This window comes from Providencia sp. PROV182 (assembly GCF_028480325.1).
GTDB classification, from domain to species: Bacteria; Pseudomonadota; Gammaproteobacteria; order Enterobacterales; family Enterobacteriaceae; genus Providencia; species Providencia hangzhouensis.
In genome coordinates this window covers 115,343-173,013 of the sequence record NZ_JAMPOL010000005.1, presented here as the reverse complement: position 1 = coordinate 173,013, position 57,671 = coordinate 115,343, and the positions used below count along the sequence as shown (strand labels likewise).

Genomic DNA, 57,671 nt, shown 5'->3' with positions numbered 1-57,671 from the left:
ACAGGTAATACACCAGATGGCCGTCGTGCAGGTGCACCATTCGGACCAGGTGCAAACCCAATGCACGGTCGTGACCAAAAAGGTGCGGTAGCTTCACTGACTTCTGTTGCTAAACTGCCATTTGCTTACGCGAAAGATGGTATTTCTTATACTTTCTCTATCGTACCAAATGCGTTAGGTAAAGATGATGATGTTCGTAAAACGAACTTAGCGGGTCTGATGGATGGTTACTTCCACCACGAAGCGTCTATCGAAGGCGGCCAGCATCTGAACGTTAACGTTATGAACCGTGAAATGCTGTTAGATGCAATGGAAAACCCAGAGAAGTACCCACAACTGACTATCCGTGTATCTGGTTATGCTGTACGTTTCAACTCACTGACTAAAGAACAACAGCAAGACGTTATTACTCGTACTTTCACCAGTACAATGTAATAATTAGCTCATTAAAATAAAGTAAATTAAAGACCCCGCTTTACGGGGTCTGAGGTTGTTGACAAAGCGGGATAAAAACGTGGTTTTTCCCGCTTTGTGTTATCAGCCGAAAATCAATAAATTGATTTTCCTAGTTTATTTTCAAAACCTATTAAACTTGCCGCCAAACATAATATGTTTGTCAGCAGTCTGAGCCCCCTCACGGGGGCTTTTTATCTATACCAGCAACGATATTTTTGCTCTAAAGTTTGCGGTATGAAGGATATTTTGGAGTGCCTGCTATGTCTATCGATGATACTAAAACCAAAACAATAGCGACGACTAATGTGACAGAAACCCCAACCACACTCGGCCGTATTCATTCGTTTGAATCATGCGGAACCGTTGATGGTCCTGGGATCCGTTTTATTGTATTTTTCCAAGGCTGCTTAATGCGCTGCCTGTATTGCCATAACCGCGATACTTGGGATACCCACGGTGGCAATATTGTTACCGTTGAAGAATTAATGAAAGAAGCCGTAACCTATCGCCACTTTATGAATGCGACTGGCGGAGGTGTTACCGCCTCAGGCGGAGAAGCTATCTTACAAGCTGAATTTGTACGTGACTGGTTCCGTGCCTGTAAAAAAGAAAATATTCATACTTGCCTTGATACCAATGGATTCGTGCGCCGCTACGACCCAGTGATTGATGAACTGATGGATGTCACTGACTTAGTGATGTTAGATTTAAAGCAAATCGATGATGAAATTCATCAAAAATTAGTGGGTGTTTCTAACCATCGTACTTTGGAATTTGCTCGTTACCTTGCCAAACGCAACCAGAAAACTTGGGTACGCTATGTTGTCGTGCCGGGTTGGAGTGATGATGACCATTCAGTACATTTACTGGGCGAATTTACCAAAGATATGAGCAATATCGAAAAAATCGAATTACTGCCCTACCACGAACTCGGTAAACACAAATGGGAAACCATGGGTGAAGAATACAAACTAGATGGCGTTAGACCACCATCAAAAGAAGTGATGGAACGAGTTAAAAGTATTCTAGAAAGTTATGGTCACAAAGTAATGTACTAACCAATTTGAGGCTCTTTATAGAGCCTCTGCTTTATCTGCCATTATTCTTATCTAAACAAAGGTAAGTGGCCAATAAGCTGCGTCACCGCCTTTTTATTTCCTACCAACCCAATACCAGCTAACTGAATATTTTTATATTCGTGTTCTAATAATTTTTGCTGATACTCATCATAAGTCCGGCACGATTGTGCCAATAAGCTAAAAGGAATAATGTATATTTCATTTACCTTTAATGCAGCCACTTCAATCTCTTTAATATACTGCTCCGGTGATTTTAAAATCGGTAATGGCGCATAAATCACACCGGGATAATTGATATTATCCGCACTGTTCAAATCTTCCCCTACTATATTGTTAACTTTATTTCCTAAACTCACGCCAATCACACTAGCGGCATTCATTGCCAACCCGTTAGATAAATCCTGATTAACGACGATAGCGCAACGATGCTCAGCTGGATTAAATATCATTCCTGTCCCCTATGATTTTATGTGTATTCAATTTCCCAATAATTATGGCATTTAAAGAAAGAAATAGGCTTTCTAACTCAGTCATTACACGCTAAGATTTAGGTAAATTTATCCCATTTAAAGCATTTTTAAGATAGAGATTTTCATTTATGGCAATAGATAAGACAGAAATAAAAATACTAAAGTTACTACAAGATGATGCTCGAATAACTAACCAAGTGCTTGCCGAAAAAGTAGGCATGTCAGCCTCTCCCTGTTGGCGAAGGGTTAAAAAATTAGAAGAAGAAAATATTATTCAAGGATATCGCGCCATTCTCAATCGTAAAAAGATTGGCTTAGGTGTGATGGTTTTTGTTCGCGTCATTATTGATAGTGATAGCGAGGCTGAAGCACAAAAATTTGAACAAGAAGTGACTGAGCTAGAAAATGTCGTCGCTTGCTACAGTATTGGTGGTGATACTGACTTTTTATTACAGGTTGTATCCCATGATTTAGACTCCTATGCCGACTTTGCTATGACGGTTATTCGCCGGTTACCGGGTATCAAAGAAATGCAAAGTATGTTTGTACTTAAAGAAATTAAGCCGTTGGATGCTTACCCAATATCACTTATTTAGCTTTTAAATTAAATAAAATCTTACTTAATTATTATGAATCGTGATTATTTAATTGACGATTTAACCTTGTTGATAGAACCAAAAAATAGCTTTTTTCACTAAATATACTAAATATTCGTATTTTATTCAGTACATTAAGGAATAGATAACCTTCTTATTTCGATAGAAAATATTTTATACAAGAAAATTTTAATCAAAAATACCTTACCAGAATAGTCTGCTTTATAATAAGCTAACTTATCTGCATACTACTGCCGATAAGTTACAAGAATGAGTATAAGCTCAAAAAACTTATTAATAATAATATATCGCTAATTCACTACGACTAACAGGTTCCTTTTTTATCATGAATAATGAAAACTTCAGTGCAGATAACAATCCTGCACCTACAATTAACGCACAAACTCAAGCCGATACATTCGTTTTTCACGCAGAACCTCGCGCAGTAGATGCAGGTGAAGGTGTTAACTGGATCAGCCAATCATGGTCTCTCGTTAAAGAAAAACTGGGAATGTGGATCCTAATTAACATCGTTCTGTTTGCGGTGATCTTTATCATTTCAATGATCCCATTCTTGAACTTACTGATTACTTTTATTACACCTATTTTTATCGGTGGTATTATTGCTATCAGTGAAAATCAACGTAAAACAGGCCAAGCAGAAATCGGCTTATTATTTGCAGGCTTCCAAAATAAATTTGGTACCCTATTTGCCGTTGGAGCCATCAACTTTGCTGCTAACTTAGTAGGAATGATCATCGCATTTATTATCGGTGGTTCTGCAATGTTCGGTTTACTGATGGAAAGCAACCAATACGGTTCGCCATCTGACGCGGCTATCCTTGCGTCTTCAGGTACATTCTTCTTTGCAATCATCATAATGGCCATTGCAGCATTAGTGGGTACAGCCTTAACTTGGTTTGCTCCTGCATTAGTGATGAACCATGATTTCACTGTTGGCGCTGCAATCTCAGCAAGCTTACAAGCTGTTAAGAAAAACCTCCTACCAGGTATCCTGTTCTTTATCGTTTTATCAATCTTAATGATAATTTCAGTTATCCCATTAGGTTTAGGTTTATTAGTTTCTATGCCAATTATGTATGTTTGCTATTACAGCAGTTATCGCAGCCTGTTTTTCTCACAAGTAAAATAAACCAAAATCTAATGATTTGACGACTTTGTTAAATCATTAAATCTAAAAAAAGGAAAGCAATTGCTTTCCTTTTTGCTATCCCGAAAAAATTCACATATATTCCTTTAAATGATAATTTCCCTCTTCTTTTCATAATTTGGAGTTGTTTTCCATGTATTTCGATACCACTGATTTAAAACTGTGTGTTAATGTCGCCAATGCAGGAAGCATCACCCAAGGAGCGAAACTAACTTATCTTACACTGCAATCTGCAAGTGAACGAATACGTGGGTTAGAAAATGAATTAAACATCGATATATTTATTCGTTCAGTGAAAGGGGTTTCATTATCGAATGCAGGTCATGCATTTATTGAGCATGCGAAAACAATTTTGCAGCAAATTGAATTAATGCAAGATGAACTGCGAAAATATAGTCGACACCTGCGTGGGCATATTAATATTCTTTGTAATACTTCAGCTCAAATGGAATTTTTACCCGCCCGTGTTAGCGCTTATTTACGACAACAACCCACTATGTCTGTATCCGTGAAAGAAATGCCAAGTGCTAATATCGTCACTGCCATCAAAAATAAAATTGCAGATATTGGTATTATCGCAGATTCTACTGACCTCACTGGTCTGGATATTCGTCCATTCAGCTCAGATGAATTAGTCGTTTTTGCCCATAAAGATAGCCTTTGGGTAAGCCAAAAAAGCGTTCTATTTTCTGATATTATTGATGCTGAATTTATTGGTTTAATGGAAGATACCCCATTACAAAAACATATTGATAATAACGCTAAACAACAAGGCAAACGGCTCAACTACCGGATACGCATGCCAACACTAGATGCGGTAATGCAAGGGGTTAACGATGGAATTGGCATTGCTATTATTCCCAAACAAGCGGCACAGCGTAGTCAATTTTCTACTAGTAAAATACTGCAATTGACCGAAGATTGGGCATGCCGAAAATTAGTTATCTGCGCACGAGATTTCAGCCAATTACCTGATTATACCAACGAGTTTATTCATTTTTTAATTAACTGGTCATCTGAAAGCTAATTTTGCCGTCATGTAAATCCCTAATCCGATTAACCCAATAAAAAAGCAACGACGGAATAATTTCTCGCTAATAATCTTGCGTAAATATTGACCAAGATACATTCCACCAATAGCAGGTATTAAGGCAAAGGCAGATAAACTCCAATTAATATCATATTGTTGATGGTCAATGGATAACTTGATGGCTAATGCAACTGTTGATGCGGTAAATGCTAACCCTAGAGCCTGAATAAGCTCATCTTTATTTAATTTTAAGGTTTGCAAATAAGGAACTGCTGGAATAACAAATACTCCTGTAGCTGCTGTAATTACACCTGTAATATAACCCACTGTTGGCGAAAGCCATGTTTCATGTTTCTCGAAAGATGGCGTTTTTTTAGCAATTAAGCCCCAAATTCCATAGATAATAAGCACGATACCCAGTGTAGGTAGTGTCCAACGAGATGCCGAGGTTAAAGAAGGTAAAAAACTGAATAATGTGCCAAGCATGACCCCAATAATAAAACCACTGAGCCGTTTGATTAGTGCCATAAATTGTGGGCCAATCAATAATTGCCATATATTAGTAATTAACGATGGAATAATTAATAAGCTCGCAGCTGCAGCAGGCTCCATTGATGTGCTTAATAACCCCATCGCGATTGTTGGTAGGCCTAGCCCGATCACCCCTTTTACAATACCTGCTAATAAGAAAACACCAATAATTACACCCATCAATATCACTCCGATAAATTTACTTTACCGTAGATTAATGTCATGCATTGAATGCTGCTATTTGGAAAATATTGAGGGGGGATCAGGTTTAACCTGAGGATGCTTTTTCCAGAACACTTTAAATTTACACAAAAAAAACGCGACTGTCGTCAGTCGCGCTTTATGTTTGAAAGAGTAACGGAAATTAACCGATGAACTCTAGCCCTTTCATATATGGGCGCAATACTTCTGGAATTTCAATACGGCCATCAGCTAATTGGTAGTTTTCTAAAATCGCCACCAATGTACGACCAACAGCTAAACCAGAACCATTCAGGGTATGAACAAGTTGTGTTTTCTTATCACTCTTACCGCGGAAACGCGCTTGCATACGACGCGCTTGGAAGTCCCACATGTTTGAACAAGATGAAATTTCACGATAAGTATTTTGCGCTGGTAACCACACTTCTAAGTCATAGGTTTTACGTGAACCAAAACCAATATCACCGGTGCACAAAATCACTTTACGATAAGGCAAGTTCAGTAATTGTAATACTTTTTCTGCATGACCAGTCAGCTCTTCCAATGCATCCATAGATTTTTCTGGATGAACGATTTGTACTAACTCAACTTTGTCGAACTGATGCATACGGATCAAACCGCGTGTATCACGGCCATAAGACCCTGCTTCAGAACGGAAACAAGGCGTATGTGCCGTCATTTTCAGAGGAAGTGAGTCTTCATCTAAAATTTCATCACGAACCAAGTTAGTCACTGGAACTTCTGCGGTTGGGATCAACGCATAAGTACTGCTGTCTGCTTCTTCTTCCAGTGGTTTAGTATGGAACAAATCTTCACCAAACTTTGGTAATTGGCCAGTTCCGTACAGTGTGTCATGGTTGACTAAATATGGAACATACAACTCTTGGTAACCATGTTGTTCAGTATGTAAGTCAAGCATAAATTGAGCCAAGGCACGATGCATGCGAGCAATTTGCCCTTTCATGACAACAAAACGTGCTCCTGTCAGTTTTACCGCAGCAGGGAAGTCTAAGCCACCAGATAACTCACCAAGGCTAACATGGTCTTTAACTTCGAAGTCATACTGGCGAGGTTCACCCCAACGAGCAACTTCAACGTTGTCAGAATCATCTTTACCATCAGGTACTTGGTCATCAGGGATGTTCGGGATACTCAAGGCAATATCACGGATTTCTTGTTGCAGCTTATCTAGCTCTGCTTTTGCAGAATCCAATTTTTCGCCTAATTGGTTAACTTCCAGACGTAATGGTTCGATATCTTCACCACGTGCCTTCGCCGCACCAATAGTTTTCGATCGCGAGTTACGGTCTGCTTGCAGGGTTTCAGTTTCAACTTGTAAAACTTTGCGGCGTTCTTCTAATTCACGCAGCTTTTCCACATCAAGGGTAAAACCCCTGCGAGCCAGTTTTTCAGCAACCGCGTCTAGCTCCGTACGCAGTAAATTGGGATCGAGCATGCTTATCCTGTGATTATTGTTAGTAATTAATGATACTTTTTGAGGTGCATTCCAGCACAACAAATAAAGTAAAGTATTTCGCTATATAACCTTACCGCATTGCCTAGTTTAGCGATAGCGTTTTGTGGTGCTAATTTGATCCTGTTGGGCTAACCAGTCTAATTTTTCAGCAAACTTGCCTTCTTGGCCCCGTTTCGTAGGGTAGTAATAACGTGTTGTTTGCATAGGTTCAGGAAAATAATTTTCTCCCGCAGCATATGCGTTAGGTTCATCATGTGCATAACGATATTCTTTCCCTGCACCCATTTCTTTTAATAGTTTAGTTGGGGCATTTCGAAGATGTTCTGGCACATCGTAGTCTGGTTGCATTTGTGCATCTTTAATCGCTGCTTTATAGGCGGTATAAACCGCGTTACTTTTCGGCGCACAAGCTAAATAAACAATAGCTTGGGCAATTGCACGCTCGCCTTCGGCTGGCCCCACTCGCGTGAAGCAATCCCAAGCTGAAATGGCGACTTGCATCGCACGAGGATCCGCATTACCCACATCTTCTGATGCAATTGCAAGTAGCCGACGGACAACATACAGAGGGTCACCACCCGCAGTAATAATCCTTGCAAACCAATACAGTGCAGCATCTGGTGCTGAGCCTCTAATCGACTTATGCAGAGCAGAGATTAAGTCGTAATAACGGTCGCCTTTGTTATCAAACCGTGCAGTACGTTCACCGCTAACTTCTTTTAACAGATCAGCGGTTAAAATACGCTGCCCTTGGCTATCAGCCTCTGCCATATCTGCCATCATTTCCAGGAGATTTAATGAACGCCTAGCATCCCCATTAACCAACTGAGCGACCATTTTGCGCGTGTTATCAGGCAGAACAATATTTTGCCCACCAAGGCCACGAGATGAATCTGCCAGTGCTTGTAACAAGACCTGTTCAATATCATTTTCTTCAAGGGATTTAAGCAAATACACCCTAGCACGTGATAATAACGCGGAATTTAATTCAAATGATGGGTTTTCAGTTGTTGCACCAATAAATGTAATCGTGCCATCTTCTATATGCGGTAAAAATGCATCTTGCTGGCTTTTATTAAAACGATGAACCTCATCGACAAATAAAATGGTTCTCCGCCCCGCACTGCGATTTTGCCGGGCTTTTTCGATGGATTCTCGAATTTCCTTAATACCAGAAGTAACTGCTGAAATACGTTCAATATCGGCTTGCGCATAATTACCAATAATTTCGGCAAGGGTTGTTTTGCCTGTTCCAGGGGGCCCCCATAAAATCATGGAGTGCAGATGACCCGCTTTAATCGCACGTGGCAACGGTTTCCCCTCAGCCAATAAATGCTTTTGGCCAATATACTGTTCAAGGGTTTCAGGCCGCATTCTTGCTGCTAAAGGTTGAAATTCATTCTGCGAAAAATCAAGAGACAGGTTACCCACTATATCCTCTTTTTTACTTCTTAAAATATCTTATATATTAACCAGCAAGTATGAATACTGCTGGCTAATATTTTCTCTAATCAAGCTTATTTAGCATTTGAACGCTGGTCATCTAAAGTGACGCCTTTTGGTACTGTAAACTTGAATTTACTCGCATCAACGCGACCATTTTTTTGCTCTTTTAATTGATAAGCACTGGTTTGGCCATCTTGTTCAACCGCTGAAAACTGCTCAATCGTCCCTTCGGGAGAAACCGTAATGGAGAAACGTTTTAAAGTCCCATTAGTTTGTTTTGGTTTTAAATCAAACGTATTTCCCTGCTGAATGATTGAGTACTGTTTCCAATCTTTCGGGTCGTTACGTGTAATTAGTAGAAATGGCGTATCCTGCGTAGCATCTGCTAAATTAGTCACCGTCACTTGTTCTACGAACGGGTTATAAAACCACAAATCTTTACCATCTGACACCAATACGCTTTCATCAGGTGATGTCATGTTCCAATTAAATAAATTTGGGCGCTCAAGCCATAAATCCCCAACACCTTCTTGAACCAAATCCCCTTCAGGACTCGTCACCTTTTGCGAGAAGCTAGCTTGGAAGCTATTGACCTTATTCAAACGTTCTTGAAGGTCTTGGCTTGCGTCCGCCAATACTTGGCCAATATGTAAACTCAGGGCTAACGCACCCAATAACATCATTTTTTTCATCGATGAGAGACCTTAAAATTATTACCATAAGAGGTGTTACGTCTTTATACACCCCTTAAATTAAACCAGCAATTAGCACACTAAATTATTAATGCCCCATTGACGGAGGAGCAAGAACTTCACGGTTACCATTGTGCCCTTGCTCACTGACAATACCTTGGAGCTCCATTTGCTCAACAATCCTTGCAGCACGGTTATAACCTATCCTAAATTGGCGTTGAACCCCAGAAATGGAAACGCGTTGTTTCTCAACAACAAACTCAACTGCCTGGTCAAACAGTGGGTCAAGCTCTTCACCTCCGCTATCATAACCACCACCTTCGCTATCGTCACTACAGGTCGTGATGCTATCAATATATTGTGGTTTACCGCGAGCTTTCCAATCATTTACAACTGCATGAACCTCTTGGTCACGAACAAAAGCACCGTGTACACGCACAGGAATTGAAGAGTTTGGTGGTAAATACAGCATATCCCCCATGCCTAGTAAAGATTCAGCGCCGCCTTGGTCAAGGATCGTGCGCGAGTCAATTTTACTGGATACCGTAAATGCAATCCGCGTTGGAATATTTGCTTTGATTAGTCCAGTAATAATATCAACCGATGGCCGTTGAGTTGCCAATACCAAATGAATACCCGCGGCACGTGCTTTTTGTGCCAACCGTGCAATTAACTCTTCCACTTTTTTACCAGCTGTCATCATTAAGTCGGCAAATTCATCAACCATGACAACAATGTAAGGTTCTTTTTTCAGCATTGGGTGTTCTACATCCATGCTATCACCGGGTTTCCAATGTGGATCAGGAATTGGCCGCCCCATTTCTTCTGCTGCTTTAATGCGGTCGTTATAACCCGCTAGGTTACGTACCCCTAATGCAGACATGAGTTTATAACGGCGTTCCATTTCATTCACGCACCAGCGCAAGGCATTCGCCGCATCTTTCATGTCAGTAACCACTTCAGTCAATAGATGCGGAATACCTTCATAAATGGATAACTCCAGCATTTTCGGGTCAATCATGATAAAGCGAACATCTTCGGGTTTGGCTTTATACAAGATACTGAGGATCATTGCATTCACCCCAACCGACTTACCAGAGCCGGTTGTCCCCGCAACGAGTAAATGAGGCATTTTCGCTAAATCCGCAACAACAGGGTCACCTTCAATATCTTTACCCAATACAATAGTGAGAGGAGATGGGTTTTTGCGGAAATCATCGCAGTCTAAGACTTCACTTAGGTAAACGGTTTGCCGTTTCTCATTAGGGAGTTCGAGGCCTACATAAGGTTTACCCGGTATCACTTCTACAACACGTACGGCTACGGTTGATAACGAACGAGCAAGGTCACGTGACAATGTGGATATCCGTGCAGCTTTTACTCCCGGTGCGAGGTCAAGTTCAAACCGAGTAATGACAGGGCCTGGAGAAAAACCAACCACTTCAGCTTTAACGCGGTAATCATTAAGCCTTGCTTCAATCAACCTTGCTGTTTGTTCTAGTTTGAACATATCCACTGGCTCTTCTTGTGCTGGCGGACTTGCCAGCAAATCAAGAGACGGCATTGGCGTTGTTGGTTTTGGTAATGGTTGGTCATTACGCACTAAGAACGGGTGGAATAAGCTATCTTGCTGTGGCTGCTGTGGCTGCTGTGGCTGCTGTGGCTGCTGTGGCTGCTGTGGCTGCTGTGGCTGCTGTGGCTGCTGTGGCTGCCCAAAAGTTTGTGTTACTGATGGTGAGCTAGCAAGCCCTTCAGCGATATTATTTTGTGGGGTACCTGCTGTAACAGAAGTCGCGCTAAATGATGGCATAAATAATGGGTCAGCTGGCTCGTTGTCAACCAAATCATCAACAGGGGTAAAACTATCCAGCACAGAGAACTCTTTTCTTAAATCAATTTTGGGCTCAAAGTCTTCTTGCTCTTGTGTAAACTGAGGTTGATAGCCATTATCCACGACTGGCACGGCCTCATCAGGCTCTGGAATTGTATGCGTATTATTGGATTGTTGTGAAGCTGACGCCCAACGGTGTTCAATTTCTGGCTGCGTAAATGCGCTGACTCTATTTTCAGTCATTGGCTCATTTTGTAATTGCTCATCATGCGAGTGCAGGCTATTAAGCGGTACATCATAATCAGTTTCATCAACTTCACCATAACGTTCACGTTGCTGTTCTAAGAACTGCGCTCGTAATAATTCGTCTTGTTGTGCCTCATCATCAGTTTCAGGTTGGTCAGACTCACTCGTAGACCACTGCTGATATATTTGTTCACGTTTAGAAGCCTCTTCTTCGCGCCGCTGTAGTTCCGCATCACGTAACGATGGAATGCGAATACCATATAACTCACGACGAGTCGGTAAACGAACAGGATTTGGCCGTGGAAGCTCCGGCTCCATATTTTGTTTAACCTGAGCATGGCGCTCCAGTGCAGCGACTGAAATACCCGCAGCCGCTAATGCAGCTGGATTAGAGCCCCTTTCAGTAACTGATGATGGAATAAAACTTTCTGTTGTATTTGAAGAGTTAAGTGGGGGCGTGGATGTCGCTTGAGCTTCAAACGCAGCTTGATTAACAGGTGTTTCTTGTTTATCCGAATATTCTTGATAAGCGGTATTGTCTTGTTTTTGTTGTTCTATTTGTTGATTATGCTGAACACTAAATATCGGTTCTTCTGGTGCAACATACGGTGACGCTTGAACTAACGGCTCATTAACGGTATCTGATGTTGAATCAAAACTTGCACCGAGCTTAGGCTGGTAATCTTCTGGTACTTCAAAATGATATGTGCTCGGCTCATCCACTGCAGAGAAAGCAGGTACCGAATCTTGCTCTGATGTGTTTTGATTCACTGAAGGAATTGGGTTTTCTGTAGTAACAACCGCTTCACCCGTATTTTTTTCCGTTGTTGGAGCGACTTCAGTGACTAATTCAGCCACAGTGGGTGCGGAAAACAAAACATCATCCGCATCAATATTTTCTAGGCTGTCATTGGCTCTGTGCTCAGCTTCTTGCGCACGCTGTAAAGCTCCTTCAGTTTCTTCAACGTCGTAATCATAGTTATCTAAATCGTCTCCCCTCGCTCGATTTGTTAGCAAAGTAATAGGGAGAAGTACCGCTGCACCAATTTTTTCTGCGATTGTAAGCCATGACCATCCCGTAAACAGCGTAAAGCTTATCGCCCATAAAAACAGCAATGCTAACGTAGCACCTAATGAATTGAACCACGGCATAATTGCATTACTAAATACACTGCCAATCACACCACCAGAGGCGAAATTAGGTAAGTCGTCAAAATTGAGAGCCGCAAGTCCACAAGAAGATAAAATAAGTGCTAAACCACCTATTAATCTTAACGATAAAGAGAAAAAATCAATATATCGGCGCTGACTTTCATATTGGAAAATCGCCCAGCAACCTAGGAGTAATAGTGCAGGAATGGCAAATGCAAGAATACCAAAAGCAGAGAAGAGAATATCGGCACTCCATGAACCTACACTCCCCCCTAAATTCTTCACTGGGGCATTCCAAGTGGTCTGTGACCAGCTTGGATCTGAAGGGCTAAAGCTCAATAAAGCCACCATTAAGAAGAGTGCGCTCAAGCATATTGCGAGCAAAATAACCTCTAATAGCCGTCTTCCGCTACTTAGTTTTTTAAATTTGATATGTTTATCTTCTGTATATTCTTGGCTCATTATTATTTCTTTGCTAACTGATGTTCTTGACTAACCTAGGTTTATTCTACCATTAAACGCCTGACTCTGCCTGTTTTACAGCGACTAAGAGATATCAAGGCTTCACAAAAGCACTAAGGTGCAGTATTCCATCTAATGTATGATGATTCAATTTCTATTTCTCGTCAAAAATCCTAAATATTTATAGCTTTAGAATCAATAAATTGGAAATAAAACTTATCAGTTGCTAAGTAATTTACGTAAAACAAGGTAGAAAGGCATGGATAGCAGCCAGTTGAAGCTGTGAAACAGCAAAATATTACGTTTTTATAAAGCAACAAATGAGGCGAGAAAAACGGAACAACGCTGAGTAAACTCAGCGTTGAAACTGCAGTGCGGCAACAAAGCTGAAATGCTGTGCTGAAGCGAGGTTAAAAAGCACTAATTAGCGAGTTTTGATCACTAAGCGGTTGCTTTGTTTAACTTCTTCCATAACTACATAGGTGCGAGTGTCGTTTACGCCTGGTAAACGTAACAGAGTTTCACCTAACAGTTTACGATATGCGGACATATCTGGCACACGCGTTTTCAACAGGTAGTCAAAGTCACCAGAAACCAAGTGGCATTCCTGAATTTCTTCCAGTTTTTGAACTGCTGTATTGAATTGCTCAAATACATCCGCAGCACCACGGTTAAGTGTGATTTCAACAAACACGAGCAATGATGCATCTAAGTAGTGTGGATTTAATAACGCAGTATAGCCAGAGATAAATCCTTGTCTCTCAAGGCGACGTACACGCTCTAAACAAGGTGTTGGAGATAAACCAACTCGTTTAGATAACTCTACGTTAGAAATTCGCCCGTCTTTTTGTAGTTCGTTTAATATATTCCTGTCGATACGGTCAAGGTCTTTGCCAGGACGCTTTTTATTGTCAATCATCTCTTTATCTCTCTTTCTCTAATTGTTATTTTCTACATCTAAAAATAAGCACCTTAGCCACCACCTTTTTTATTTAGGAATTCGTGTTCAGGAGCAAATTTTATTCATAATGCTGAAGTTAGTGTGAATGTAATTATCACCCACAATGTTTACTTGTATTTTAAATTTGTAAGTAGTGTAAAGTTAATTTTCCAGCAAGAACAAAAATGCGCCATTTCCATTGATCAGCTAGATAATTAACTCTTACACTGATGTTTTCGCAAATGCGCAGCCGATTGTCAAAGCAAATGAATAAAAATCAGTACAAGATTTCGCTTTTTTTTCCAGTAAAACGTTTCGCAGCCTTAATTCAAGATAATTCCTAAAAATTGTGATGCGTGACACAAGCAACTTTTTGTCATATTTTTTTACATTTTGTCGGTATTACCTATTGATGAAATAAGCCAAATGAAACTAAGTCGCACTTAAACCACTTTTGTTAACCTCTTATTTCTCCTACAATCTGATAAATGCTTTTTAGATTAAAGAGGAATTCATGAGCACAACAACACATCGCAAGTTAATCATTCTTGGTTCTGGCCCTGCGGGCTATACTGCGGCTGTCTATGCTGCACGTGCAAACTTAAACCCAGCATTGATTACTGGGGTGGAAAAAGGCGGTCAATTGACCACCACAACTGAAGTTGAAAACTGGCCTGGTGACCCAGAAGGTTTAACCGGTCCAGGGCTTATGGAACGCATGCATGAGCACGCGTCAAAATTTGATACCGAAATCATATCTGACCATATCCAAAAAGTGGACTTAAAACAACGTCCTTTCCGTTTAATTGGCGATGAAAATGAATATACCTGTGATGCATTAATTATTGCAACAGGGGCTTCCGCTCGTTATATCGGCCTACCTTCAGAAGAAGCGTTCAAAGGCCGTGGCGTTTCAGCTTGTGCAACCTGTGACGGTTTCTTCTATCGTAACCAAAAAGTCGCTGTCGTTGGTGGCGGAAACACTGCGGTAGAAGAAGCATTGTACCTTTCTAATATTGCTTCAGAAGTTCATTTAATTCATCGTCGTGATAGTTTCCGTGCAGAAAAAATCCTGATTAATCGTTTAATGGATAAAGTTGAGAACGGTAATATTATTCTGCATACCGACCGCACATTGAATGAAGTATTAGGTGATGATATGGGCGTGACGGGTGTGCGCTTAGAATGTACTAAAACACATGCAACAGAAGATATCCCTGTTATGGGGGCATTTATTGCCATCGGCCACAGCCCAAATACAGCTATTTTTGAAGGCCAATTAGATTTAGACAACGGTTATATTAAAGTGCAATCTGGCACCCAAGGCAATGCAACTCAAACTTCTGTTGAAGGTGTGTTCGCGGCTGGTGATGTCATGGACCATATATACCGCCAAGCAATTACCTCTGCGGGCACAGGTTGTATGGCAGCCTTAGATGCAGAACGTTATCTTGATGGCTTAGCATCAAAATAATCAATAAGTGATTGTAATTTAGATAGGCTTCAATTTTTCCTCAATTGAAGCCTTTTTTATTACCTATACTCCCCATCCTAACTATTGGTTTTGCATATATTTTTAAGACCAAGTTTATATTGTACTTTTTTAATACTGCCTATACTGTTTTTACATAACATTAATTAATATAAGGTGTAGGTATGGGGCAACAATTAGAACGTGATGCCATTCGCGGTTATTCTTATTTTATTATTGTCATACTTGCCGTGATTCAAGGCATCGTCATCACAGCCACCACTGATTACTCTATCCGCCTAGAAAGCCAACTAAGCGCCACCACCCTATATCTGCCTATTTTGCTCGCCATTTTTGTTCCTTCAGCAATCAGTTACCTAATTACCAATGCAAAATCCGCTATTTTTTATCTCAACATTGCGGTCATTATTGGGTTAATTTTCTGGCTCAATTACTGGCATGCCCAAGACTTTCTAAATCCTTCAGATACAGACCCATTCTTCGCCTTTATCACCCTCACCGTCTTACTCTTTTTTATACTTCCTTGGATGCAATCGTGGCAAACCACAAGAACATGGAAAATTGATTACGGTTGCTTAATGGGGCTATATATTAAAAATACCTTTCTGGGTATTCTCGCTTCTATAATCGGTGGGTTGCTAACATTAATCGTAAAAATAGCCAGTTTTTTATTTGGCATTGTTAACCTGACTTTTTTGAGTGAAGCTCTTGATAACGACGTTATCTATTGGGTGAGCTTTGCCCTTGGGTTCAACGTGAGTTTAGCTTTTTTACGCACAGCACTGAATGTACAACTCAGTAATTTTGTTAGCTTTATTGCGCGTTTTTTTTTACCGCTCTTGAATATTGTTGCTGTTATTTTCTTAGGCGGTTTCGTTGTTTCCTACTTTTCAGGTTTGACCTCTGCAGGCTTAGGCTCCGCAGTGATGCTATGGTTTTTAATTTTAAACCTTATTTTTATCAATTTCGTGTATGGCGATGGCACAACTCAATATCAATTCCGTGCGGGCCTCAACGGTTTTGTCTTAATTAGCATTATTTTACTTAATGCATTTTCAGTGCTTTCTCTCTATGGCATTTTGGTACGAGTTAACCAGTATAGTTGGAGTGTTGAGCGCCTATACGCCTTTACTATTGCCCTATTCCTATTTGTATTGGTTTTTGCTTATAGCATCGCAATTATCTATAAAAAATCAGCTTGGATGTCCTATTTAGGCCCTATCAATAAAGCGGGAATTCTGGCTCTAATTGCCATTATATTGGTCATTAACAGCCCTATTGCTGATTTTAAACGCATCACACTGAACAGTATTCTTGCGGGGATTGAAAATGGCAAAATCAAAGTCAATAGCTCGCTTGCTTATGACTTAAAACAATTAGGTGAGAAAGGGCAACAAGCTTTTGAAAAACTCAATAATAACCCTGAATATCAAAAACTATTCCAAACCAGCCCTTATGAAGAAGAACAGCGCAGATCGCTAAAATCAGTATTAATTCAAGCTCAAAATAGCCCTGCAATACCGGAGAGTTGGTTCGACCTCGGGGAAAACCTTAGCAGTGCTTGGTATTGTACCTCACAATACGACCCATACCCGTGTGTGGGCTTTATGGCCGATGTTAACCAAAACAATCAAGATGATGTGGTTATGTGCTATTCCTATCCAAGTAGTTCTAGTATTGATTGCAATATATGGCAACAAACGGAACAAACCTGGGAGTTAATGGATACGCAAACTCGCTCATTTAATACCATGAAAGAAAAAGATCAGGCTTGGGATAATTTATTAAAAGGAAACTATGAATTAAAACCCAAAGAATGGTTAATGATAGACCCCACATTCTAATTGTAGTGAAAAATGCCGATGGCTTAACATTTCTTTGTTAAGCCACCTTTTTATTACGTAGAAATACAGTAATATCCCAATATCATTACATCTAAAAATTTACTGAAATATTAAATTTACCTTTATAAAACAATTTAATAACAAAGCACAACTCACTTTAAATAACCCACTTTTATTAGGTAACATATCGCGGTGAAGCTGTTATGATGTACTCTAATACTCGAATTTGTGGGTAAGATCAAAAACGCAGATTTTCTTATAATCACCAATTGCGTTACCAGATCAAAATTTATCGTTCTCATGCGGTTTAAAACAGGTCAACTGCAATATCACGCATGGTAAAAACAACGTTAGGGTGATGTTTCCTAACTATACTCAATGACATTAAAACTACACCTGCTAACTAAATCATTATGGATAAATCAAGACAGACTGAATTGGTACGTTGGTTAAAACAATACAGTGCCCCTGCCAAGCGCTGGTTGCGGATCTCTATGTTACTAGGCATTTTGAGTGGATTACTGATTATTGCTCAAGCTTGGTTCTTAGCTGTTATCTTACAAGCATTGATTATGGATAACGTTCCTCGAGAACAGTTATTAACCCCTTTTGTTCTTCTGCTTTGCGTTTTTATCTTACGCGCAATTGTCACTTATGTACGAGAACGCGTTGGCTTTCGTTGTGGCCAAGTGGTGCGCCAAGAAATACGTACCATGGTACTCGATAAACTTCAAGAACTCGGCCCTGTGTGGGTTAAAGGTAAGCCAGCGGGTAGCTGGGCTACAATTATTCTTGAACAAATTGAAGATATGCAAGACTACTATTCGCGCTATCTTCCTCAAATGTATTTAGCTGGGATCATCCCCATTATGATCCTGATTGCTATTTTCCCCTTTAACTGGGCTGCAGCACTTATTTTATTCGTCACTGCCCCGCTGATTCCTATCTTTATGGCATTAGTCGGATTAGGCGCTGCGGATGCTAACCGTCGTAACTTTATTGCCTTAGGTCGTTTAAGCGGGAGTTTTCTCGATAGATTACGGGGCCTTGATACCTTACGGTTATTTTTTCGTGAAAAAGCAGAGATTAAGCAAATTCGTGAATCAACAGAAGATTTTCGTTCCAGAACGATGGAAGTATTGAGGATGGCATTTCTGTCTTCTGGCGTTCTTGAATTTTTTGCGTCGATTTCTATTGCTGTTGTTGCTGTCTATTTTGGTTTTTCCTACTTGGGCGAAATGAACTTCGGTAGCTATGGTTTACCTGTCACGCTATTTGCAGGTTTTCTTGCCCTGATACTTTCGCCAGAGTTTTTCCAACCATTACGTGACCTTGGCACATACTACCACGCCAAAGCGCAAGCTGTTGGTGCCGCTGAAACACTCGAAACGCTATTAAACAGTGATGGCGAACAAAAAGCTCAACAAGGAACCCAAACACTGAGTGATGAGGCTATCTATATTCAGGCTAAACAATTAGAAATTTTATCCCATGATGGAGTGCGCCTTGCTGGGCCATTAGATTTCAATATTGAGCCACAACAACGTATTGCAATTGTTGGTCAAAGTGGTGCGGGAAAAAGCTCATTACTGAATTTATTGTTAGGCTTTTTGCCTTATCGCGGTTCCATCACCATAAATGGTGTTGAACTTCGTGAATTATGCCCTGATAAATGGCGTGAATTACTCGGTTGGGTTGGGCAAAACCCTCACCTTCCAGAGCAAACACTGGTTGAAAACATCTGTTTAGGCAAGCCAAATGCTACAGAAGCGGAAATTCAACAGGCGATTGATAATGCATATGTTTCCGAATTCTTAGCCCATTTGCCTGATGGCCTAAATACCAAGCTGGGTGACTATGCCGCTCGCCTTTCGGTCGGGCAAGCTCAGCGAGTTGCCGTTGCACGAACCCTGTTGAAACCCTCTCGTATGCTCCTTCTAGATGAGCCTGCTGCGAGCTTAGACTCCCACAGCGAACAACGTGTTATGCAAATACTTAACCAGCTATCAAGTCAGCAAACGACCCTTTTAGTCACCCATTTACTGGAAGAAACCCTTGATTATGACCAAATTTGGGTAATGGCTAACGGGCAAATCATTCAACAAGGTAATTACACACAGTTAAGCAAGTCAGAAGGCGCTTTTGCCCAGTTACTTGCCCATCGCAGTGAGGAGCTTTGATAATGAAAATTTTATTACCTTTCTTAGCCCTTTACCGCCGCCATTGGTTTTTAATTACATTAGGCATTATCTTGGCGATTGTGACCTTACTGGCAAGTATTGGCTTACTTACCCTTTCTGGTTGGTTTTTAGCCGGAACCGCCATTGCTGGTTTTCCGGGTCTTTACTATTTTAATTACATGTTACCCGCTGCGGGTGTCCGTGGTGCCGCTATTTTTCGTACCGCTGGCCGCTATGGAGAACGCCTAGTTAGCCACGATGCTACTTTTAAAGTACTTGCTCATTTACGGGTTTTTGCTTTTAGTAAAGTATTGCCCCTTTCACCGGGTGGTATCAGTCGTTTTCGTCAAGGGGAGTTACTCAATCGTCTGGTCGCTGACGTAGAGACCCTAGATCACCTCTATTTACGTGTTTTATCGCCGATCATTACTGCATTTTTTGTTACCTTTGTCCTTATTTTTGGTTTAAGTTATCTCGACCCTCGTCTTGCTTGGACACTGGGTGGCATCATGCTGTTCTTGCTATTTACAATGCCATTTATATTTTATCGTGCAGGAAAACCCATTGGCCGTGAGCTAACCGAATTACGTGGAAGTTATCGCACTATTTTAACCTCCGCACTGCAAGGGCAAGCTGAGTTAACATTATTTGGCGCCACTGAACGTTTTCGCCAAAACTTGCTTAATATCGAAAATAAGTGGCAAGTGCGTCAACAACAGCAAGCGGCACTCACTGGATTATCTCAAGCCATTATTTTATTTGCCTCTGGTGTTACAGCAACACTGCTTCTTTGGATGGCTGCCGACCATGTAGGGGGCGATACAAAACCGGGAGCACTGATTGCTTTATTTGTATTCTGTGCGCTAGCGGCTTTCGAAGCATTAGGCCCTGTTGCTGTTGCCTTCCAACATATGGGTCAAGTGATTGCATCTGCTACTCGCGTTTCCCAATTAATGACCGCAAAACCAGAGGTAACTTTCCCAAGTGAAAGCCCTTCAATCGCAACATTGGAAAACCTGACTGTCGATAATATTTCATTTACCTATCCAGAACAGCCATTTGCCGTTCTTCAAAATGTGTCTTTAACATTAAATAAAGGCCAACACCTTGCTTTATTAGGTAAAACAGGTTGTGGTAAATCCACTCTTCTGCAGTTATTAACCCGTGCTTGGGATGTTGATAGCGGAACCATCTACTTAAATGGTACGCCTATTAACGAATTTAGCGAAAAATCGTTACGTAATATGATGTCTGTAGTACCACAACGGGTTCATGTCTTTAGTGATACATTGCGCAATAATCTATTACTCGCCAATGAACAAGCGACGGATATCGAATTAAGCGAAGTATTGCAGCAAGTTGGTCTAGACAATTTATTAGAAAACGAATTAAAGCTTAATGCGTGGATGGGTGAAGGCGGCCGACAACTTTCTGGAGGGGAACAACGCCGCTTAGGTATTGCCCGTGCTTTATTACATAACACACCATTAATTCTAATGGATGAACCAACGGAAGGGCTTGATGCACAAACTGAACAGCAAATTTTAGCACTGTTAAAAGAAAAATGTGCCGATAAGACGTTAATTGTCATTACTCACCGTATGCAGGGCTTAGAGGAAATGGATAACATCTGTGTGATGGATAATGGTAAAATCATCGAACAAGGTACCCATCAAGCGCTGTTAGGTATGCAAGGTCAGTATTATCAGTTCCGTCAGCGCCACTGGGCACAACAACCGCTCTGAGGCGTATATGTACCAATTAGATGATGACTCCTATTTATTCCCTCCCGTGTCTGAAGCCATGCGGGAGCCCAATGGCTTATTAGCGATTGGCGGAGATCTTTCATCAAAAAGGCTGCAAGCTGCCTATTATGATGGTATCTTTCCTTGGTTTAATCCTGGAGAGATGCCTTTATGGTGGTCTCCGGACCCTAGAGCAGTACTCATGGTTGGTGAACTCCATATTAGCCGGTCAATGAAAAAAGTTTTAAAAAAGCAGACTTATCGCATTACTGTTAACCATGCATTCAAGCAAGTTATTGAAGCTTGTTCTGTACGCCAAGAAGGCACATGGATTTTACCCGAAGTTCAAGCAGGGTATTTAGCGCTACACCAAGCAGGTATGGCGCATTCCATTGAAGCTTGGTATGGCGATAAACTCGTTGGAGGCCTGTATGGCGTGAACATGGGGCACCTATTTTGTGGGGAATCTATGTTCAGTAAAATGAATGATGCATCCAAATTTGCTTTTATTACATTCTATTTTCATTTTTTGCGCTATAATGGGCAACTTTTTGATTGTCAGGTACTTAACCACCATACCGCCTCAATGGGCGCAAAAGAGATATCCCGTAGGGATTTTTTACATATTCTTTATCGGTGGCGTGACAAAGCGATTGACCCCGCCTGCTGGATACCGCAATCGATTGAAATACCGCCAATTTTCGATTAATGAATTTTGGTTTTACAGTAATTTTATTCCTTCACTTAAAAATAAAGATCGCGTTAAAATGCGACACTTCTTTACTTAGTGCGGGTTTTTGGGCATTATCTTGCCCGTTAAAAATCACGGTTATTAAACTTAGAGGATTAGATGGCCAAAGAAGACAATATTGAAATGCAGGGCACAGTTTTAGATACCCTGCCAAACACAATGTTCCGTGTTGAACTGGAAAACGGTCACGTGGTGACTGCTCATATTTCTGGAAAAATGCGTAAAAACTATATCCGCATCCTGACAGGCGACAAGGTAACTGTAGAGTTAACACCTTATGACCTGAGCAAAGGCCGAATCATTTTCCGTAGCCGTTGATATTCTCTTCAGGCAAGGCCTGACAACCACAGGTGCATTGATACACCTGTGGTCTATTCGTCAGAATACCGCATCCTCCGGAGAGGCCTTGTGCACGCTACTGAAGCTGTATGTCAGTGTGTTACTTTTTTCATCAAGCCCGATACTTACAGAGCCACCATTGGTTAGTGAACCAAATAACAACTCGTTTGCTAATGGTTTTTTCAGGTTATCCTGAATGGTGCGAGCCATAGGTCGGGCACCCATCGCTTTATCATAACCTTTTTCACACAACCAGCGGCGAGCCGCGGCGCTAACTTCAATTGATACACCCTTTTCATCAAGCTGAACTTGTAATTCCACAATAAACTTATCAACGACTTGCGTAATAATTTCTGGAGTTAATGAGTTAAACCAAATGATACCATCAAGGCGGTTGCGAAATTCTGGTGAGAACGCCTTTTTGATTTCAGACATCGCATCAGTGCTATTATCTTGCTCAGCAAAACCAATAGAACGACGCTGAGTTTCTTGCACCCCAGCGTTGGTTGTCATTACCACAACAACATTACGGAAATCCGCCTTACGACCGTTATTGTCTGTTAACGTTCCGTGGTCCATTACCTGTAAAAGAATATTAAACACATCTGGATGCGCTTTTTCGATTTCATCTAACAGCACCACTGAATGCGGATGTTTGATAACCGCATCGGTCAGTAAACCACCTTGGTCAAAGCCGACATAGCCAGGAGGCGCACCAATTAAGCGGCTAACCGTGTGACGCTCCATATATTCAGACATATCAAATCGCAGCAATTTGATATCCAACGCTTTCGCTAACTGGACAGTCACTTCGGTTTTACCCACCCCTGTTGGACCGGCAAATAAGAAAGAACCCACAGGTTTATTTTCTAACCCTAAACCTGCCCGATTCATTTTGATTGCCTCAGACAATGAATCTATCGCTTTGTCTTGTCCAAACACTAACATTTTCAAACGAGAGTCGAGTGTCTTGAGTTTATCTTTATCGCTTGAGGAAACCGTTTTTTCAGGAATACGGGCGATACGCGCCACAACTGTTTCAATTTCAGGCACACCAATGGTTTTTTTACGCTTACTTGGTGCAACCAGTCGCGTTCGCGCCCCGGCCTCATCAATCACGTCAATGGCTTTATCTGGCAAATGCCTGTCGGTGATATATTTAATGGATAAATCCACCGCCGCTTGGATCGCTTTTGCGGTATAACGAACATCATGATGAGCTTCATACTTAGGCTTCAACCCATTGATGATACGAATTGTTTCTTCGGGAGTTGGTTCTACAATATCAATTTTCTGGAAACGACGAGCCAACGCTCTATCTTTCTCAAAAATACTGCCAAATTCTTGGTATGTTGTTGAACCAATAACACGAATTCGACCACTTGATAGCAACGGTTTAATTAAGTTCGCTGCGTCAACTTGCCCACCAGACGCGGCTCCTGCACCGATGATAGTGTGAATTTCATCAATAAATAAAATGCTCTTCGGATCTTTTTCCAGCATTTTTAATAATGCTTTGAAACGTTTCTCAAAGTCACCACGGTATTTGGTTCCAGCCAATAATGAACCAATATCTAGTGAAAAAATTGTGCAGCCTTTCATTACGTCAGGTACATCATCTTGCTCAATACGCCATGCTAGCCCTTCAGCAATCGCGGTTTTACCGACACCTGACTCACCGACTAATAGTGGATTATTTTTACGACGGCGGCACAATACTTGAATCGTACGCTCTAATTCAGCCTGACGTCCAACCAGAGGGTCGATATTCCCTTTCTTGGCCTGCTGGTTCAAGTTGGTCGTAAAGTTGTCCATATGGTCTTCTGGGACCGGCTGCTCTTCGTTTTGCACACTATTAGAGGAGATATCTTGTTCTGATGACGACTCTTCGCCTTTTATCGTGCCATGAGAAATATAATTAACTACATCTAAACGGCTTACATCATGCTTGCGTAATAAGTACGCAGCTTGGGACTCTTGCTCACTAAAAATCGCGACCAATACGTTTGCACCGCTGACTTCGTTACGCCCAGATGATTGCACATGAAAAACAGCGCGCTGTAATACACGCTGAAAACTCAGCGTAGGCTGGGTGTCTCTGCTATCATTTTCGGGTAACAAAGGTGTAGTTTGCGCGATGAAGTGTTCAAGTTCTTGACGTAATGCAACAAGATCAACCTTACAAGCATCTAAAGCTTCGCGAGCAGAGATATTACTCAGTAACGCTAGCAATAGGTGCTCTACAGTCATAAACTCATGGCGACTGTCTTTCGCTTTCGTAAAAGCTACGTTTAAACTAAGCTCCAGTTCTTGATTGAGCATAAGCACCTCCCAAAATTGATATTAAGCCAAATTAGACTTTCTCTATAGTGCAAAGCAAAGGGTACTCATGTTCACGAGCAAAAGTATTGACTTGCGCCGCTTTCGTTTCAGCAACCTCTGCAGTAAAAATTCCACAAACTCCCTTTCCTTGAATATGGACATCTAACATTATCTGTGTAGCGCGTTCTTCATCAAAAGAAAAGTATTTTTGTAACACTTCGACAACAAAATCCATCGGGGTGTAATCGTCATTATTTAATAGCACCTTATACATCGATGGTGGCTGTAAGGTTTGTTCTATTTCATCTTTAAAAATGACGTCAGTTTTAAATGTGCCCAGAAAATCACTCATTACTTTCTTGCTCAGTGTTTAACTTCAATTTAAGCATAGTCTTTATTATCAACGATTTCTATCAATCATATTGATAACATCACAAAACTATACCATTTAGTTACTATGCTGTTTTTTGTCTATATTGCATCAAGCGACAGTGTATCATGGGAATCACCTTTGCTTCCATGGTTAGCAATCTGTGAGCCATATCAAATATTATAGAAAATGAGCGCTATTGATTAGCGAATTCTTAACACTTTCCAGCAATTCCTGAACCGTACCTCTTGACCTTAGAAGGTAATTTATTACAGTATATTTTACGAACAAATAACATCGTATTTATACTTATTTTGTATGTGTTTTTTATACATCGTTCTAAATGCAAATACTGGTAAATTTGAAGGATAAAATATGGAGACGGGTATCGTTAAGTGGTTCAATAACGCAAAAGGCTTTGGTTTTATTTGCCCGGCTGATGGCGGAGAAGATATTTTTGCTCATTATTCCTGTATCCAAATGGACGGTTACAGGACACTAAAAGCAGGCCAGAAAGTTCAATTTAGTGTGACTATTGGCCCAAAAGGTAATCATGCAGACCTCATTGTTCCTATTGAAAATGAGGATATTCCAGACAACACAACAGAATCGAATTTATAGCTCACCAATAGAGCACAGTTAATTATTTTAATAACACTGACAACGCTAATAATTAACTGTGACTATTTATAAATTAATCATTTTTTTGCTGCATTATTACCTGCTGTTTGCAGGTGTGACATATCACCATACAATGACGTCAATAAATCATATTGTTCAACATCATAAAACACACATTGTTTTCCTGTGAATGCTTTAGCCACTTCTATCATAAATTTTACAGTAGCCGCAATATCAACCTCATGGCTGGCCCCTGTAGAGCAACCTGGTACTACCGTTTCTGAGCAAATAGCGACACCAACCACTGGTGCAGATGTTGATACCGCAGGTTGTAATATACTGTTGATATGATGTAGACCATTACCATATGGCGTGATGTCTTGAATTGATAATGGAAATGTCACCGCTTTTTGGCCACTACTCCATTCCATCAAACGAATTAAATCCTCTGACACAGGTAAAATATAACCATTTTTTACTGTTGGAGACAGTGCATACCCTTTATGATTGAGTAAACGATTTCCCTTCGTGGTATCTACGGACAAAATAGCATCCGCTTCAGGGATCGCCTCATGTTGATTCATCGTGGCATCTTCAAGGGGCGAGTCCATAAAATCAACAGGTGTATGCGGACGTGTTGGTGCATTTGGGCAAATATGGGTCGTGACCACGACATCACCGAGTAACTGGTCACCCTTTTCATGCATTTGTGCCAGTTTAAGCGCTGCTGCAAGTGCGGCAATCGCACCATCTGCATCAGACACAACACCTATTCGAGAAGGCCTAGCACCAATTCCACCTAAACGCCCGATGATTCCCAGTGTTGGCGCATCTTTATGCTGTGATTTACCTTGTGTTCCTGGAATAAGAATGCGAACAAAGTCACTTTGTCCTTTGTGATCCTTAACCGTTTTAGACATGACTTCAATGTGTGGGAAATCTTGGAACAATGCAACAATGTCTTCACCTTTAACACTAGCGCAATCGATTAGATCATATACGCAAAGAGTTTGTTTTAGACTCATTGTACTTCCTTTAATTTTAATTATTTTTTATGAGAGTAAAGAGCTACTTTGAGATTAACTCGCATAGAATAGCGAGTTAATCTCATTTCACTCTAGATGGAATCTCACGTAATAGAGGTTCCATTTTTCCTGATGAAGGCGTATTCACGCACTTAAAATGCTAACAATATTAAATATTTATAATTTACTATTTACTTCAACTACTTACTTCAACTACTTACTACTTTTTGCTTTTATAACATGAAATAAGCTCATGACTTATTCATGCTTTTTTGCAACCAATACGGGTCACCCACCATACACCCAAGATAAGCGGCTTTATGACAAAGGCTCTTAGATAACTGCACCATAACCTCATCATTCATTTGTGCAGCAGGCAAACTTAAACACAAGGCATATAACGTATTTTGTGCAGGGTCGAACACCGTGCTGGATATGGAAGCGACTCCGGCAACGGATTCATCCATCGAAAATTCCCAGCCACGATCTGCCACTAAGTCCAAACGCTCAACTAATTTACCCCGTTCTTCTTTTGGCTCACGGTCGATAATTTTTGACCGCTCATTTAGCGGTAACCTTGCTAATAGTGCACGCCCCGTTGACGTTCCCAGTATGGGTAAGCGGGTACCCGGTTGAGTGATCACTTGCAGCATGCTATTACCAAAGCGTGCATGAACAACACGAACCATATCATCATCAAGTGCTGACACATAACTGGTAAACCCGCTATCTTTCGCAAGTTCATCAAGTGCTTCAAGCATCATATCGATTAGCGGGTTCATCCCCCTAGCCCGATGAGCTAATTCCATAATCAGCAAACCAGGTCGATATATCGGTGCATTGTTTTTCTTTTCCAGCAATCCGAGTTCAGCCATTTGCTTTAAAAGACGGGAGGCCGAGCTTTTTGGCATACCTAATTCATTAACCAACGTTGTCACCGTCAGTTCATTACCTGAACGTAAGAACAATTGGTAAACATCAACCACGCTAGATAAAATACTCATGACCCTAAACCTTGGGTTAATACACTGTAGCTTTGTGGCTTTCTGTCTCTCAGATAAGGCACTTTTAAACGTGTATGGGCTTGGTTTAAAAAATCAACCTCACCGATTAATAGCTCTTCGCCCTCACAGCTCGCTTCACAAAGTACTTGGCCGCGAGGACCTAAAACCTTGCTACCACCAAATAAATGCAGATCTTCTTCATGACCCCAACGGTTCACTGCAAGTAAGTGAGTTCCATTTTCTAGTGCTCGACAAGCGCTATTAATATCCCACACATCTCGGTCTTGAACACACCAAGCTGAAGGGGCTAATAACAATTCCGCGCCTTGTAATGTTAAAATTCGTGCGACTTCTGGAAAACCCATGTCATAGCAAATCATGATACCGATTTTACCGATCGGCGTTTCAAACACAGGGAAACTATCACCTCGTCCAAACCATTGTTTTTCTATGCCGAAAGCATGAACTTTACGAAAAACACCACTAATACCCTCACACCCCGGGTTCCAAACACCGACAGAGTTATAGATATCGCCTAAATATTCACCGCGCTCAACAAAACCGCTAACAATAGTGATATTTAAACGAGTAGCAAGTTCGCTAAATAGCGTATAAGTTTCACTTCCGATGGAATCGCTTAAATCCCACAACTTAGTGGTCAGTAAGTCACCACGATAACCCGTTGTCGCCAGCTCAGGGAAACAAATCAGTTTTGCCCCTGAATCTGCGGCTTGTTGGCACAACTGTGCCATGCGTTGTAAATTATTGGTTTTATTGCCAAGTTCTGAATCAAACTGAGCCAGAGCAACTTTAACTTTTGTACCTGACATTGTTTAATCCTTAATCTAAATGAGAGACTTTGCGAAAGTGTACCGTTTCAACACCTCTCGCTTTCGCCTGCCAGCGCATGCCTATCCAATAAGCAACTGCACCAGTAATCAAAGAGTTAAGCGCTGGGATACCGTAGTCTGCATGCAGCGGACCTAACTCTGATGTCCCCCAGCCAACCAGTACTGCGATCACCCACACCACGAGTGTTACTGGGTTATATGCTTCACAGCTCGGTGGTAATATGCCTTGCTCTCGAGTGATATCTAGTTCTTTCCGATCACGTTTTAACAAGTAATAGTCAACAACCATAATCCCTGCGACAGGAGGAATGGCGATTCCTAAGTAAATTAAGAAACCGATAAAGTTATCTAATATCCCTAACATTGAAGCGATTGTGCCAAAGATACCAATCACCCACGTTAAATAACGACGGTCAAAACGCTTATTAAATATGGCATTTAACAGTGTTGAAAAACCTAACGATGATGAATACAAATTGATATCATTCATTTTTATTGTTGAGAAGATAACAATCGATGCACCTAATAGGCCTGTCAGCGCCATCATTAAATCAAATACTTGGCTTGTACGTAATGACAGCGCCATTAGTACCGCTATCATATTGACCAGTAACTCACCAAAAAATGTGCCGATAAGCGTCATCCAAAACACATCTTTAGGCCCTTTCATGAAACGGCTGATATCGGGTGTTGTCACTGCTGCAATAATAAAACCACCAGCAACCATTGTGATGGCCGCAGGCATAGTCATTAATGGCCCGGCGGGTTCAGTGTCATTAATAAGCGTACCAATATCTTGACCTGATAATAAATTATATGTCGCCCAGCCTAACGCGAATAAAAATAGCGGCGTTGAGATATTGGCAGTAATAGATAAAAATCGATACCCATATACTGTTATAACCGTCACCGCAATACCTGTAATAAGTGACCAAGTCCCTGGTGTTAGCACATTAGTCGCTTTATACATTCCATCCGCAAAGAAACCATTTTGGACGCCAAACCAGCCCATTAAGGAGATAGCAATTGCGCCACCAATGAGTGCTGAGCCTAACTTACCAAAACCCGCCCACCGAGACAGTAGGCTGATTGACATTCCTTCGCGGCACGCAGCCGCTCCAAGCCCCCAGCTGACAACCTGTAAAATTACAGATCCAAGCATCGTTGCCCAAAACGCCTGCCAAAAAGTTAACCCATACCCAAGAGCCGCACCTAACATAACTTGTGAAACACAAGCTAGTGCGCCAATTCGTAGAATTAACACTTCATAGAACGGCCTACGAGCACTTTGGGGTACCCGAGCCAAAGAATAATCTTCACCTGCTTTATTCGCCATATCGCACCTGCTGTGTGGTTGTCTTTGCTTAGTTTTTTACTGGCTTTATTATAAGTTCCATTATATGGAACTAGGTTTCATTTATTCTACAAGGCAAATCATATCCATGATCGATACCAATTCGCAAGTAGAATTTATCTTTTCAGACAGTTTTTTATTATGAAATATTTTAAGAAACGAGGGAATATACAGACTGAAAAAAATATTATCGGGAAATGAAGGAGTTAAAAATAACGCATTTAATTAGCAGAATTTAATTGAGGAACTTGGTTCCGAAAAATGGGACTATCCCTAAATCAAATTATTTACAAGCAGATGATTCACATATTGATAATTGACCTTAAAACTGAGTTACACAGAAAGTAGAGCGAAGGAATTTAGCTTATCCTTCGCCACTCAAAAATCTCACTAAGAAAAATTATTATGGGTGGCTGATCTAAAAACTATCCATGGTTAACTTAAAGTGAGTATCCATCTTTAACCCAGTTGCCACAAAGTCTTGTTTTTCAATTGACTCTAAAATATCAAAATGAATATCAATGATCTTTTTATGTTCATCATGGTTGTTTTGGTTTAATAAACCAGCTGAAATAGAACCACCTAATGCGCCTCTTAATGCTTTTAGCATCAATGCATATAACGGATTTTGTGACATTTCAGCTAATGTTAAGTGAAAATCAATATCACTTTCGATGAACAAATCCCAATCATTAGAACTCAACAAGGACTTCCTCATTTTATCTGCAATTTTTCTTAACTTGATATAATCATTTTTATTTCCATGCATTGCAGCCAACACTGCAGAATCAACTTCAATCGCACGTCGAAGGCCTAAGATTTGCTGATAATTAACCTGCTGAGTCACAATGGCATGGTTAAAAATAGTTTCTAACGGGTTTGAGTTAATTTTTTGTATTTTAGGTTTTTTGCCACTACTAATATCTAAAATACCTAATATAGAAAGGCTTTGAAAAGCCTCTCTAACTACCCCCCTGCTCACCCCTAAACGTTCAATAATCTCTTTTTCACTCGGTATTTCATCACCTGGATTTAGGTTTGATTGAGATATTAAAGATAGAACATAGCTTCTAACTTGTTCTGAAAGTGTTTGTTTTTCAATTAAAGGATGCAATCTAACCCCCAAAATTAGCAATATCCATTTGATTTAAAATCAAAAAAATAATCTTCCTGTGATTAAAACAATAATAAAACTAGAGTCGTATCACAAAACCTATATTAACCCTCTTTTAATATTAAGGCTAGACTGTTAGCCTGTATGACAGGTTTACAGCCAAACAGTAAGATTAAGACCTTATATACATAGGAATATGAAATGAATAAAGATAATGATTTGTTTGACAAGATTAAAAAGGAATTACCCGTAGCTCTTCTAGGGGATATTTTAGATGAAATAGGATTACACCATCAGTTCTTACCTCCTATACTCAAACCTTTATCTGAGGATATGAAGATTGTAGGTCGAGCAATGCCTGTACTAGAAGCTGATTACATGTTACCGCCTGACGTTACATCTAATGGGCCACTAGGAAATAAAGATTTCGGTATTATGTTTGAAGCACTAGATAGCTTAAAGGAAGGTGAAGTTTATATCGCTTCCGGTTCTTCGCATAATTACGCCCTGTGGGGTGGATTAATGTCGACAAGAGCTAAAAAACTTAACGCTGCGGGCGCTATTATTTATGGCTATTCAAGAGATAAGAGAGAAATACTAGAACTTGATTTCCCTGTATTTTCATTAGGTAGTTATGCTCAAGATCAAAAAATAAGAGGTAAAGTATTAGATTATCGAGTTCCAATCAAAATCAATAATATTTTAATTGAACCAGGTGATTTAATTGTTGCCGATGAAGAAGGCGTATTAATTATTCCTAAAAATGTAGAGTCTTACGTTATTGAACATGCATTTGAAAAACAAAAAATGGAGAATAAAGTACAAAAAGAAATAGCAAATGGAATGGGTGCTGTAGAAGCATATAATAAATTTGGCGTCATGTGATAAACATAAAAATAGATATGTCTTATTAAATTTAATAATAAACATATCATTATATCAAAGGTGATTTATGTTTAAAAAAATAAGATGGAATTTAGTTTTATTTATTTCTCTTGGAGGAATGATAAACTATATGGATCGCTCTGCATTTGCTATTGCAGCTCCTGTTTTTTCTAAAGATTTAAACTTAACACCAAGTGAAATGGGTATACTTTTCAGTAGTTTTTCTATTGGATATGCTTTATTTAATTTCATTGGCGGATACGCATCAGATAAATATGGTCCCAAAAAGGTTTTTGCCGTAAGTATGGCTCTTTGGTCTATCTTTTGCGGCATGATCGGGGTAACTGTTGGTTTTATCTCTATGCTTATTATCCGAACTTTATTTGGTGCAGCTGAAGGCCCCTTTGCAGCAACACTCAATAAAATGGTTAATAACTGGTTCCCTAAAAAAGAAGTTGCTACTGCTATAGGTATAGCAACTGCTGGTAATCCAATAGGTGGAGCGATTGCTGGCCCTATAATGGGAATATTAATAATTACAACTGGTTGGCGTGTTGCATTTTTTATACTTGCTGCAATAGGCTTTATATGGCTAATTGGGTGGTTAAAAATAGCTAAAGATAAACCGGAACAACATAAAAAAATATCAAAAGAAGAATTAGAATATATTTTATCTGACGATAATAATGTAGAATCAAAAACCACAAATACTATATCTAAACCATTATCTTTTTATATAAAGAGTCCGACTATATTAGCAACAACTCTTGCATTCTTCAGTTTGAATTATATTTTATTTTTCTTTTTATCATGGTTTCCAAGTTACTTATCTAATGTTCAAAATCTCAGTATAAAAGATATGAGTATAGTAAGTATTATACCTTGGCTATTAGGTGCTATTGGAATGGCTTTAGGGGGAATACTTTGTGACTTTGTTTTAAAGAAAACAAATAAACCATTATTCTCCAGAAAAATCGTGTTGGTTAGTTGTCTAGGAATATCGGCAATCCTTGTCTTTCTTGTCGGTAATGTTACTCGTGTTGAAAGTGCCGTAGCACTCATGGCATTCGGAATATTTTTCTTATATTTATCTGCTACAACCTATTGGGCAATCCTACAAGATACCGTTGCAAAAAATAATATTGGTGCAGTTGGTGGATTTGTACACGCAATGGCAAATGTTGCCGGAATTTTAGGCCCTATTATTACAGGCTATATCATTGAATGGTCTGGAATGTATAGCATCGCATTTTTTGTGGCAGGTGGAATCGGTATTGTTGGCGCAATCAGTGTCGCATTATATGTAAAACCACTAAATCTCACTAACTAAGAAATTTTCAAATTAAAAGGTTAATAATTATGAAACTAGGATTTGGTTTATATCGACATATGCTTAATGATGAACATTATGCTTTTGCAAAACAATGTGGAGCAACTCATATCGTTGTTCATATGGTCGACTACTTTAACAGTAATGAACGATTTTCACGTAGCGACCAGCCAATTGGCGATAATGATGGCTGGGGAACGGCTGTTGGTGATGTCTGGACAGTAGATGAACTAATAAAAATCCGTGACCGGATGCAAGAGTTTGGCTTAACATTTTATGCAATTGAAAATTTCGACCCTTGCCACTGGGATGACATTTTGTTTGACGGTCCTAAAAAATTAGAACAGCTTGAAGTCGTCAAAAACATTATTAGAAATGTAGGGAAAGCAGGTATTCCTGTCTTTGGATATAATTTCAGTCTGGCAGGAGTCGCAGGGCGAGTTATCGAAAACAAAGCACGAGGAGGTGCTCAAACTGTTGGTTTATCTGGCATCAACGAAGACATTCTAGAGCCAATGCCGGATAATATGGCATGGAATATGAAAATCAATAACCATAGTGCTGGTTATCGTCCTGAAACAACAACAGAGCAACTCTGGGAAAGGTTAACCTGGTTCTTAAACCATATTATCCCTGTCGCTGAAGAAGCAGGCGTTCGCCTAGCTGCTCATCCAGACGATCCTCCACTAGAGTTTGTCAGAGGTCAACCAAGGCTCGTCAATCAACCTCACTTATATCAAAAATTACTAGATATAAAACCAAGTAAATCAAATGCGCTAGAGTTTTGTCTTGGAACCATTGCCGAAATGTCTGAGGGCAACGTTTACGAAGCAGTACAACAATATGCAAGTCAAGATGCGATGGCATACGTCCATTTTAGGAACGTTAAAGGTAAAGTGCCACACTATCATGAAACCTTCATTGATGAGGGCGATATTGATATGTTGAAGGTATTAACAATATTAAAAGAAAATAATTATACAGGTGTATTAATCCCTGACCATACGCCACAAATGTCATGTGATGCGCCATGGCACGCAGGTATGGCTTATGCGATGGGATATATGCAAGCATTACTTAAAGTACTGAAATAATATATAAATAATGCTCCATGCACTATTTTGATAAATGTGCATGGAGAGCTTTATACGAACAATTTATTCCCTCGCCAACGCATCAATTGGGTTCAAGCGAGCTGCATTTCGAGCAGGTAAAAAGCCAAAAATAATGCCAATGGCTGTTGAACAAACAAAGGCACTGACTAATGCCACCGGGTCAAAAGAAAAAGTCCAGCCTGGTAGTGCCATTTGAGCCAATAAACTAATCCCATACGATAGGCCAATCCCCATCAACCCGCCCATTAAACAGACTAGTACGGCTTCGATAAGAAATTGCTGCATCACATCGCTAGTCCTAGCCCCTACCGCCATGCGAATACCAATTTCTCGCGTCCTTTCGGTAACAGAAACCAGCATAATATTCATCACACCAATACCACCAACCACCAGCGAAATAACCGCGACTAATGTTAGAAACAATTGCATAGTCTGGGTGGTTTTTTCCGCTGTTTTTACAAAAGTGTCAAGGTTATAGGTGAAAATATCCTTTTTACCATGGCGCAACGTGAGTAAGCGGGTCAGTTGCTGTTCTACCGTTTTCGCATCGTAACCGTCTTTCACCCTAACAACAAAGCTCTCATAGTATGGACGGTTCAGAATTTTACTATTCACCGTAGTATCCGGTAACCAAACCGATAGCGACTTACTCGAACCAAAAGTCGATTTTTTCTCTTCAAGCACACCGATAACTGTTACAGGCATATTACCAATGAGCAAAGTTTCGCCAATAACATTTTCTTGTTTAGGGAAAAAGCGGCGCTTAGTATTGGCATCAATAACCACCACTTGTGCGCGCTTATCCACCATATCTTGCGTGAAACTCATACCTTCTGAAAATTTAGAGGCATAAACATTAAAATAATCCCGACCAACACCGGTGAGCTGTGCCGAAGCGTCAACATTCCCTTTTCTTAAGCGTGTTGAGTGGTTGAGCTCGCCAGAAATCGCGTACACATAAGGCTGTTTTGCTAATGCATCAATATCTGAGGCTCTTAAGGACTGACGATTTTTTGCATCATCGTACCCAAAGTCTTCCCCTGGATAAATTGAAATGGTATTCGTCCCGATTGATTTTATATCATTAAGGACCATGCCTTGAGCGGCATCACCGATCACCATTATTGATACCACCGACGCAATGCCAATGATAATCCCAAGCATAGTCAGCAATGTACGCATCTTATTAACGACCATGGCACGCCAAGCCATTAATAAGGCCTCACTAAACCGCCCATACGCCTGAACTAAAGAGAATTTTCGTGGGGGAGCTTTTGGTAGTGAATTTGTTCGTTTCGTGGCTTTGCTACCCGAGTCATTCAAAATCTCGCCATCTTTAATTTCGATAATACGTTCCGCTTGTTGAGCAATTTCAGGGTCATGCGTGACAATAATTACGGTATGCCCTTGGGCACAGAGGTCTTTTAAAATATTCATGACCTCTTCCCCCGAATGGCTATCCAGTGCTCCTGTTGGCTCATCCGCGAGAATTATCTGCCCACCATTCATAAGAGCGCGAGCAATACTCACGCGCTGTTGTTGCCCACCAGACAACTGACTTGGGCGATAATCAACTCGCTCCCCTAACCCTAGACGCTGTAATAGCTGGGCTGCTCGCTCACGACGTTGGTTTTTACCCGCCCCTGCATACACCGCAGGCACCTCAACATTTTGTTCCGCACTTAAATGACTCAGTAAATGGTAACGTTGAAAAATAAAGCCAAAATGCTCTCGGCGCAGTTCTGCCAATTGGTAGTTATCTAACGTTGCAACGCTTTGACCATCAATGCAATAATTCCCTTCAGTTGGTTTATCTAAGCACCCAATAATATTCATGAGCGTGGATTTACCTGAACCAGAAGCACCAATAATCGCCACCATCTCACCTGCATTAATTTGCAGTGAAACATTTTTTAAGACCGTAACTTGGTTTTCGCCTTCCCCGTAGCGGCGAGTGATCCCTTGAAGATCAATTAATGCAGACATAGTTAGTATTCCGTCTCGCTATGGCCAATGACCACTTTGTCACCTTCATTTAGGCCTTTGGTAATTTCCACATACACATCATTTCGACCACCAATTTCAACGTGTTTTTTCTCGACTTTATTGCCTTGAAGGATATCCACTTCATAGGTTTGTGGTGAAATTTCATTGCCTAATGCAGATAGCGGTAGTAACAGAACATTTTTACGTGACTCTAATTCAATAGTGACCTGAGCGGTCATTTGTAATTTCAATAAATGTTGCGGATTGGGTACCTCAAAGCGCGCATAATAGAAAATGGCATCATTGATTTTTTCAGGTGTTGGTAAAATATCTTTTAGTTGCCCTGAGAATTTTTTATCTGGAGCGCCTAAGACGGTAAACGAGGCATCTTGCCCAGGCTCCAAATAAATCACATCGGCTTCAGAAACTTCCGCTTTTACTAGCATCGTGTCTAAATCCGCAAGTGTTAAAATCGTTGGTGCTTCCTGAGCAGCAATAACCGTCTGCCCTTGTAATGTTTTAATAAAGGTGACAATGCCATCCATTGGAGCCGTAATTTGAGTGTATTTCAAATTTGTTTTTGCCGAATCTAAAGTGGCTTGGTTACGCTTAATTTGCGCTTGATAAGTGGCAACTTGCGCTTTTTTCACTTCTACATCAGTTTTGGCTTTATCAAGCTCTTGTTGGGAAACGGCTTGCTGTTTCGCTAGGCTTAAATGGCGTTGATAAGTCAGTTGAGCAAGGCGAAGTTCCGCTTGAACTAATGATAAATTCGCTTCAAGTTCACGAGTCATCGCTTCAGACTCAGTCACATCATTTTGGGCTTTTTTCGGATCAATAACGGCTAATAAATCACCTTTTTTAACATAATCCCCCTCTTTAACATACAGAGTTTGTAGTTGCCCACTCACTTGAGCCCCCACATCGACTTTACGTACAGCGTCAAGTTTTCCCGTTGCCAGCACTTGTTTATCTAAATCGCCTCGAGTGACATCTACGGTTTGAAAAACCTCTTCTTCCTCACGATTAAAAAGAAACCCAGCAGTGACTAGGGCAACAATAATGATTGCCAAATAAATCGGCCACTTTTTCTTAGGCTTTGCCTTCATGTTTATTCGATTCCTATGAACAAAAAGAGGGCATTGCCCTCTAAGATCGCTGACAACTTGTAAAAGGAGGTGACTTTCCAATTTGTTGCCAGCTAAAAACTAATGATCAAATTATATATCACTTAAGTTATCAATTGATTCAACATGAGATAAACCTAAAAGTGCGATTTCTCAATAATCCATCAACAACCCGTAAAATTTATCGATATCACCATTAATTTGCTTTCCCCCTTGCCAACCATGCCACACGAGAAAACATACTTTTCAACTGTAACGGGATACTATCTGGACCTAACTCAGCCGCCCGATTAACAGTAGCTAATGCTAAATCCGGCTTCGATGTACGTGAAATCGCCTTAATAATCACTCGCCTTGTTGAAACCTTTGCATTATCTGGAATATCAGCAATTTCATGATAAAGTTTTCGAAACCCTTCACGATATAGGAAATGTTCCATATCTGGTGCGGGTAGCATCGTTAGCCTATCTCTATCTGAGGAATTAATTTTATTAGCATAATGCGTCGCTGTTGCCGCATATTTACGCCCTGCTTCATCACCATCAGTTAAAACATGCCATTCAATTCCCATTTTATTGGCAAACTTTAGCAGTGGTTTCAAACCACTTTGCGCAAATGCAATAACTTTTATTCCTTCTGTTTCAAAGTAATAGTTACACTGGCGCGAGAATTCATTCATCAGCCAAATTTCAGTTTCCCCTTCAACTAATAACCAACAGCGAGCGAACAAGGCTGACGGACGATTAAAGCGAATATGGAAAGAAATTTTACGTAATTCTTCAGCACTCAAATCATTTTCATTTAAACGATAAGCTGAAACTTTATTCGTATTACGAACCAGACGACATAAATCCTCCAAAGGCGCTAATGAAAGTAGCTCCCCTGAATTCGTCGTGGTGATCCTCTGTAGAGAAAATAAGCTAAATAAGCCCCATGCAATGGAAAGCATAATTGGGTGCAAACGCGTTTCAGGGTCTTCAACAATAATCAATGGCCGAGCGTATTTATCTAAATGAATATTACCCTTTGATTGTAATAAAGAAGAAAACATCCCTAAAATAATTAACCGAATATTACGTTGATTTGGTTTGGCAATTAACCGGTTAATATTATCAAGCGCTTTCCAACCTCGTTTACGCGGTTCTATTTTAACCATTGAATTATCTGAACGAATAATATGGGAGCTTTGCCCAGAGAAGTAATGGCTAAGCAACTGTTGCATGGCATCAACCCCATCACAGAGATCTTCATCACTTAAGCGTTCAGGGTTGTTGACCAATGCGCTAGTGAGTTCCTTAATACGAGCATTAAATAAGTCACGTACCTCTTTTTGCCCTGAAACAATCGTTTCTGGATTAAGTGAGTGTAAAAAACGCGCATCACGAAGGCGAATAACAGGATACAACCGAATAATTTCTTTAATATATTTACCGACGTTGTCCAATGAAAGTTTATTACCACCTGCATTTAAAAAGCTTTTATCGACAACTATCGTGTCATCATCTTTAAGTTCTGCACTAACACGATAAAAAATATGTTTAAGGTCATCACCGTTATCTACCCAAACTGAGGCTAAGTTATGAAAACGATAGGATTGATGACGCCCTTTGCGGCGTTCACAAAATTTTAAGACTATCTGCAATGAACGGTAACGTGACTCATCATTCCCTGCGGGATAGTGAAAATCATGAAGACTGAACTGGTAATCTATATGTTCAGGAGAAAGAAGAAGGTCAAGAGCATCAAGTAAGCTCGACTTTCCCCATGAATTCTCGCCAACTAAAACTGTACTGTTATTCAGTTCTAATGAAAGGCGGTTAATCCCTCTAAATCCGTATATTTCCACACGTTCCAGGTACATATCACTCTCCTTGGAATATTTTTAGTTCACCCTAAATATTATTAGTTTTCATTACATATCGGGTGATTCCGTCAATTGGATATACTAAAGAACAATATTTAGAGCTTACCGATTAACCTTCTTTATTACTATAACTATGTATGTAAAATAAAAATTCTTCATAGCAAAATAGCAAACTATGTTGAGCATCTAATTGCAGTGTTATAAAATAGTAAAACTTTTATTTTTAGTGTTTTTGACCTATTTTTTATTAGTTAGCCAATAAAAACATTTTATAACAAAAAGAACTTTTAGCACGGGGCGTTAAATCGGGTTTGTACTTCAATAACCTAAATAAATAAAATTGTATAACCCTTTGTTTATATTTAGCTAGTCGATGGGATAACCTCTAAGGATGCGGCCATGTATTCAGGACTCTTAATTATTCTTCTACCATTAACGCTTGGTTATCTTATTCCTATTAAAAACAAGCAAATTCTCCATCGAGTACACCAATCCTTGAATTCAATGGTGTATGTTATTTTATTTTTAATGGGAATTACTCTTGCACTTCTTGAAAATTTAAGTGTTCACTTATTTTCTATTTTAATTTATGCAGTTACCTTTTTTGGTTGCATATTTTCATTGAATGTAATCTCACTGTTATTGCTGGATAAATTTGATCCTTGGAAAATTCCGCAACATAAACAAGAGAAACCACCTTCACGAATCAAAATGGTGCTCGAATCCTTACAACTATGCGGAGTGTTACTACTCGGATTTGTCGTTGGCCTAACTCATTTTGATTTTCTGCACTATGCCGACAAAGGGAGCCAATTGGCGTTAATGCTACTGCTATTACTCGTCGGTATCCAGCTACGTAACAGCGGCATGAGCATCAAGCAAATTTTAATCAACCGCCGCGGTACAACCATTGCGTTTGTCATGGCGGTCAGTGCATTAGCGGGTGGTGCGTTAGCCGCGTTCTTACTAGACCTTCCCGTGAAAATGGGGTTAGCGCTGGCTTCTGGCTTTGGCTGGTACTCATTAACAGGGATTGTCCTCACCGATGCTTATGGCCCAGTCATGGGGAGCGCTGCTTTTTTCAATGATTTAGCAAGGGAACTTGCTGCAATCATGCTTATTCCAATTATTATTAACCGTTACCGCTCAACCGCTCTTGGCATTTGTGGTTCAACATCAATGGATTTTACACTGCCTGTTTTACAACGTAGTGGTGGGGTTTCAATTGTCCCTGCCGCTATTGTTCACGGCTTCGTACTGAGTCTTATTACGCCAATTCTCATGGCCTTCTTTACATAGGTAAAATTTCAGTCACAATAGCTGTTAATTTGCGTGAATCAGGAAATTAACATGACAGATAAACAACGTGTTTTAGTGTTGGGCGCTAGTGGTTATATTGGTCAGAATCTGATCCCTAAACTCATTGAGCAAGGATATGACGTAACAGCAGGTGCACGTCGTGTTGATTGGATGTTATCTCAAGGCTGGCAAGATACCCAATGCATTTATGTGGATCTTCACGACCCTGAAACACTAAAAGGTGTCATGGAAGGCATCGATATTGTTTATTTCCTCGTTCATAGCATGGCCGACCAAGCCAATTTAGTCGAGCGTGAGCGTGCAGCCGCTCGCAACGTGCAGCAAGCCCTTGAAGGCTCAAGCGTTAAACATGTTATCTATCTCAGTGCATTACAACACGGGCATACCTATTCACCACACCTAATTGCTCGACGTTTAACCGGTGATATTTTACGTGAAAGCCAAATCCCTGTTACCGAAATCCGCTCATCAATTATCGTTGGGTCTGGTTCTGCCGCATTCGAAATTATGCGTGATATGGTCTACAACTTAGCGATTTTAACGCCACCACGTTGGGTTCGTTCTAAATCGTCACCTATCGCCCTATCGAATATTTTGTATTATTTAACGCAACTGGCAAAAATACCAACAACTGAGAATCGGATTTTTGATGCAGGTGGCCCTGAGTTTATTAGCTACCAAGAGCTATTTAAGCGCTTTATTAAAGTCAGTGGTAAGCGGCGTTTACTTATTCCTATTCCGATCCCCATTAGTATGATTTCCGTGCATTTCATCAGTTTGATCACCTCCGTACCACCGTCAATCGCTAAGGAGTTAATTCAAGGCTTGCAGCACGACCTTCCCGCGGATGATAAAGCGTTACGAGAACTGATCCCCCAAACCTTAATTTCTTTTGATGATGCCGTTAGAACGACTTTAGCAGAAGAAGCCGATGCCGTTGATAACGCAGATTGGGGTTATGACCCAGAAGTCAGAAAACGCTGGCGTCCCGGCTATGGCTATTACCCAAAACAAGCGGGAGCAACCCTTGGAACAACAGCCAGTTCAGAATCGCTTTGGTATACAGTGCAACAAATCGGCGGAAAAAACGGCTATTTCTATGCCAATGGCCTGTGGAAAACTCGCGCCATTATGGACGATATGATGTTAAATAAAGTGAAGTACGGCCGCCCCGATCGTGAACAGCTCCAACTCGGTGATGAGATTGACGGCTGGCGCGTAATTAATCTTGAACCTAATAAACAACTTAGCTTGTTATTTGGTATGAAAGCCCCAGGACTTGGCCGCTTAACTTTTACTATTCATGATAGCGGGAACCGCCGTTCAATTGATGTTAGAGCATGGTGGCACCCAGCTGGCTTTTGCGGCCTACTCTATTGGTTTGCCATGATGCCCGCACATTTATTTATTTTTAAGGGAATGGCAAAACGCATCAGCGAACTGGCTTATGAGCGAGATAAACAACTCGCTAAAGAACAGCAAGCAGAGCAACTGACCGTTAAATCGGAATAATTTTAGCGTAAAAACCAAATTTTTATGCAGAAATTATTGCATAAATATGCTCATAGGATTAATATCGCGGGTAGTGAAATAAGATATTATTGGTACACATGAGCATTCAATTAAAAAACATCAACTGTTTCTATGGTTCCCATCAGGCACTCTTTGATATCAATCTAGAGTGTTCTGCTGGTGAGACTATGGTATTACTTGGGCCAAGCGGGGCTGGTAAAAGCTCATTGTTACGTGTCCTCAATTTATTAGAAATGCCACGTTCAGGCCACTTGAATATTGTGGGTCAGCAATTTGACTTTTCTTCAGCTCCAGATGCGAAAGCGATTCGTGAGCTGCGTCAAAATGTAGGGATGGTATTTCAACAATATAATCTGTGGCCTCATCTGAGCGTTATGGACAACTTAATTGAAGCACCTTGCCGCGTATTAAAATTATCAAAGCAAGAAGCGCAAGCAAAAGCGTCTAAGTTATTAGAACGCTTACGGTTGTCGCAATTTGCTGATCGCTACCCCTTACATTTATCGGGAGGTCAGCAACAGCGTGTTGCGATTGCAAGAGCGCTAATGATGGAACCAAAAGTTTTATTATTTGATGAACCAACCGCGGCACTTGACCCAGAAATCACCGCTCAAGTTGTTGATATTATTCGTGAACTATCTGCAACTGGGATTACACAAGTCATCGTCACTCACGAAGTGGAAATTGCTCGCAAAACCGCTAGCCGTGTCGTGTATATGGAAAACGGCCATATAGTAGAACAAGGGGATGCAAGCCATTTCACTGCACCTCAAACAGAAGCATTTGCAAATTATCTGTCACATTAATAGATATAGGATTAAGCAATGAAAAAAATTATATTAGCTGCACTACTGGGCGCTGTAACCCTATCTGCAACTGCTGCGGAAAAAGAAACCATCCGTTTTGCAACAGAAGCGACTTACGCACCTTTTGAAATGTTCGATAAGAATAACCAAATCGTTGGCTTTGACGTTGATTTAGCCAATGCCATGTGTGAAAAAATGAATGCAACTTGCACATTTACTCACCAATCTTTCGACAGCTTAATCCCTAGCTTAAAATTCCGTCGCTTTGAAGCATTAATGGCAGGTATCGATATTACCCCTGAGCGCCAACAGCAAGTGGATTTCACTAAGACTTACTACCCTAACTCAGCAGAATTTATTGCTGTAAAAGAAAAAATCAGCTCAGTAGACCAATTAAAAGATAAAAAAATTGGTGTTCAAAACGGAACCACTCACCAAAAATACATCATGGAACAACATAAAGGGATGACAACCGTTCCTTATGATAACTACCAATCTGCTATTTTAGACCTACAAAATGGCCGTATCGATGCCGTCTTCGGTGATACCGCTGTTGCTGACGAGTGGTTAAAAGCTAAAGGTAACGAAAACTTAGCTGCTGTTGGTGAAAAAGTGACTGACCCACAATATTTCGGTATTGGTTTAGGTATTGCTGTTCGTAAAGGGAATAAAGAGCTGTTGGATAAAATGAATAAAGCCTTAGCTGAAGTTAAAGCAGACGGCACTTATGATGCTATCCACAAAAAATGGTTTCAACAGTAATTGATATAATTAATGAGCAACTTTCTATTTTTAACAAGTGCCGCCGGTATCACCGTCGGCCTTGCTGTTTCTGCACTGGTTTTGGGGCTGATCCTCGCCATGTTATTTACTGCGTGGGAGTCCGTTCGTTTTAAACCTATTGCCTTTTTAGGGACCTGCTGGGTTACCTTGATCCGCGGTCTACCTGAATTATTGGTCGTATTATTTGTCTACTTCGGTACATTACAACTGATCAATTTGTTTGGTGATGGGTTCGATATAAACCTCGGTTTTTGGCAAACCACTATCCAAATTGACCCCAGCATTTTCTTTGCTGATAGCGGTGAATTTGATTACACCCCATTTGTTTGTGGTGTTATTGCCCTTGCCTTGTTGTACGCCTCTTATGCATCACAAACATTAAGAGGAGCTTTAAAAGCAGTACCTTATGGCCAGTGGGAAGCAGGTTTTGCATTAGGTTTAAACAAACGCACTATTTTCTTTCGGTTCATTATGCCACAAATGTGGCGCCATGCGCTTCCTGGCTTAGGTAACCAATGGCTTGTATTATTAAAAGATACTGCGTTAGTTTCACTCATCAGTGTTAATGATTTAATGCTACAAACAAAAACAATCGTCAATAGAACTCACGAACCTTTCACATGGTACGCCATTGTAGGGTTGATTTACCTTGCCATTACGTTAGTCAGTCAAGTTATCTTAAAACGTATTGAATTGCGTACCACTCGCTTTGAGCGAGGTGAATCAAAATGATGGATTTAATTTTAGATATTCTTCCAGGGCTACCAACCAGCTTATCACTAACGTTTAGCGCACTCATTGTGGCTTTTATCTTAGCGATATTATTTACTTTAGTTCTCTCGCTGAAAACCCCTGTGGTTTCTCAAGCCGTTAAAGTCTATATCACGCTTTTCACTGGTACGCCGTTATTGGTACAATTTTTCTTAATTTATAACGGCCCAAGCCAATTTAAATCATTGCAAGATTATCCCATGTTGTGGGAGGTTATTTCCACACCTTGGGTCTGTGCAATGGTTGCATTGGCCTTAAACAGTGCGGCTTATTCCACTTTGTTATTCCACGGCGCAGTTAAAGCCATTCCATCAGGTCAATGGCAGTCTTGCCAAGCCCTTGGCATGAGTAAAATGCAAACCATGCGTATTATTTTGCCTTATGCCTTTAAGCGTTCGTTATCGTCCTATTCCAATGAAGTCGTCCTGATTTTCAAGAGTACGTCACTTGCCAGTACGATTACAATGTTAGATGTCATGGGCTATAGCCAACTGATCTTTGGTCAAAGCTGGAATGTGATGGCGTTTGTTGCTGCGGGGATTATTTATTTAGTGGTCAATGCAATTTTAACAGTGCTAATGCGTTTAATTGAACGCAAAGCGTTGGAATTTGAGCACAGAGGCTAGTTTTATCTCACTTTAATAGAAAGCTTGGTATTAAAACCAAGCTTTTTTATATTATCTATCAATGAGTTAACCGTTTTAATAAAGTCAATACCTCATAATGCGCCGTATGAGGAAATAAATCAAACAACTGTACCTTACAGACTTGATAGCCAGCCAACAGTTGTAAATCTTGCGCCATGGTTTGTGCATTACAGCTAGAATACAAAATATATTCAGGCTGCACATGGGAAAGGAAATCGCATAACTCTTTACCAATTCCTCGGCGTGGCGGATTGACTAAAATAAGCTGAGGGATATCCTGATTCGCCGTGGCAAAACGCGTTGAATCAAGTGCTTTAAACTCAACATGCTTTAATCCAAGTTCATCCGCGGATTGCTGTGCGCTGGCAATCGCTGGCGCACTAATTTCTATCCCTGTTAAGCGAGTGTCTTTTTCAGCACAGTGCAACCCAAAGCCGCCCACCCCACAAAACAGATCCCACAAGCTATGAATATCTAACGCTTTAACCCATTCCCTTGCAGTTTGGTATAACTTTGCCGCCACAATAGGATTGGTTTGAAAAAAACTTTGCGGGCGAATAAACAACGGGACTTGGTTGAATTCTTCACGTAGTGTTTGCTCTTTCGTCAGAAAGATTTCCTGCTCACCTTCAAGTATTGCCATATGGACAGGCTGCATATTGGCCGTGATCACCGTTAGTTGTGGCAGTTGCTCTTGCAACCAAGGTAAGGCTTTTTTTAGCTGCTCTAATTTTTTGTCTGAACGTAAGACAAAACGCAGCATAAATTGCCCTGTATGTCTGCTTTGTGTCAGTAATATATATTTTAGCTCACCACGTTTGCGCTCAATGTTATAAGGCGTCAGCCCTGCCCTTGCAATAAAAGGAATAATGGCACTAAACACATCAGAAAAGGCATCTGGATACAACGGGCAGTCCGTTAAATCTACACCTTGCCCATCTCGCCCAACAATACCTAAAATTGGCTTCTCAACACTACCACTAACGACCATTTTAGCTTTATTGCGAAAAGCCGTTTGCGGCCCTGTAACTGGAGGCTTAAATAGGGAGGTATCAATAGCAGGTAAAAGAGCCTGTAGTTGGCTCTGCTTTTCAATAATTTGCTGTTCAGGAGTTAGTGTCAGCCATTGGCATGAATGGCATTGCCCAGTGGCATATTTTTCACAATGCATAGCAAAAACTTAGTGGAGAATAACTGAAGGTTTGTCATCAAGAGAAAGCTCAGAGCCTTCTTCAGAGCTGTCATCATCTTCACTAAAGTCATCTTGATTTGCATACAACAAATTATTGCTAAAGATTTCAAAGACAATAGCTGAAATTTGCTCTTCCGCTTGCTGTAAAAAATGGCAGAATTGACGATACGTCATTCCTGCTTCTAATGAAAATGATTGGCTAACAATCAATTTAGGCAAGTTTTCATTGTTTATTTCAAGGAAAACTTTTGCCGTTAATGAGCTGGCATTAATTTGGCTGATATTCGCCACTAACGTCACAATCGCTGTCGGTTTGAGCTCAGCTAATGCAGACAACACCAAAACATTATTTAAAATATCGAGCTTTGCATCAAAAATACCGTCTATATTTTGCATATGAGGTAAATGTAATGCAGAGCAGGAATCACACTCGAAATAAGAGGTTTTGAGTTGGTCTAACCATTCACGTAACTTAGTGATGTCAGGGTAACAAATAGAATCCATGGATAGTAACCTTCTTCAACTCAAAATAGTCGTGCAATATCGATTTGTTAGGGTTCTGGCACATTTTCCCCCTAACTAAAAAACGAATAATTCTCACACATTGTAGAGCGAAACACCAGTAAAACCACGCTCAATCTACTTATTCATCTGGTTTATTATCTGTAGAGTCTGGCTTTTTAGATACATTCTTTTCTGGTTGTTTATTATCAATGCCCAAAAAACTCAGGCCATGAATTGCTCGCCAGACAATATTGACCATTGCGGGCACCAAACAGCCAATGCCGACCATAATCATGCTCACGATCGCCCCTGGCTGCATTAAAGGCTCCGGCAATGTGATATAGTCATTTGTTGCTAACAAAACAATAATAAGCAGAATGATCCCCACACCTTCTAACACGATAATGGGCTTTGGCATGTCCGCTAGTGAACGCATTGTCCCTTTAGACTGAGGTTTATTGCTCATTCTTTTTCTCCTCTCATTATTGTGTCACTTTCTCAAACTGAGAATTATATGTCATACCTATAGGTATAACAGGAAAATTCGACTTTTATTTCATAACTTATGTAGGCATAGTATTGAGCATTGCAATTAGAATCTGAGCTCAAGATAAAAAGGAGATACTATGTATACTGTTATTTTTGGTCGTCCTGGCTGCCCATACTGTGTTCGTGCAAAAGAACTCGCTGAAAAACTGAAAAATGAACGTGAAGATTTTGACTACCGCTACGTTGATATTCAAGCTGAAGGTATTTCTAAAGAAGATTTATCTAAAACTGTTGGCAAACCTGTTGAAACCGTTCCACAAATTTTTATTGATGAGCAACACATTGGTGGATGTACAGATTTCGAAGCTTACGCAAAAGAAAATTTGAATCTATACAAATAATTAGCCCCTTCCGTTTTTCATCTCAACAAGCAAAGTTGTTCACTTATTTATAGGTGTTAACACTTTGCTTGTTCTTTTTGTGCTATTTAAGCCAAATTTAATAAAAATATTGTACTTTTTTTCATCTAGGTGAGAACTTTCTTTTTTAGACGGGGTCTTAATTAGTGCCACTGCTTTTCTTTGATGTCCCCATATTGAGGAGCCCGATAGCCAACTATTTGTTTTCATGCTATCGGGTTTTTTGTTTCTAACGGCTGGGTTCGCCTTGCAATGTAATGATTAACCTACGTTTTCCACCATAATTTCGGTGCTCACATAAATAAATCCCCTGCCACGTCCCCATGTTTAAACGCCCTTTAGTAATTGGAATAGTCAAACTTGCACCCAATAAACTGCTTTTTAAGTGCGCAGGCATGTCATCACTTCCTTCATAATCATGCTTATAATAAGGTTCATTTTCAGGAACGGCCTGATTGAAAAAGCTCTCGAAATCTTCCCTGACAGTGTAATCTGCATTTTCATTGATTGTTAAAGATGCTGATGTATGTTGAATAAAAATATTCGCTAAACCAACCTTGATTAAGCTAAGTTCAGGAAGTTGCTTGAGAATTTCTTCTGTCACTAAATGAAACCCTCTCGCTTTTGCGCTAAGTTGTATCTCTTTTTGCCACCACATCACTTTTTCTCCCTTGACTTATCTAAACTCATTACTGCACTAAATAATTATTGAGTAAATGTTAAACCGCAAGTAAATTTGTCGCATATAGCTTTCAATAATAAGACAAAGGGACTTTACCTGCTCATTAAGAAACTTTAATCTCCCCCTTTTATATCTATTCTGTCTCACTAACCATCTGACCGAGGTACTGAACTGTGCTGGAACAACTTAACCTTGATCTATTCAATTTGATCAATGCGACTCCAGAAACCGCTAGTGGAACCATTGCTGTAGCGAATGTGATTGCGAAACGCTTAATTCTATTATTTCCACTATTTACTGTTGCTTGTTGGTTTTGGGGCGCCCAGCCAAATATGACTCGCCAACGTGCCTTTGCTTGTAAAGCAGCCATTGCTATCGTCATTGGCTTAACCATTTCATGGCTAGTGGGCTATTTCGCGCCGCATGACCGCCCATTTGTCATGGGAATTGGCACTAATTTCTCCGAGCATGAAGCCACGCCTTCATTCCCAAGTAACCATGGCACGATTGTCTTTACATTCGCTTTTGCATTTCTTTTCTGGCTAAGAACTTGGGTTGGCCTCGTGATGATGATCCCCGCTGTCGTTATTGCTTGGTCACGTATTTACCTCGGTGTTCATTGGCCTTTAGATATGGTAGGTGCCTTTATACTGGCGATTATCGCATGCGGTTTGGCCCAGATCCTCTGGTCTGTTGGTGCGTATAAAATTCAATTACCTATCACTCGGCTATATAGTTTTATTTTTGCCTCTCTTATTCGTAAAGGTTGGTTTCAACCATAACAACGTATATTCAAATACTGGCATTAATTAATGCCAGTATGTTTAGCATTATAAAAATTGCGCTAAATCAAAGTTTCTGTTTATTTCCATTCTCATGATTAAAACTTTTTTGAAGTTATCAATAAAATTATTAAAACAATTACTTAACAAATATCTTGTTACCTATTTTAATTATTTTTTTCGTTGCAAAAAAAGTGGCAAATATAAGCACAAAAAAAACGTAAAATAATTAATATATAGTTATCTTTCCTCCAATTTTTAAACTAATTAGTTACGCAATAAATCAATCTAAAAGATAAAAATATTTAATTTATTTTCAATAGGTTATCATAAGTCTATAACAATTTACTTGTACTATTATTACAGTACAGCTCAATATTTATATTGATATGGATGATATTTTAATCAGCTCAATTTTAATCATTAATATAATAATATTTTTCTAACAGAATTTAATTCTGCTCACATTTAAGTAAAGCTTAACTTATTCACCCACTATTCAATTGCTAATAAAAACAAACTTAACGCAAATTTATTTAACATTTTTATAAAATATAATTATATCTCGCAATCTTGGGGGATATTTCTCTTTTGAGATAATGATCACGGCATTTTATTCTGGTAAACTATAAATTCACACACTCAAAATCCAATGTTAAAATTTAATGATAAAAATACAAAACTGATTGAAAATCAATTTACCGTCAATTTTAGTTTTATTTCCAATCAGATTGTTACGCAAAAGAAAACAATTGTTATTGAGTAATTGTTCGTACCAAAAGATTAAAAGGTCGTAACGCATTTGCAGTTACGCTAAATGATTTTTTTGACTTATATTTTCGGAGACTATTATGGATGCAACAAAAGTTGGTTCCATCGACAAAACGGCCTCGCAAACAGTAAATAGTAGTGCTTGGCGCAAAACTGACACAGTATGGATGCTGGGTTTATATGGTACAGCTATCGGTGCTGGGGTATTGTTTTTGCCAATCAATGCAGGTATGAGTGGTTTATTACCTGTTTTACTGATGCTGGTATTAGCCTTCCCAATGACATTTTTTGCTCACCGTGGGTTAACACGCTTCGTTCTTTCTGGTTCAAAACCTGATGGTGATATCACTGAAGTTGTAGAAGAACATTTTGGTCGCACAGCAGGAAACTGGATCACCCTACTCTACTTCTTTGCTATTTACCCTATTCTTCTTGTTTATGGTGTTTCCATCACCAATAACGTCAATAAATTCTTAACCGAATTATTGGGCGTTGGCGCACCGCCACGCTGGTTACTTGCCTTGATCCTTGTAGGCGGAGTGATGGCGATTGTGGCATTCGGTGAAAAATACATCGTAAAAGTCATGAGTATGTTAGTGTTTCCATTTATCGCCGTGCTGGTTGCATTCTCACTGTATATGATCCCACATTGGTCTGGTGATGTACTGAATACATTAACTTGGGAAGGAATCACTGAAGCAACAAAAAATACAGGTGGGCAAAGTATCTGGGTCACCATTTGGCTAACAATCCCAGTGATGGTATTCGCATTTAACCACTCGCCAATTATTTCTGCTTTCTCTGTGGCAAAACGTGAAGAATACGGTGATGCAGCTGAACAAAAATGCTCACGGATCCTTGCATCCGCGCACATTTTGATGGTGCTGACTGTTATGTTCTTCGTGATCAGCTGTGTCTTTACCTTATCTTCAGCGGATCTCGCACAAGCTAAAGCACAAAATATCAGTATTCTTGACTACCTGTCTGGCTATTTTGACCAGCCATTCATTAAATATGCAGCTGCAATCATTGCCTTTATTGCAATTATTAAATCCTTCCTTGGTCACTATTTAGGTGCTCGTGAAGGTTTCAATGGCCTAGTTGAACGTGCTTACCGTGCAAAAGGTAAAACAATTGATGTTCGCAAGTTAAACCGCGGTACTGCAATCTTCATGTTAGTCACAACTTGGTTAGTGGCAACATTGAACCCAGGTGTGCTAGATATTATTGAAAGCCTCGGTGGCCCAGTTATCGCTATCTTACTGTTCTTAATGCCAATGTATGCAATTAGCAAGGTACCAGCAATGCGTAAATACTCAGGTAAAATCAGCAATGTATTTATCGTAATTATGGGTCTGGTCGCTATCTCTGCGGCAACATATAAGTTATTCTTCTAATTGAAGCCACTAGGTAGCGACCAACAACGGAAGCTACCTAATTTCAATGACTTTCTACAAAAGGAAGCACTGAATATGATTAGTGTATTTGATATCTTCAAAATTGGCATCGGCCCTTCAAGTTCCCATACCGTCGGCCCAATGAAAGCGGGCAAACAGTTTGTTGACGACCTTATCCAGCAAAAATTACTCTCTCGCACAACACGAATTGCAGTTGATGTATATGGTTCGCTCTCTTTAACGGGTAAAGGCCATGCAACGGATATGGCGATTATTATGGGTCTTGCGGGTAACTTACCGGATACCATTGATATTGACGCTATTCCTGCTTTTATGCGTAATGTTGAGCAAACTGAAAGGCTCTCCCTTGCACAAGGGCAACATGAAGTTGATTTCCCTACTGAAGGGGGGATGAATTTTCATACAACTAATCTCCCCCTCCATGAAAATGGAATGAGTATTACGGCATTCAGTGGTGATGATGCTATTTACAGCAAAAATTACTATTCTATCGGCGGTGGTTTTATTGTCGATGAAGAACATTTTGGCCAGTCAGACGAAAATGCAGTTCAAGTCCCTTACCCATTTAAATATGCAGCCGACCTGCAAAAACATTGTAAAGACACAGGATTATCACTTTCCGCACTCGTGATGCAGAATGAATTAGCGTTACGCAGTAAAGAAGAAATTCAGCAATATCTCTCGTCCGTATGGGATGTCATGAAATCCGGCATTGAACGGGGAGTGACAACCGAAGGTTTACTACCCGGACCATTACGTGTACCGCGCCGAGCAGCCGCATTACGCCGTCAACTCGTGACAACGGATAACACCAATATGGACCCAATGGCCGTCATTGATTGGATCAATATGTATGCGCTTGCCGTTAACGAAGAAAATGCAGCGGGTGGTCGTGTTGTAACGGCACCAACGAATGGAGCCTGTGGCATCATTCCTGCGGTATTAGCTTATTATGATAAGTTTATTCGCCCTGTGAATGAAAATTCCTATACCCGTTATTTTCTAGTTTCCGGTGTCATTGGTGCATTATATAAAATGAATGCGTCAATTTCCGGCGCCGAAGTGGGCTGCCAAGGAGAAGTGGGTGTTGCTTGTTCGATGGCCGCTGCGGGGCTCGCCGAATTAATGGGCGGTAGCCCTGAGCAAGTGTGTATCGCAGCAGAAATTGCCATGGAGCATAACTTAGGTCTCACCTGCGACCCTGTTGGAGGGCAAGTTCAAGTACCTTGTATTGAACGTAACGCCATTGCTTCCGTTAAAGCCGTAAATGCAGCACGCATGGCATTACGCCGTGTCAGTGACCCACGTGTTTGCCTCGATAAAGTCATTGAAACCATGTATGAAACTGGTAAAGATATTAACGCTAAGTATCGTGAAACATCCCAAGGGGGATTAGCGATTAAATTGGCTCACTGCGAATAGCATTTGTTTATCTATCGTCTCTATAAAAATGCCTGCTAATGCAGGCATTTTTTGTTCACATCATTTTCATTTAATCATTATTAACCGAAAATAGCATTCCACCAGCCACTAATCGTTTTCATGATGTAATCCCAAATACGACCGAAGAACCCCGCTTCCTCAACGGCACTTTTTGCAACTAGAGGATGCTGTTCGACGACTTCATCATTCAGAATAAAGTTAATCGTTCCTACCGCTTGGTTTTTAGCAAGAGGCGCTTCAAGTGAATCGTTAGTTAGTTGAATATCCACTTTCAAGTTTTGCAATTGCCCTTTAGGAATCGTAATTGAAACATCATCGGCAACACCTAAATCAACTTCTGAAGTATCACCAAACCAGACACGCTGCTTTTTCAGTGTGGCATCTGCCTTAATTGGCGTGACAGTTTCAAAGAAACGGAAACCCCAAGTGAGTAATTTTTCGCTTTCAGAAAAACGCACACGGTCACTTGGCGCTCCCAACACAACTGAAATCAAACGCATATCGCCTTCTGTTGCAGAGGCGACTAGGTTATGGCCTGCTCCACTCGTGTGCCCAGTTTTTACGCCATCCACTTTTAAATTTTGGTTCCATAACAGACGGTTACGGTTTGGTTGACGAATTTTATTAAAGGTAAACTCTTTTTCCTTGTGCAGTGCGTATTCATCGGGAACATCACGGATCATTGCTTGGGTTAACAATGCCATATCCCGTGCAGTACTATATTGCCCCTCTGAATCGAGGCCATGAACGGTTTTAAAATGGGTATTCTTTAAACCAATCTTTTGCACGTATTGATTCATTAAACTCACAAATGAGTCTTGGCTACCTGCAACATAATCGGCAAGAGCAATACTGGCATCATTCCCTGACTGGATCACGATCCCTTTATTTAAATCCAATACGGAAACACGATCTTTTGGCTTTAAAAACATCAAAGAAGAGCCTTTAAGAACAGGGTTTCCCGTTGCCCATGCATCTTCACCTACCGTAACCATATCCTGTGGGGTAATTTTCCCCGCATTCACCGCTTGCCCAATCACATAGCTGGTCATAATTTTTGTTAAACTTGCGGGATCTAAGCGTTCATCTGGATTCCCAGACGCTAAAATTTTACCGCTATTATAATCCATCAAAACAAACGCTTTTGCATCGACTTGAGGAGCAACCGGTGTCTGCGCCGCATAAGCACTGGTACTTACGGCAACCAAAAGACTCAACCCAATACCAGCTCGGCGGGTTTTTAAAGACAACATTTTCTTACTCATCGGTTATTCCTTCACTTAATTCTACACATTTAAATTACTGTCATTGACTCAACATCACTAAACGAGAACCCATCGCTGTGACAAAATTTGATAACTAGACCTAATATAAGACTTTAATTTCACTGAGGCCACTGATAACAAATAAACATTTGCCTCTGAGTAAATTTAATCTATCTTAACCATGGTCGATGCCAAAAAATCAAAATTTAGGAGACTGCCATGTTAACTGTTTGGGGACGCGTCAACTCTTCCAATGTCAAAAAAGTACTTTGGTGCTTAGAAGAATTAAATATCGCTTACAATCAAAAAGATGTGGGTGGCCCATTTGGTGGGCTAGATACACCTGAATATATAAAAATGAATCCAAACAGCACAATTCCAACTCTACAGGATGATGACTTTGCGCTGTGGGAATCGAATGCGATTTTACGTTACCTTACGGAAAAGTTTGATCATTCTCACTTATTGCTCGCACAAGACCTACAAGAACGAGCTGCCGCAGATAAATGGATGGATTGGAGTGGTGCTAATTTATTCGACCAAATTAAACAGATGATGAACAAAATTGTTCGTGTCCCAGAAGCGGATAGAGACCCAGAACAAGCTAAAATTATTTATGGCAATATCAATCGGTTACTAACCATTGCTGATAATGCATTAGCTAACCAAGCCTATTTTAGTGGTGATAAATTTGGTATCGCTGACATTGCTATCGCACCACTATTTTACCCTTGGCATGAAATTGTCACGCAGCGCCCCGAATTTAACAATTTGGAACGCTGGTACCAGCAACTGACCACACGCCCTGCGTTCCAAAAAATTGTCATGATCCCGATTAAATAATCACAGGGTCATATTCATCAAACTTGGGTTTGGGTACTGGTATTCAAACCCGAGTTCTTGGCAAATTCTATTACCGTTAATGGTTTTCCCCACTAACGTATTCTTCTCTTCAATAAATTGAGGCGGGGTTAACCCGATAGATTGTGCTGCATGAGTATAAAATTCGGCTCGTGTTGGGTGGACTGGTGCACATAGGTTATAAATATGTCCCCCTTGCGGTTGCTGGAGCAATAATAAAATGGCAGCAATCACATCATCTTGATGAACCATATTCACAGGCTGGTTTGCCCCCTTTACCCCGGTTTTCCCCGCTAAAAAACGCCCTGCATGGCGTTTTTCACCGACTAATCCCGCTAATCGCAGAATATCCACCGATATGTTCGGTAACTGATGCAACCACTGTTCTGTCGCCACCAAGGCTTTAGCCGAATCCGTCACCCCATCCAATAGGCTGTCTTCGGTCATTTCACCATTTTGTTCCCCATAAACCGCAGTAGATGACGTGAAAATAACTTTAGGCACCTGAAAGGCTATTGCGCTATTCACCAGTGTTTCAATCGCCATCACATAGTATTCGGTATTAATTTTAGAGGGCGGAAGCAAGATAACGATAGCATCACTTTGTTCCATCAACTGCACTAAATCGTCGTCATCACATTCAAGTTCTGGGGTTAATTTCAATGCATAACACTCAATTCCAACCGCTTGAGCGGCTTCAATACCATCTGGTGTCGTTTTAGTTCCAACCACATGAATGCCTTGAGACAATAAGGCTTGGGCGAGTGGTAACCCAACCCACCCTAATCCGATGACAGTGATTTTTTTCATACAATGGCTCCTTAATCGACCAACCAGCTGAAATTAATCACAGAGTAGCTGAAAACCATAAAACTTCCGAATACAATTTCTGAGGGATTTATCACTATAAAAAGTGAACAACTAATTATTATTGGTTATTTTTTAAAAAAAGGTTGCATTCATAGGGGGAAATCGGATAGGTTGAATACCAATGAGTATTTAGTTAGCACAATGAATGTTTAGTCATTCACTTAAATAACAGAACGGAAGACATTATGAATCGTATTTCACGCAACCATCATCACCACCATCATCCTGACTAGTCTTTCGGGCGATGTGTGCTGGAAGACGTTCAACGAATCTTCCGGTGGCTGAAATGCGAATTGAGAGAACCCTCGGAAGATAATCTTCCGAGGGTTTTTTTATTCTTGAACAAAGAGTTACTAAACAAAAAAATTTAAAAGGGATAAGGGTAAAGTCATGTTGGATAAATCACGTTTACGTATTGCAATACAAAAATCAGGCCGTCTGAGTGAAGAATCAAGAGAATTGCTTTCTCGCTGTGGCATCAAAATCAATTTACAACAACAACGTTTGATTGCTTATGCAGAAAATATGCCTATTGATTTACTCCGCGTTCGCGATGACGATATTCCGGGGCTGGTCATGGACGGTGTCGTTGACTTAGGGATCATCGGTGAAAACGTTCTTGAAGAAGAGTTATTAAACCGCCGTGCTCAAGGGGAAAACCCGCAGTATAAAACCCTGCGTCGTCTTGATTTCGGTGGGTGCCGCTTATCTCTCGCTGCCCCATTAGATTTCAACTATACTGGTGCTGAGTGCTTAAATGGCTCACGCGTTGCAACTTCCTACCCTCACTTGTTAAAACGCTATTTCGACCAAAAAGGCATTCAATTTAAATCATGCTTGTTAAATGGTTCAGTTGAAGTTGCCCCGCGTGCTGGCCTTTCCGACGCTATCTGTGACCTCGTCTCTACAGGTGCAACACTTGAAGCAAACGGTCTAAAAGAAGTGGAAGTTATTTATCGATCTAAAGCCTGTTTAATTCAACGTGATGGCGAAATGTCGCCGGAAAAACAACAGCTTATTGACCGCATGATGACCCGTATCCAAGGTGTTATCCAAGCACGTGAATCCAAATACATCATGTTGCACGCGCCAAGTGAAACACTGGAAGAGATCATTGCCTTGCTGCCGGGCGCTGAACGCCCAACAATTCTACCGTTAGCTGGCGAACAAAGCCGTGTAGCGATGCACATGGTAAGCTCAGAAACGCTGTTCTGGGAAACTATGGAAAAACTCAAAGCTTTAGGTGCAAGCTCTATTCTTGTCCTGCCAATTGAAAAAATGATGGAGTAAGCCGTCATGAAAATGGGATTTAACCAACCTGTTCGCTGGTCGGCTTGTAACCAAGAGCAACAAAGCGCTTTATTAATGCGCCCCGCAATAGCGGCTTCTGGTAGCATTAGTACTGCGGTTAGCCAAATTATTGACCAAGTCCGTAACGAGGGCGATATCGCTCTCAAAGCACTGAGCCGTCGTTTCGATAAAACTGAAATCGAAACAGTGCGTGTACCTGCAAATGCTGTTGACGCGGCAGAGGCTCGTCTTGGTGATGAAATCAAAACAGCAATGAAAACCGCCATTGGTAACATTCGTCGTTTTCACGAAGCCCAAAAACCCACTCCGATTACAGTAGAAACACAGGCAGGCGTCGTGTGCCAACAAGTCACACGCCCAATAGATGCGGTCGGTTTATATATTCCGGGGGGGTCTGCTCCCCTGTTATCAACGGTCATGATGTTGGGAACCCCTGCGAATATCGCAGGCTGTCGCAAAATTATTTTGTGTTCGCCCCCACCTATTGCCGATGAAATTTTGTATGCAGCGAAACTGTGTGGCATCAGTGATATTTTCCAAGTAGGCGGTGCGCAAGCGATTGCTGCAATGGCATTTGGTACCCAAAGTATTCCTGCGGTTGATAAAATTTTTGGCCCTGGTAATGCCTATGTCACTGAAGCAAAACGCCAAGTGAGTCAAAGCCATGATGGAGCCGCTATTGACATGCCTGCGGGACCTTCCGAA

Annotated in this window: 51 protein-coding genes and 1 other annotated feature (2 of these 52 running past the window's edge); of the genes, 28 read left to right on the top strand and 23 right to left on the bottom strand. The window is 40.5% G+C overall.

What is annotated here, in order from left to right:
- Positions 1-435: the 3' end of a formate C-acetyltransferase gene (gene pflB / locus PR834_RS05580; protein ID WP_096864172.1), read on the top strand. Its footprint begins 1,848 nt before the window's first position; only the last 435 of its 2,283 coding nucleotides appear in the window; the start codon falls outside the window, past its left edge; the stop codon is at positions 433-435.
- A gap of 281 nt (positions 436-716) precedes the next feature.
- Positions 717-1,514 carry a pyruvate formate lyase 1-activating protein gene (pflA, locus tag PR834_RS05575; RefSeq protein ID WP_004256303.1) on the top strand — a complete coding sequence of 266 codons (798 nt, stop codon included), beginning with the start codon at positions 717-719 and terminating at the stop codon, positions 1,512-1,514.
- A gap of 47 nt (positions 1,515-1,561) precedes the next feature.
- On the opposite strand, the gene PR834_RS05570 is transcribed toward pflA, so the two are convergent.
- The gene (locus PR834_RS05570; protein WP_004256305.1) at positions 1,562-1,984 is read right to left on the bottom strand and encodes a DUF2000 domain-containing protein; all 423 of its coding nucleotides are present in this window, start codon (positions 1,982-1,984) and stop codon (positions 1,562-1,564) included.
- Positions 1,985-2,133: 149 nt separating this feature from the next.
- Between PR834_RS05570 and PR834_RS05565 the strand changes: the two genes are divergently transcribed.
- From PR834_RS05565 to PR834_RS05555, 3 genes are all read left to right on the top strand, one after another.
- Positions 2,134-2,601 (top strand): Lrp/AsnC family transcriptional regulator, encoded by a 468-nt coding sequence (locus PR834_RS05565; RefSeq protein WP_004256307.1) that lies wholly within the window; start codon positions 2,134-2,136, stop codon positions 2,599-2,601.
- 346 nt (positions 2,602-2,947) lie between these two features.
- Positions 2,948-3,754: a BPSS1780 family membrane protein gene (locus tag PR834_RS05560; RefSeq protein WP_004256309.1), complete on the top strand. Its 807-nt coding sequence runs from the start codon at positions 2,948-2,950 to the stop codon at positions 3,752-3,754.
- Between the two features lie 151 nt (positions 3,755-3,905).
- Positions 3,906-4,799 carry a LysR substrate-binding domain-containing protein gene (locus PR834_RS05555; protein WP_272536501.1) on the top strand — a complete coding sequence of 298 codons (894 nt, stop codon included), beginning with the start codon at positions 3,906-3,908 and terminating at the stop codon, positions 4,797-4,799.
- On the opposite strand, the gene PR834_RS05550 is transcribed toward PR834_RS05555, so the two are convergent.
- From PR834_RS05550 to lrp, 6 genes are all read right to left on the bottom strand, one after another.
- Positions 4,785-5,513, bottom strand: coding sequence for a sulfite exporter TauE/SafE family protein (locus PR834_RS05550; protein WP_096864169.1), 729 nt, complete (start codon positions 5,511-5,513; stop codon positions 4,785-4,787). The genes PR834_RS05555 and PR834_RS05550 overlap by 15 nt on opposite strands.
- Before the next feature lie 184 nt (positions 5,514-5,697).
- Positions 5,698-6,990 (bottom strand): serine--tRNA ligase, encoded by a 1,293-nt coding sequence (gene serS, locus PR834_RS05545; RefSeq protein ID WP_196724534.1) that lies wholly within the window; start codon positions 6,988-6,990, stop codon positions 5,698-5,700.
- Positions 6,991-7,098: 108 nt separating this feature from the next.
- Positions 7,099-8,442, bottom strand: coding sequence for a replication-associated recombination protein A (locus tag PR834_RS05540; RefSeq protein WP_272525667.1), 1,344 nt, complete (start codon positions 8,440-8,442; stop codon positions 7,099-7,101).
- Between the two features lie 86 nt (positions 8,443-8,528).
- Positions 8,529-9,149, bottom strand: coding sequence for an outer membrane lipoprotein chaperone LolA (lolA, locus tag PR834_RS05535; RefSeq protein WP_004256331.1), 621 nt, complete (start codon positions 9,147-9,149; stop codon positions 8,529-8,531).
- Positions 9,150-9,237: 88 nt separating this feature from the next.
- On the bottom strand, positions 9,238-12,840 hold the full coding sequence (locus PR834_RS05530) for a DNA translocase FtsK 4TM domain-containing protein (RefSeq protein ID WP_272536500.1): 3,603 nt from the start codon (positions 12,838-12,840) through the stop codon (positions 9,238-9,240).
- 424 nt (positions 12,841-13,264) lie between these two features.
- Positions 13,265-13,759, bottom strand: a complete 495-nt coding sequence (lrp, locus tag PR834_RS05525) for a leucine-responsive transcriptional regulator Lrp (RefSeq protein WP_004256338.1) — start codon at positions 13,757-13,759, stop codon at positions 13,265-13,267.
- Positions 13,760-14,294: 535 nt separating this feature from the next.
- On the opposite strand from lrp, the gene trxB reads away from it, so the two are divergent.
- From trxB to infA, 6 genes are all read left to right on the top strand, one after another.
- Positions 14,295-15,254, top strand: a complete 960-nt coding sequence (gene trxB / locus PR834_RS05520) for a thioredoxin-disulfide reductase (RefSeq protein ID WP_004256339.1) — start codon at positions 14,295-14,297, stop codon at positions 15,252-15,254.
- Between the two features lie 182 nt (positions 15,255-15,436).
- The gene (locus tag PR834_RS05515; protein WP_272536499.1) at positions 15,437-17,116 is read left to right on the top strand and encodes a DUF7057 domain-containing protein; all 1,680 of its coding nucleotides are present in this window, start codon (positions 15,437-15,439) and stop codon (positions 17,114-17,116) included.
- Between the two features lie 413 nt (positions 17,117-17,529).
- Positions 17,530-19,296, top strand: a complete 1,767-nt coding sequence (cydD, locus tag PR834_RS05510; protein ID WP_196724531.1) for a heme ABC transporter permease/ATP-binding protein CydD — start codon at positions 17,530-17,532, stop codon at positions 19,294-19,296.
- 2 nt (positions 19,297-19,298) lie between these two features.
- The gene (gene cydC, locus PR834_RS05505; protein WP_172767346.1) at positions 19,299-21,041 is read left to right on the top strand and encodes a heme ABC transporter ATP-binding protein/permease CydC; all 1,743 of its coding nucleotides are present in this window, start codon (positions 19,299-19,301) and stop codon (positions 21,039-21,041) included.
- Positions 21,042-21,048: 7 nt separating this feature from the next.
- Positions 21,049-21,750, top strand: a complete 702-nt coding sequence (aat, locus tag PR834_RS05500; RefSeq protein ID WP_272536498.1) for a leucyl/phenylalanyl-tRNA--protein transferase — start codon at positions 21,049-21,051, stop codon at positions 21,748-21,750.
- Positions 21,751-21,891: 141 nt separating this feature from the next.
- Positions 21,892-22,110, top strand: coding sequence for a translation initiation factor IF-1 (gene infA, locus PR834_RS05495; RefSeq protein ID WP_004244560.1), 219 nt, complete (start codon positions 21,892-21,894; stop codon positions 22,108-22,110).
- 60 nt (positions 22,111-22,170) lie between these two features.
- On the opposite strand, the gene clpA is transcribed toward infA, so the two are convergent.
- Together clpA and clpS are read right to left on the bottom strand one after the other, a co-directional pair.
- Entirely contained in the window at positions 22,171-24,453 is a 2,283-nt protein-coding gene (gene clpA, locus PR834_RS05490; RefSeq protein ID WP_004256354.1) for an ATP-dependent Clp protease ATP-binding subunit ClpA, read from the bottom strand.
- Between the two features lie 31 nt (positions 24,454-24,484).
- On the bottom strand, positions 24,485-24,805 hold the full coding sequence (gene clpS / locus PR834_RS05485; RefSeq protein ID WP_004256357.1) for an ATP-dependent Clp protease adapter ClpS: 321 nt from the start codon (positions 24,803-24,805) through the stop codon (positions 24,485-24,487).
- Positions 24,806-25,198: 393 nt separating this feature from the next.
- Here clpS and cspD point away from each other — a divergent pair, with 393 nt between their 5' ends.
- Positions 25,199-25,444 carry a cold shock domain-containing protein CspD gene (cspD, locus tag PR834_RS05480; RefSeq protein ID WP_110591394.1) on the top strand — a complete coding sequence of 82 codons (246 nt, stop codon included), beginning with the start codon at positions 25,199-25,201 and terminating at the stop codon, positions 25,442-25,444.
- A 77-nt stretch (positions 25,445-25,521) separates the two neighbouring features.
- Here the strand turns inward: cspD and PR834_RS05475 are convergent, their stop codons facing one another.
- The 5 genes from PR834_RS05475 to PR834_RS05455 all read right to left on the bottom strand — a co-directional run bounded on the left by PR834_RS05475 (position 25,522) and on the right by PR834_RS05455 (position 30,792).
- On the bottom strand, positions 25,522-26,469 hold the full coding sequence (locus PR834_RS05475) for a DUF1177 domain-containing protein (protein WP_110591393.1): 948 nt from the start codon (positions 26,467-26,469) through the stop codon (positions 25,522-25,524).
- A gap of 251 nt (positions 26,470-26,720) precedes the next feature.
- The gene (locus PR834_RS05470; protein ID WP_004256362.1) at positions 26,721-27,473 is read right to left on the bottom strand and encodes an IclR family transcriptional regulator; all 753 of its coding nucleotides are present in this window, start codon (positions 27,471-27,473) and stop codon (positions 26,721-26,723) included.
- Positions 27,470-28,303, bottom strand: coding sequence for a nitrilase-related carbon-nitrogen hydrolase (locus tag PR834_RS05465; protein WP_004256366.1), 834 nt, complete (start codon positions 28,301-28,303; stop codon positions 27,470-27,472). Before PR834_RS05465 ends, PR834_RS05470 begins: the two co-directional genes overlap by 4 nt.
- 10 nt (positions 28,304-28,313) lie before the next feature.
- Positions 28,314-29,660: a purine-cytosine permease family protein gene (locus PR834_RS05460; protein ID WP_004256368.1), complete on the bottom strand. Its 1,347-nt coding sequence runs from the start codon at positions 29,658-29,660 to the stop codon at positions 28,314-28,316.
- Between the two features lie 436 nt (positions 29,661-30,096).
- Positions 30,097-30,792 (bottom strand): FadR/GntR family transcriptional regulator, encoded by a 696-nt coding sequence (locus PR834_RS05455; protein ID WP_036957917.1) that lies wholly within the window; start codon positions 30,790-30,792, stop codon positions 30,097-30,099.
- A gap of 201 nt (positions 30,793-30,993) precedes the next feature.
- On the opposite strand from PR834_RS05455, the gene PR834_RS05450 reads away from it, so the two are divergent.
- The 3 genes from PR834_RS05450 (at position 30,994) to PR834_RS05440 (ending at position 34,101) form a co-directional block, all read left to right on the top strand.
- Positions 30,994-31,677: an RraA family protein gene (locus PR834_RS05450; protein ID WP_094960666.1), complete on the top strand. Its 684-nt coding sequence runs from the start codon at positions 30,994-30,996 to the stop codon at positions 31,675-31,677.
- Between the two features lie 67 nt (positions 31,678-31,744).
- Positions 31,745-33,007: an MFS transporter gene (locus tag PR834_RS05445; protein WP_094960665.1), complete on the top strand. Its 1,263-nt coding sequence runs from the start codon at positions 31,745-31,747 to the stop codon at positions 33,005-33,007.
- A gap of 29 nt (positions 33,008-33,036) precedes the next feature.
- Positions 33,037-34,101 (top strand): mannonate dehydratase, encoded by a 1,065-nt coding sequence (locus PR834_RS05440; protein WP_004256393.1) that lies wholly within the window; start codon positions 33,037-33,039, stop codon positions 34,099-34,101.
- A gap of 63 nt (positions 34,102-34,164) precedes the next feature.
- Here the strand turns inward: PR834_RS05440 and macB are convergent, their stop codons facing one another.
- The 3 genes from macB to PR834_RS05425 form a co-directional block, all read right to left on the bottom strand.
- Positions 34,165-36,108, bottom strand: coding sequence for a macrolide ABC transporter ATP-binding protein/permease MacB (gene macB, locus PR834_RS05435; protein WP_272536497.1), 1,944 nt, complete (start codon positions 36,106-36,108; stop codon positions 34,165-34,167).
- Between the two features lie 2 nt (positions 36,109-36,110).
- Complete coding sequence (gene macA / locus PR834_RS05430) at positions 36,111-37,217, bottom strand: macrolide transporter subunit MacA (protein WP_094960663.1); 1,107 nt, start codon at positions 37,215-37,217, stop codon at positions 36,111-36,113.
- Positions 37,218-37,431: 214 nt separating this feature from the next.
- On the bottom strand, positions 37,432-39,096 hold the full coding sequence (locus PR834_RS05425) for a DUF2813 domain-containing protein (protein ID WP_094960662.1): 1,665 nt from the start codon (positions 39,094-39,096) through the stop codon (positions 37,432-37,434).
- Between the two features lie 402 nt (positions 39,097-39,498).
- Between PR834_RS05425 and PR834_RS05420 the strand changes: the two genes are divergently transcribed.
- The 6 genes from PR834_RS05420 (at position 39,499) to artM (ending at position 44,938) form a co-directional block, all read left to right on the top strand.
- Positions 39,499-40,398 (top strand): lysine exporter LysO family protein, encoded by a 900-nt coding sequence (locus tag PR834_RS05420; protein ID WP_004256402.1) that lies wholly within the window; start codon positions 39,499-39,501, stop codon positions 40,396-40,398.
- Between the two features lie 51 nt (positions 40,399-40,449).
- Positions 40,450-41,931 carry a DUF2867 domain-containing protein gene (locus PR834_RS05415; protein ID WP_004256403.1) on the top strand — a complete coding sequence of 494 codons (1,482 nt, stop codon included), beginning with the start codon at positions 40,450-40,452 and terminating at the stop codon, positions 41,929-41,931.
- Positions 41,932-42,029: 98 nt separating this feature from the next.
- Entirely contained in the window at positions 42,030-42,758 is a 729-nt protein-coding gene (artP, locus tag PR834_RS05410) for an arginine ABC transporter ATP-binding protein ArtP (RefSeq protein ID WP_004256404.1), read from the top strand.
- Between the two features lie 18 nt (positions 42,759-42,776).
- Entirely contained in the window at positions 42,777-43,520 is a 744-nt protein-coding gene (gene artJ / locus PR834_RS05405; RefSeq protein ID WP_272536496.1) for an arginine ABC transporter substrate-binding protein, read from the top strand.
- Positions 43,521-43,532: 12 nt separating this feature from the next.
- Positions 43,533-44,273 (top strand): arginine ABC transporter permease ArtQ, encoded by a 741-nt coding sequence (gene artQ, locus PR834_RS05400; protein ID WP_004909379.1) that lies wholly within the window; start codon positions 43,533-43,535, stop codon positions 44,271-44,273.
- The gene (artM, locus tag PR834_RS05395; protein WP_272536495.1) at positions 44,270-44,938 is read left to right on the top strand and encodes an arginine ABC transporter permease ArtM; all 669 of its coding nucleotides are present in this window, start codon (positions 44,270-44,272) and stop codon (positions 44,936-44,938) included. Before artQ ends, artM begins: the two co-directional genes overlap by 4 nt.
- A gap of 58 nt (positions 44,939-44,996) precedes the next feature.
- Here the strand turns inward: artM and rlmC are convergent, their stop codons facing one another.
- The 3 genes from rlmC to PR834_RS05380 form a co-directional block, all read right to left on the bottom strand.
- Positions 44,997-46,130, bottom strand: coding sequence for a 23S rRNA (uracil(747)-C(5))-methyltransferase RlmC (gene rlmC / locus PR834_RS05390; protein WP_262960910.1), 1,134 nt, complete (start codon positions 46,128-46,130; stop codon positions 44,997-44,999).
- 9 nt (positions 46,131-46,139) lie between these two features.
- Entirely contained in the window at positions 46,140-46,655 is a 516-nt protein-coding gene (locus PR834_RS05385) for a YbjN domain-containing protein (RefSeq protein WP_096864157.1), read from the bottom strand.
- Between the two features lie 139 nt (positions 46,656-46,794).
- Complete coding sequence (locus PR834_RS05380) at positions 46,795-47,121, bottom strand: YbjC family protein (RefSeq protein ID WP_004256421.1); 327 nt, start codon at positions 47,119-47,121, stop codon at positions 46,795-46,797.
- A gap of 160 nt (positions 47,122-47,281) precedes the next feature.
- Between PR834_RS05380 and PR834_RS05375 the strand changes: the two genes are divergently transcribed.
- Entirely contained in the window at positions 47,282-47,545 is a 264-nt protein-coding gene (locus PR834_RS05375; protein ID WP_004256424.1) for a GrxA family glutaredoxin, read from the top strand.
- Between the two features lie 247 nt (positions 47,546-47,792).
- On the opposite strand, the gene PR834_RS05370 is transcribed toward PR834_RS05375, so the two are convergent.
- Positions 47,793-48,221 (bottom strand): secondary thiamine-phosphate synthase enzyme YjbQ, encoded by a 429-nt coding sequence (locus PR834_RS05370; RefSeq protein ID WP_110591387.1) that lies wholly within the window; start codon positions 48,219-48,221, stop codon positions 47,793-47,795.
- A gap of 197 nt (positions 48,222-48,418) precedes the next feature.
- Between PR834_RS05370 and ybjG the strand changes: the two genes are divergently transcribed.
- The 3 genes from ybjG (at position 48,419) to PR834_RS05355 (ending at position 52,638) form a co-directional block, all read left to right on the top strand.
- The gene (ybjG, locus tag PR834_RS05365) at positions 48,419-49,027 is read left to right on the top strand and encodes an undecaprenyl-diphosphate phosphatase (RefSeq protein ID WP_272536494.1); all 609 of its coding nucleotides are present in this window, start codon (positions 48,419-48,421) and stop codon (positions 49,025-49,027) included.
- 851 nt (positions 49,028-49,878) lie between these two features.
- Positions 49,879-51,195, top strand: a complete 1,317-nt coding sequence (locus PR834_RS05360) for a serine/threonine transporter (RefSeq protein WP_004256437.1) — start codon at positions 49,879-49,881, stop codon at positions 51,193-51,195.
- A gap of 75 nt (positions 51,196-51,270) precedes the next feature.
- Complete coding sequence (locus PR834_RS05355) at positions 51,271-52,638, top strand: L-serine ammonia-lyase (RefSeq protein WP_096864155.1); 1,368 nt, start codon at positions 51,271-51,273, stop codon at positions 52,636-52,638.
- Positions 52,639-52,718: 80 nt separating this feature from the next.
- On the opposite strand, the gene PR834_RS05350 is transcribed toward PR834_RS05355, so the two are convergent.
- On the bottom strand, positions 52,719-53,924 hold the full coding sequence (locus PR834_RS05350) for a serine hydrolase (protein WP_096864154.1): 1,206 nt from the start codon (positions 53,922-53,924) through the stop codon (positions 52,719-52,721).
- Positions 53,925-54,143: 219 nt separating this feature from the next.
- Here PR834_RS05350 and PR834_RS05345 point away from each other — a divergent pair, with 219 nt between their 5' ends.
- A complete protein-coding gene (locus PR834_RS05345) occupies positions 54,144-54,767 on the top strand; it encodes a glutathione S-transferase family protein (protein WP_262960909.1) in 624 nt (207 codons plus the stop codon).
- On the opposite strand, the gene PR834_RS05340 is transcribed toward PR834_RS05345, so the two are convergent.
- Positions 54,768-55,595: an SDR family oxidoreductase gene (locus PR834_RS05340; protein ID WP_262960908.1), complete on the bottom strand. Its 828-nt coding sequence runs from the start codon at positions 55,593-55,595 to the stop codon at positions 54,768-54,770. It abuts the gene before it with no gap.
- 268 nt (positions 55,596-55,863) lie between these two features.
- Positions 55,864-55,991: a sequence feature (His leader region), on the top strand.
- Between the two features lie 54 nt (positions 55,992-56,045).
- Between PR834_RS05340 and hisG the strand changes: the two genes are divergently transcribed.
- Positions 56,046-56,945, top strand: coding sequence for an ATP phosphoribosyltransferase (hisG, locus tag PR834_RS05335; RefSeq protein WP_004256451.1), 900 nt, complete (start codon positions 56,046-56,048; stop codon positions 56,943-56,945).
- A 6-nt stretch (positions 56,946-56,951) separates the two neighbouring features.
- A protein-coding gene (hisD, locus tag PR834_RS05330; protein ID WP_196724526.1) for a histidinol dehydrogenase crosses the window boundary here: on the top strand, positions 56,952-57,671 show its 5' portion. Its footprint extends 597 nt past the window's final position; the window shows 720 of its 1,317 coding nt (coding positions 1-720); its start codon is at positions 56,952-56,954; the stop codon falls past the right edge of the window.

Bases quoted from the DNA above. Each gene is read 5' to 3' on its own strand.
- PR834_RS05345 (WP_262960909.1), top strand. From the start codon at position 54,144: ATGTTAACTGTTTGGGGACGCGTCAACTCTTCCAATGTCAAAAAAGTA.
- PR834_RS05475 (WP_110591393.1), bottom strand. From the start codon at position 26,469: ATGAGTCTAAAACAAACTCTTTGCGTATATGATCTAATCGATTGCGCT.
- PR834_RS05550 (WP_096864169.1), bottom strand. From the start codon at position 5,513: ATGGGTGTAATTATTGGTGTTTTCTTATTAGCAGGTATTGTAAAAGGG.
- infA (WP_004244560.1), top strand. From the start codon at position 21,892: ATGGCCAAAGAAGACAATATTGAAATGCAGGGCACAGTTTTAGATACC.
- artP (WP_004256404.1), top strand. From the start codon at position 42,030: ATGAGCATTCAATTAAAAAACATCAACTGTTTCTATGGTTCCCATCAG.
- PR834_RS05415 (WP_004256403.1), top strand. From the start codon at position 40,450: ATGACAGATAAACAACGTGTTTTAGTGTTGGGCGCTAGTGGTTATATT.
- PR834_RS05355 (WP_096864155.1), top strand. From the start codon at position 51,271: ATGATTAGTGTATTTGATATCTTCAAAATTGGCATCGGCCCTTCAAGT.
- lolA (WP_004256331.1), bottom strand. From the start codon at position 9,149: ATGAAAAAAATGATGTTATTGGGTGCGTTAGCCCTGAGTTTACATATT.
- PR834_RS05420 (WP_004256402.1), top strand. From the start codon at position 39,499: ATGTATTCAGGACTCTTAATTATTCTTCTACCATTAACGCTTGGTTAT.
- serS (WP_196724534.1), bottom strand. From the start codon at position 6,990: ATGCTCGATCCCAATTTACTGCGTACGGAGCTAGACGCGGTTGCTGAA.
- PR834_RS05565 (WP_004256307.1), top strand. From the start codon at position 2,134: ATGGCAATAGATAAGACAGAAATAAAAATACTAAAGTTACTACAAGAT.
- clpA (WP_004256354.1), bottom strand. From the start codon at position 24,453: ATGCTCAATCAAGAACTGGAGCTTAGTTTAAACGTAGCTTTTACGAAA.
- aat (WP_272536498.1), top strand. From the start codon at position 21,049: ATGTACCAATTAGATGATGACTCCTATTTATTCCCTCCCGTGTCTGAA.
- artJ (WP_272536496.1), top strand. From the start codon at position 42,777: ATGAAAAAAATTATATTAGCTGCACTACTGGGCGCTGTAACCCTATCT.
- macB (WP_272536497.1), bottom strand. From the start codon at position 36,108: ATGTCTGCATTAATTGATCTTCAAGGGATCACTCGCCGCTACGGGGAA.
- clpS (WP_004256357.1), bottom strand. From the start codon at position 24,805: ATGAGTGATTTTCTGGGCACATTTAAAACTGACGTCATTTTTAAAGAT.
- PR834_RS05445 (WP_094960665.1), top strand. From the start codon at position 31,745: ATGTTTAAAAAAATAAGATGGAATTTAGTTTTATTTATTTCTCTTGGA.
- pflA (WP_004256303.1), top strand. From the start codon at position 717: ATGTCTATCGATGATACTAAAACCAAAACAATAGCGACGACTAATGTG.
- PR834_RS05380 (WP_004256421.1), bottom strand. From the start codon at position 47,121: ATGAGCAATAAACCTCAGTCTAAAGGGACAATGCGTTCACTAGCGGAC.
- PR834_RS05450 (WP_094960666.1), top strand. From the start codon at position 30,994: ATGAATAAAGATAATGATTTGTTTGACAAGATTAAAAAGGAATTACCC.
- PR834_RS05385 (WP_096864157.1), bottom strand. From the start codon at position 46,655: ATGGATTCTATTTGTTACCCTGACATCACTAAGTTACGTGAATGGTTA.
- artM (WP_272536495.1), top strand. From the start codon at position 44,270: ATGATGGATTTAATTTTAGATATTCTTCCAGGGCTACCAACCAGCTTA.
- PR834_RS05530 (WP_272536500.1), bottom strand. From the start codon at position 12,840: ATGAGCCAAGAATATACAGAAGATAAACATATCAAATTTAAAAAACTA.
- lrp (WP_004256338.1), bottom strand. From the start codon at position 13,759: ATGATTGACAATAAAAAGCGTCCTGGCAAAGACCTTGACCGTATCGAC.
- PR834_RS05360 (WP_004256437.1), top strand. From the start codon at position 49,879: ATGGATGCAACAAAAGTTGGTTCCATCGACAAAACGGCCTCGCAAACA.
- hisG (WP_004256451.1), top strand. From the start codon at position 56,046: ATGTTGGATAAATCACGTTTACGTATTGCAATACAAAAATCAGGCCGT.
- PR834_RS05555 (WP_272536501.1), top strand. From the start codon at position 3,906: ATGTATTTCGATACCACTGATTTAAAACTGTGTGTTAATGTCGCCAAT.
- macA (WP_094960663.1), bottom strand. From the start codon at position 37,217: ATGAAGGCAAAGCCTAAGAAAAAGTGGCCGATTTATTTGGCAATCATT.
- PR834_RS05350 (WP_096864154.1), bottom strand. From the start codon at position 53,924: ATGAGTAAGAAAATGTTGTCTTTAAAAACCCGCCGAGCTGGTATTGGG.
- PR834_RS05370 (WP_110591387.1), bottom strand. From the start codon at position 48,221: ATGTGGTGGCAAAAAGAGATACAACTTAGCGCAAAAGCGAGAGGGTTT.
- PR834_RS05560 (WP_004256309.1), top strand. From the start codon at position 2,948: ATGAATAATGAAAACTTCAGTGCAGATAACAATCCTGCACCTACAATT.
- PR834_RS05470 (WP_004256362.1), bottom strand. From the start codon at position 27,473: ATGAGTATTTTATCTAGCGTGGTTGATGTTTACCAATTGTTCTTACGT.
- PR834_RS05375 (WP_004256424.1), top strand. From the start codon at position 47,282: ATGTATACTGTTATTTTTGGTCGTCCTGGCTGCCCATACTGTGTTCGT.
- PR834_RS05570 (WP_004256305.1), bottom strand. From the start codon at position 1,984: ATGATATTTAATCCAGCTGAGCATCGTTGCGCTATCGTCGTTAATCAG.
- cydC (WP_172767346.1), top strand. From the start codon at position 19,299: ATGAAAATTTTATTACCTTTCTTAGCCCTTTACCGCCGCCATTGGTTT.
- PR834_RS05440 (WP_004256393.1), top strand. From the start codon at position 33,037: ATGAAACTAGGATTTGGTTTATATCGACATATGCTTAATGATGAACAT.
- rlmC (WP_262960910.1), bottom strand. From the start codon at position 46,130: ATGCATTGTGAAAAATATGCCACTGGGCAATGCCATTCATGCCAATGG.
- PR834_RS05425 (WP_094960662.1), bottom strand. From the start codon at position 39,096: ATGTACCTGGAACGTGTGGAAATATACGGATTTAGAGGGATTAACCGC.
- cspD (WP_110591394.1), top strand. From the start codon at position 25,199: ATGGAGACGGGTATCGTTAAGTGGTTCAATAACGCAAAAGGCTTTGGT.
- artQ (WP_004909379.1), top strand. From the start codon at position 43,533: ATGAGCAACTTTCTATTTTTAACAAGTGCCGCCGGTATCACCGTCGGC.
- cydD (WP_196724531.1), top strand. From the start codon at position 17,530: ATGGATAAATCAAGACAGACTGAATTGGTACGTTGGTTAAAACAATAC.
- PR834_RS05340 (WP_262960908.1), bottom strand. From the start codon at position 55,595: ATGAAAAAAATCACTGTCATCGGATTAGGGTGGGTTGGGTTACCACTC.
- PR834_RS05515 (WP_272536499.1), top strand. From the start codon at position 15,437: ATGGGGCAACAATTAGAACGTGATGCCATTCGCGGTTATTCTTATTTT.
- PR834_RS05460 (WP_004256368.1), bottom strand. From the start codon at position 29,660: ATGGCGAATAAAGCAGGTGAAGATTATTCTTTGGCTCGGGTACCCCAA.
- trxB (WP_004256339.1), top strand. From the start codon at position 14,295: ATGAGCACAACAACACATCGCAAGTTAATCATTCTTGGTTCTGGCCCT.
- PR834_RS05465 (WP_004256366.1), bottom strand. From the start codon at position 28,303: ATGTCAGGTACAAAAGTTAAAGTTGCTCTGGCTCAGTTTGATTCAGAA.